At 70.2% G+C, this 52,363-nt stretch carries 53 protein-coding genes and 1 tRNA gene; 28 read left to right on the top strand and 26 right to left on the bottom strand.

The genetic code is table 11. The features are described from left to right. On the top strand, window positions 1-215 hold a 215-nt coding region (locus ABD366_RS21610; protein WP_344442270.1), incomplete at its 5' end, for a hypothetical protein. Here the strand turns inward: ABD366_RS21610 and ABD366_RS21605 are convergent. The 7 genes from ABD366_RS21605 to ssd all read right to left on the bottom strand — a co-directional run bounded on the left by ABD366_RS21605 (window position 205) and on the right by ssd (window position 5,749). After that, window positions 205-579 carry an Rv3654c family TadE-like protein gene (locus ABD366_RS21605; protein WP_425576967.1) on the bottom strand — a complete coding sequence of 125 codons (375 nt, stop codon included), beginning with the start codon at window positions 577-579 and terminating at the stop codon, window positions 205-207. The genes ABD366_RS21610 and ABD366_RS21605 overlap by 11 nt on opposite strands. A gap of 224 nt (window positions 580-803) precedes the next feature. Continuing rightward, entirely contained in the window at window positions 804-1,133 is a 330-nt protein-coding gene (locus tag ABD366_RS21600) for a TadE family type IV pilus minor pilin (protein WP_425576965.1), read from the bottom strand. Between the two features lie 31 nt (window positions 1,134-1,164). Continuing rightward, entirely contained in the window at window positions 1,165-1,398 is a 234-nt protein-coding gene (locus tag ABD366_RS21595) for a DUF4244 domain-containing protein (protein ID WP_324770488.1), read from the bottom strand. A 76-nt stretch (window positions 1,399-1,474) separates the two neighbouring features. Beyond that, the gene (locus tag ABD366_RS21590) at window positions 1,475-2,263 is read right to left on the bottom strand and encodes a type II secretion system F family protein (RefSeq protein WP_324770486.1); all 789 of its coding nucleotides are present in this window, start codon (window positions 2,261-2,263) and stop codon (window positions 1,475-1,477) included. Between the two features lie 225 nt (window positions 2,264-2,488). After that, on the bottom strand, window positions 2,489-3,337 hold the full coding sequence (locus ABD366_RS21585) for a type II secretion system F family protein (RefSeq protein WP_324770485.1): 849 nt from the start codon (window positions 3,335-3,337) through the stop codon (window positions 2,489-2,491). 11 nt (window positions 3,338-3,348) lie between these two features. Continuing rightward, complete coding sequence (locus tag ABD366_RS21580) at window positions 3,349-4,488, bottom strand: TadA family conjugal transfer-associated ATPase (protein ID WP_324770490.1); 1,140 nt, start codon at window positions 4,486-4,488, stop codon at window positions 3,349-3,351. 142 nt (window positions 4,489-4,630) lie between these two features. Further along, a complete protein-coding gene (ssd, locus tag ABD366_RS21575; RefSeq protein ID WP_344442282.1) occupies window positions 4,631-5,749 on the bottom strand; it encodes a septum site-determining protein Ssd in 1,119 nt (372 codons plus the stop codon). Between the two features lie 587 nt (window positions 5,750-6,336). Between ssd and ABD366_RS21570 the strand changes: the two genes are divergently transcribed. Next, entirely contained in the window at window positions 6,337-7,188 is an 852-nt protein-coding gene (locus ABD366_RS21570) for an HAD family hydrolase (protein WP_324771289.1), read from the top strand. Window positions 7,189-7,539: 351 nt separating this feature from the next. Here ABD366_RS21570 and ABD366_RS21565 read toward each other — a convergent pair whose 3' ends face one another. Then, the gene (locus tag ABD366_RS21565; protein WP_324771290.1) at window positions 7,540-8,364 is read right to left on the bottom strand and encodes a Fic family protein; all 825 of its coding nucleotides are present in this window, start codon (window positions 8,362-8,364) and stop codon (window positions 7,540-7,542) included. A gap of 101 nt (window positions 8,365-8,465) precedes the next feature. Between ABD366_RS21565 and ABD366_RS21560 the strand changes: the two genes are divergently transcribed. Further along, window positions 8,466-9,452 (top strand): ATP-binding protein, encoded by a 987-nt coding sequence (locus ABD366_RS21560; RefSeq protein ID WP_324771291.1) that lies wholly within the window; start codon window positions 8,466-8,468, stop codon window positions 9,450-9,452. 6 nt (window positions 9,453-9,458) lie between these two features. Here the strand turns inward: ABD366_RS21560 and ABD366_RS21555 are convergent, their stop codons facing one another. After that, the gene (locus ABD366_RS21555; RefSeq protein ID WP_324771292.1) at window positions 9,459-10,757 is read right to left on the bottom strand and encodes a polysaccharide deacetylase family protein; all 1,299 of its coding nucleotides are present in this window, start codon (window positions 10,755-10,757) and stop codon (window positions 9,459-9,461) included. 339 nt (window positions 10,758-11,096) lie between these two features. Between ABD366_RS21555 and ABD366_RS21550 the strand changes: the two genes are divergently transcribed. The 6 genes from ABD366_RS21550 (at window position 11,097) to ABD366_RS21525 (ending at window position 19,092) form a co-directional block, all read left to right on the top strand. After that, window positions 11,097-13,496, top strand: a complete 2,400-nt coding sequence (locus ABD366_RS21550; protein WP_324771293.1) for a bifunctional SulP family inorganic anion transporter/carbonic anhydrase — start codon at window positions 11,097-11,099, stop codon at window positions 13,494-13,496. Between the two features lie 130 nt (window positions 13,497-13,626). After that, window positions 13,627-15,639, top strand: a complete 2,013-nt coding sequence (gene acs, locus ABD366_RS21545; RefSeq protein WP_324771294.1) for an acetate--CoA ligase — start codon at window positions 13,627-13,629, stop codon at window positions 15,637-15,639. Window positions 15,640-15,812: 173 nt separating this feature from the next. Then, window positions 15,813-17,246 (top strand): Na+/H+ antiporter NhaA, encoded by a 1,434-nt coding sequence (gene nhaA / locus ABD366_RS21540; protein ID WP_411293774.1) that lies wholly within the window; start codon window positions 15,813-15,815, stop codon window positions 17,244-17,246. A gap of 64 nt (window positions 17,247-17,310) precedes the next feature. Next, on the top strand, window positions 17,311-17,838 hold the full coding sequence (locus tag ABD366_RS21535) for a phage holin family protein (RefSeq protein WP_324771296.1): 528 nt from the start codon (window positions 17,311-17,313) through the stop codon (window positions 17,836-17,838). Continuing rightward, entirely contained in the window at window positions 17,835-18,788 is a 954-nt protein-coding gene (locus ABD366_RS21530) for an alpha/beta fold hydrolase (RefSeq protein WP_324771297.1), read from the top strand. The genes ABD366_RS21535 and ABD366_RS21530 overlap by 4 nt, the downstream gene beginning before the upstream one ends. 118 nt (window positions 18,789-18,906) lie before the next feature. After that, entirely contained in the window at window positions 18,907-19,092 is a 186-nt protein-coding gene (locus tag ABD366_RS21525) for a hypothetical protein (protein ID WP_324771298.1), read from the top strand. 27 nt (window positions 19,093-19,119) lie between these two features. Here ABD366_RS21525 and ABD366_RS21520 read toward each other — a convergent pair whose 3' ends face one another. From ABD366_RS21520 to nth, 3 genes are all read right to left on the bottom strand, one after another. Further along, a complete protein-coding gene (locus ABD366_RS21520; protein WP_324771299.1) occupies window positions 19,120-20,319 on the bottom strand; it encodes a MarP family serine protease in 1,200 nt (399 codons plus the stop codon). 94 nt (window positions 20,320-20,413) lie between these two features. Next, window positions 20,414-21,160, bottom strand: a complete 747-nt coding sequence (locus ABD366_RS21515) for an NUDIX hydrolase (protein WP_324771346.1) — start codon at window positions 21,158-21,160, stop codon at window positions 20,414-20,416. A gap of 156 nt (window positions 21,161-21,316) precedes the next feature. After that, the gene (nth, locus tag ABD366_RS21510; RefSeq protein ID WP_324771347.1) at window positions 21,317-22,390 is read right to left on the bottom strand and encodes an endonuclease III; all 1,074 of its coding nucleotides are present in this window, start codon (window positions 22,388-22,390) and stop codon (window positions 21,317-21,319) included. A gap of 357 nt (window positions 22,391-22,747) precedes the next feature. On the opposite strand from nth, the gene ABD366_RS21505 reads away from it, so the two are divergent. Further along, complete coding sequence (locus ABD366_RS21505) at window positions 22,748-23,422, top strand: Crp/Fnr family transcriptional regulator (RefSeq protein WP_016642758.1); 675 nt, start codon at window positions 22,748-22,750, stop codon at window positions 23,420-23,422. 141 nt (window positions 23,423-23,563) lie between these two features. After that, the gene (locus tag ABD366_RS21500; protein ID WP_324771300.1) at window positions 23,564-24,535 is read left to right on the top strand and encodes a sigma-70 family RNA polymerase sigma factor; all 972 of its coding nucleotides are present in this window, start codon (window positions 23,564-23,566) and stop codon (window positions 24,533-24,535) included. 53 nt (window positions 24,536-24,588) lie between these two features. Here the strand turns inward: ABD366_RS21500 and ABD366_RS21495 are convergent, their stop codons facing one another. From ABD366_RS21495 to sp36, 4 genes are all read right to left on the bottom strand, one after another. Further along, window positions 24,589-25,428: an MBL fold metallo-hydrolase gene (locus ABD366_RS21495; RefSeq protein ID WP_324771301.1), complete on the bottom strand. Its 840-nt coding sequence runs from the start codon at window positions 25,426-25,428 to the stop codon at window positions 24,589-24,591. Further along, window positions 25,428-26,321 (bottom strand): NUDIX hydrolase, encoded by an 894-nt coding sequence (locus tag ABD366_RS21490; protein ID WP_324771302.1) that lies wholly within the window; start codon window positions 26,319-26,321, stop codon window positions 25,428-25,430. The genes ABD366_RS21495 and ABD366_RS21490 overlap by 1 nt, the downstream gene beginning before the upstream one ends. A 117-nt stretch (window positions 26,322-26,438) precedes the next feature. Then, the gene (locus tag ABD366_RS21485) at window positions 26,439-26,906 is read right to left on the bottom strand and encodes a RidA family protein (protein WP_324771303.1); all 468 of its coding nucleotides are present in this window, start codon (window positions 26,904-26,906) and stop codon (window positions 26,439-26,441) included. Continuing rightward, window positions 26,903-27,067, bottom strand: coding sequence for a Sp36 family protein (sp36, locus tag ABD366_RS21480; protein ID WP_107498797.1), 165 nt, complete (start codon window positions 27,065-27,067; stop codon window positions 26,903-26,905). The genes ABD366_RS21485 and sp36 overlap by 4 nt, the downstream gene beginning before the upstream one ends. Window positions 27,068-27,151: 84 nt before the next feature. Here sp36 and bagA point away from each other — a divergent pair, with 84 nt between their 5' ends. Both bagA and bagB read left to right on the top strand, forming a co-directional pair. Continuing rightward, entirely contained in the window at window positions 27,152-28,147 is a 996-nt protein-coding gene (bagA, locus tag ABD366_RS21475; protein ID WP_324771304.1) for an ATPase BagA, read from the top strand. Next, entirely contained in the window at window positions 28,144-29,541 is a 1,398-nt protein-coding gene (gene bagB, locus ABD366_RS21470; protein WP_324771305.1) for an ATPase BagB, read from the top strand. The genes bagA and bagB overlap by 4 nt, the downstream gene beginning before the upstream one ends. Window positions 29,542-29,721: 180 nt before the next feature. On the opposite strand, the gene ABD366_RS21465 is transcribed toward bagB, so the two are convergent. Continuing rightward, window positions 29,722-30,066 (bottom strand): WhiB family transcriptional regulator, encoded by a 345-nt coding sequence (locus ABD366_RS21465; protein WP_324771306.1) that lies wholly within the window; start codon window positions 30,064-30,066, stop codon window positions 29,722-29,724. Window positions 30,067-30,515: 449 nt separating this feature from the next. Here ABD366_RS21465 and ABD366_RS21460 point away from each other — a divergent pair, with 449 nt between their 5' ends. Then, window positions 30,516-32,795, top strand: a complete 2,280-nt coding sequence (locus ABD366_RS21460) for a transglycosylase domain-containing protein (protein WP_324771307.1) — start codon at window positions 30,516-30,518, stop codon at window positions 32,793-32,795. Between the two features lie 162 nt (window positions 32,796-32,957). On the opposite strand, the gene ABD366_RS21455 is transcribed toward ABD366_RS21460, so the two are convergent. Further along, window positions 32,958-33,422, bottom strand: coding sequence for a GatB/YqeY domain-containing protein (locus ABD366_RS21455; RefSeq protein ID WP_324771308.1), 465 nt, complete (start codon window positions 33,420-33,422; stop codon window positions 32,958-32,960). Window positions 33,423-33,637: 215 nt separating this feature from the next. Between ABD366_RS21455 and ABD366_RS21450 the strand changes: the two genes are divergently transcribed. The 6 genes from ABD366_RS21450 (at window position 33,638) to ABD366_RS21425 (ending at window position 38,159) form a co-directional block, all read left to right on the top strand. Then, the gene (locus ABD366_RS21450; RefSeq protein WP_324771348.1) at window positions 33,638-34,519 is read left to right on the top strand and encodes a metallophosphoesterase; all 882 of its coding nucleotides are present in this window, start codon (window positions 33,638-33,640) and stop codon (window positions 34,517-34,519) included. Between the two features lie 211 nt (window positions 34,520-34,730). Beyond that, complete coding sequence (locus tag ABD366_RS21445) at window positions 34,731-35,480, top strand: Pr6Pr family membrane protein (RefSeq protein WP_324771309.1); 750 nt, start codon at window positions 34,731-34,733, stop codon at window positions 35,478-35,480. A gap of 52 nt (window positions 35,481-35,532) precedes the next feature. Then, window positions 35,533-35,606: transfer RNA gene (locus tag ABD366_RS21440), tRNA-Pro, on the top strand. 113 nt (window positions 35,607-35,719) lie between these two features. After that, window positions 35,720-36,526, top strand: a complete 807-nt coding sequence (locus ABD366_RS21435; protein WP_344442260.1) for a hypothetical protein — start codon at window positions 35,720-35,722, stop codon at window positions 36,524-36,526. A 79-nt stretch (window positions 36,527-36,605) separates the two neighbouring features. Then, window positions 36,606-37,394, top strand: a complete 789-nt coding sequence (locus ABD366_RS21430) for a GntR family transcriptional regulator (protein ID WP_324771311.1) — start codon at window positions 36,606-36,608, stop codon at window positions 37,392-37,394. Between the two features lie 3 nt (window positions 37,395-37,397). Then, entirely contained in the window at window positions 37,398-38,159 is a 762-nt protein-coding gene (locus ABD366_RS21425) for a glycosyltransferase family 2 protein (RefSeq protein WP_324771312.1), read from the top strand. 56 nt (window positions 38,160-38,215) lie between these two features. Here the strand turns inward: ABD366_RS21425 and ABD366_RS21420 are convergent, their stop codons facing one another. Continuing rightward, window positions 38,216-39,136 carry an FkbM family methyltransferase gene (locus ABD366_RS21420; RefSeq protein WP_324771313.1) on the bottom strand — a complete coding sequence of 307 codons (921 nt, stop codon included), beginning with the start codon at window positions 39,134-39,136 and terminating at the stop codon, window positions 38,216-38,218. Window positions 39,137-39,202: 66 nt separating this feature from the next. Beyond that, on the bottom strand, window positions 39,203-40,420 hold the full coding sequence (locus ABD366_RS21415) for an amidohydrolase family protein (RefSeq protein ID WP_324771314.1): 1,218 nt from the start codon (window positions 40,418-40,420) through the stop codon (window positions 39,203-39,205). Window positions 40,421-40,590: 170 nt separating this feature from the next. Between ABD366_RS21415 and ABD366_RS21410 the strand changes: the two genes are divergently transcribed. The 3 genes from ABD366_RS21410 (at window position 40,591) to ABD366_RS21400 (ending at window position 46,165) form a co-directional block, all read left to right on the top strand. Next, window positions 40,591-41,040 (top strand): DoxX family protein, encoded by a 450-nt coding sequence (locus ABD366_RS21410; protein ID WP_324771315.1) that lies wholly within the window; start codon window positions 40,591-40,593, stop codon window positions 41,038-41,040. 112 nt (window positions 41,041-41,152) lie between these two features. Continuing rightward, window positions 41,153-41,701 (top strand): hypothetical protein, encoded by a 549-nt coding sequence (locus tag ABD366_RS21405; RefSeq protein ID WP_324771316.1) that lies wholly within the window; start codon window positions 41,153-41,155, stop codon window positions 41,699-41,701. A gap of 450 nt (window positions 41,702-42,151) precedes the next feature. Further along, on the top strand, window positions 42,152-46,165 hold the full coding sequence (locus tag ABD366_RS21400; protein WP_324771317.1) for an nSTAND1 domain-containing NTPase: 4,014 nt from the start codon (window positions 42,152-42,154) through the stop codon (window positions 46,163-46,165). Window positions 46,166-46,479: 314 nt separating this feature from the next. Here the strand turns inward: ABD366_RS21400 and ABD366_RS21395 are convergent, their stop codons facing one another. The 3 genes from ABD366_RS21395 to ABD366_RS21385 all read right to left on the bottom strand — a co-directional run bounded on the left by ABD366_RS21395 (window position 46,480) and on the right by ABD366_RS21385 (window position 49,002). Next, window positions 46,480-46,929: a hypothetical protein gene (locus tag ABD366_RS21395; RefSeq protein ID WP_324771318.1), complete on the bottom strand. Its 450-nt coding sequence runs from the start codon at window positions 46,927-46,929 to the stop codon at window positions 46,480-46,482. 25 nt (window positions 46,930-46,954) lie between these two features. Further along, a complete protein-coding gene (locus ABD366_RS21390) occupies window positions 46,955-48,562 on the bottom strand; it encodes a restriction endonuclease fold toxin-2 domain-containing protein (RefSeq protein WP_324771319.1) in 1,608 nt (535 codons plus the stop codon). A 128-nt stretch (window positions 48,563-48,690) separates the two neighbouring features. After that, window positions 48,691-49,002 carry a hypothetical protein gene (locus ABD366_RS21385; RefSeq protein ID WP_324771320.1) on the bottom strand — a complete coding sequence of 104 codons (312 nt, stop codon included), beginning with the start codon at window positions 49,000-49,002 and terminating at the stop codon, window positions 48,691-48,693. Window positions 49,003-49,097: 95 nt separating this feature from the next. Between ABD366_RS21385 and ABD366_RS21380 the strand changes: the two genes are divergently transcribed. The 4 genes from ABD366_RS21380 to ABD366_RS21365 all read left to right on the top strand — a co-directional run bounded on the left by ABD366_RS21380 (window position 49,098) and on the right by ABD366_RS21365 (window position 50,706). Continuing rightward, entirely contained in the window at window positions 49,098-49,268 is a 171-nt protein-coding gene (locus tag ABD366_RS21380) for a hypothetical protein (protein ID WP_324771321.1), read from the top strand. Further along, entirely contained in the window at window positions 49,265-49,657 is a 393-nt protein-coding gene (locus ABD366_RS21375) for a S1 family peptidase (protein WP_324771322.1), read from the top strand. The genes ABD366_RS21380 and ABD366_RS21375 overlap by 4 nt, the downstream gene beginning before the upstream one ends. Before the next feature lie 53 nt (window positions 49,658-49,710). Next, window positions 49,711-50,124, top strand: coding sequence for an Imm10 family immunity protein (locus ABD366_RS21370; protein ID WP_324771323.1), 414 nt, complete (start codon window positions 49,711-49,713; stop codon window positions 50,122-50,124). A gap of 108 nt (window positions 50,125-50,232) precedes the next feature. Further along, the gene (locus ABD366_RS21365) at window positions 50,233-50,706 is read left to right on the top strand and encodes a hypothetical protein (protein WP_324771324.1); all 474 of its coding nucleotides are present in this window, start codon (window positions 50,233-50,235) and stop codon (window positions 50,704-50,706) included. A gap of 63 nt (window positions 50,707-50,769) precedes the next feature. Here ABD366_RS21365 and ABD366_RS21360 read toward each other — a convergent pair whose 3' ends face one another. Genes ABD366_RS21360 through ABD366_RS21350 form a run of 3 tightly spaced genes read right to left on the bottom strand, consistent with a single transcriptional unit; the run spans window position 50,770 to window position 51,894 of the window. Continuing rightward, window positions 50,770-51,306, bottom strand: a complete 537-nt coding sequence (locus tag ABD366_RS21360) for an ATP-binding protein (protein WP_324771325.1) — start codon at window positions 51,304-51,306, stop codon at window positions 50,770-50,772. Further along, on the bottom strand, window positions 51,306-51,596 hold the full coding sequence (locus tag ABD366_RS21355; RefSeq protein WP_324771326.1) for a hypothetical protein: 291 nt from the start codon (window positions 51,594-51,596) through the stop codon (window positions 51,306-51,308). The genes ABD366_RS21360 and ABD366_RS21355 overlap by 1 nt, the downstream gene beginning before the upstream one ends. A gap of 28 nt (window positions 51,597-51,624) precedes the next feature. Then, window positions 51,625-51,894, bottom strand: a complete 270-nt coding sequence (locus tag ABD366_RS21350) for a hypothetical protein (RefSeq protein ID WP_324771327.1) — start codon at window positions 51,892-51,894, stop codon at window positions 51,625-51,627. A 145-nt stretch (window positions 51,895-52,039) separates the two neighbouring features. Here ABD366_RS21350 and ABD366_RS21345 point away from each other — a divergent pair. Then, on the top strand, window positions 52,040-52,363 hold a 324-nt coding region (locus tag ABD366_RS21345), incomplete at its 3' end, for a GntR family transcriptional regulator (RefSeq protein WP_425576964.1).

The raw sequence follows: 52,363 nt of genomic DNA, 5'->3' as shown, positions 1-52,363 counted from the left end.
GCCCCGACGCGGCGGAGGCCGCGGGAGCGGGCCCCGACGCGGCGGAGGCCGCGGGAGCGGGCCCCGACGCGGCGGAGGCCGCGGGAGCGGGCCCCGATCGGGGTGATGCGGCGGAAGCTGACCTCGACCGGGCTGATGCGGCGGAAGCTGACCCCGATCGGGTCGAGGCAGCCGAAGCGGGCCCGGATGGGGCGGGGGCGCCGGTCACCCCCTGAGGTCTCCGGAAAGCGGCGGAGACCGAGGCGGGGCCGAGACCGGGCTACTGCCGGGTACGAGCGGGCCCGCTGGACCCGCGCGGGCTCTCACCCGGGTCGCGAACGGTCCGGTTCCTGCCGACGCCGTCACGTCCGACACCTCCCCGGCCACCGAGCACCGCGCGATCGTCGCCCCCTGCGCCCGCGCCACTCTGCCCGCCAGGGCGCACGCGGCCGCCCGGCCCTCACTCCAGTGCTCGGCGGCCGCGAGCGCCGCGAGGTCGGCCGCGCCGCCTGCCCGGTGCCGGGCCTCGACCGCCCGGCCCAGGGCCAGCAGGCCGCCGAAGAGCGCCCCGACCGCGGCCAGAGCCACGACCACCCACATCGTCGAGGAACCCCGGTCCGAGCCCACCCAGCCCGGCCGCCACCTCCTGCCTCGCCTCGTATTTCCTCTCGTCCCTCCCCTCGTGCCTCGCCTCGCCCCTTCCCTCACGCCTCCCCTCGTGCCTCGCCTCGCCCCTTCCCTCACGCCTCCCCTCGTGCCTCGCCTCGCCCCTTCCCTCACGCCTCCCCTCGTGCCTCCCCTCGTGCCTCGCCTCATGCGTCCCTTCATGGGGCCCCTCCCGTCTCCTCCGCCGCCGCGACGGCCTGCGCGCTCAGGTCGAGGGCGAGGAGGCCCGGCCCGGCCGCCCGCGCCCGCACCGTCACCCGGACCAGATCGCCTTCCCGGCTCACCTCGATCCGCGCACCGGACGGGGCTGCCTGGCGCGCGGCGCTGATCGCGGCGTCCCGCGCTTCCTGCCGGGCCACCGCTCTGGCCCCCGTCCGTGCCGCATCCACACACCGGATCTGCGCCGCCGCCGCGAGGAGCGCCCAGACCAGTGCCATCGTGAACATCACCAGCACCGGCAGCACCACAGCCGCCTCGGCGGTCACCATGCCCCGGTCCCGCCGGCGCCCGCGCACCGACTCAGAACGACCCATGGAGCGCCTTCGCCACCAGCGACTGCAACGCCGACTGCACGGCGTCGCTCGTCATCACCTGGTACAGCAGCCCGGCGAAACCCACCGCCGCGACCAGGCCGACGGCGTACTCGGCACTGACCATGCCCGCATCCCGCCGCGCGGACCGCACCACCCGCACATAGTGCAGCGCTCCTGCCCGCAGCCGCCCATACGACCGTTCCCAACGCGTACCTGACATCACAACCCCAACCCCTTCGCATCTCAACGTTGTTGACCTCTCGCCCGTACGGCCGGGCCACGCCACAGGCGTCACCTCAGCGGCCGCCCAGCGCCCCGTCCGCGAGGCCGATCACCACGGGCAGCACCCCGATCACGAGGAACGCGGGCAGGAAGCACAGCCCCACCGGCGCCGTGATGATCACCGCGGCCCGACGGGCCACCGCCGTCGCCCGGCGCCCTCGCTCGGCTCTGCACTCCGCGGCGAACCGCGCTACGGGTGCCGCCGCCGGCGCCCCGGACTCGCCCGCCCGCTCCAGCAGCCGGACCAGGGCCCCGGCCCCCGGTATCGCGGTCAACTCCCGCCATGCCACGTTTGGTTCACCGCCCAGCCGTACTTGCGCCGCCCCTCGCGCCATCGCCCGACCGACCGGCCCGCCGGCCGACTCCCCTACGGCCCGCGCGGCCTCCACCGGTTCCGCACCGGCCGCGATGCACGCCGCCAACAGGTCGGCAATCAGGGGTAGTTGTCGTTCGGCCTCGGCACGTGCTCCCGCGCTCTGCGTCGGCGCCGTTCGCGCCCGCTCATCCCTGCCTCGCCGCCACCGCCATACGGCGACACCCGCGATCGCCCCGACCACCAGCCCGGCCGCACCGCCGACGAACACGTATCCGGCACACACCGCCCCGGCCGCCGGTGCCCACCGCCGGACCGCGACCGGCAGCCCCCACGAACGCCGACCCGGCCGCACCTCGGCCGCCGCCAGGACCAGCCGTACCCGTCGCCACGCCGCCCGTTCCCGTCGCCGCGCCCCGACCTCCCGCATCAGCCAGGCCATCAGCACGACAACCCACAGCACTACCCCCAGCCTGTGGAAAACCTCCATCGCCTCTCACCTCCTCGGTTCGTTCGGGTCGCGGAGTCCCACGACCCGGCCCCACGCCCTTCGGGGACGCAGGTGGGCGCCGTGCTCGACCCTGCAGCCGACGCACTCCCCGCACCCATTTGCACCCGCGCTCATGTGCAACCCGTACCGACACTCAGCGCCCCGCACCCACCGCCAGGCCCTCCCTCGCCCCTCCGCGCCCAGCACCCACCGCCGGGCCTTCCCTCACCCCTCCGCACCCCGCACGATCCGCACGGCCCACCACATCCCCGCCGCTTCCAACGCCCCGCCCACCACCAGGCACGCCACCCCTGCCCCGGTATGCAGCAGCACCCGCAACGGCTGGGCACCCAGCGCCGAACCGAGCAGCAATCCGAGCACCGGCAAGCCGGCGAGCATCACCGCCGTGGACCAGGGGCCCGCCAACTGGGCTCTCAGGTCCGCCCGTTGATCCCGCTCGGCTCTCAGGGCCCCCGCCAACCGTTCGAGCCCGGCCGCCAGCCCGGCGCCGCGGTCCACGGCCACCCGCCAGCACGCCGCAAGCCCGTGGAGCCCTTCCGCCCCCGGCTGCCGTGCCGCCTCCCGCAGCGCGCCGGACACGTCCCCGCCGAACCGCGCGGCCGCCACCACAGCCGCGCCCCTCGCGCCGACCGGCACCGCGGACTCGCGTACCGCGACAGCCAGCGCCTCTCCCGGCTGCCGCCCGGCCCGCACCTCGCCCGCCATCAGCCCGCACAACCTGATCACCGCGTCCCCGCACCGCTCCCGCTCCCGCCGGGCCTCCCGTGCCCGCCGCGCCCGCGCCGCTCCGGGTACGGCACAGAACCCGAGCACGAGCGGCAGCGGCGACGCCCCGACGAGCCCGATCACCGACCCGGCGACCACACACCCCCATTCGGGCCGCACCCGAGCCCAGCCCCACCACCGCTCGACCGCGCACCACCACCCCGACACCGCCTCCTCGCCCGGCCCGACGCCCAACACCCTCCGAGCCCGACGCACCTCGGCATCCCGCCGCCCGGCCGCCCAGAGCACAGCCACCACTCCCAGCACCCCCACCACCGCTCCCGTCACCACCCCGCTCCTCACGGCGACCCCACCCCCAACAGCTCTCCGAGCCGCGCCCACCCCTGCCCCGGCACGAACCCCCGCTCGCCCCACTCCAGCGCCGACACCGCCCGCACCCAGCCCGCCGCGTCCCGCTCCAGCACATGAACCTGCGCGACCCGACGCCGCCCGCCCCGGTCCCGTACGAGATGCAGCACCACGGACACCGCAGCCGCCAATTGACTGTGCAGCGCCGCCCGATCGAGCCCCGCCGCCGTCCCCAGGGCCTCCAGACGCACCGGGACATCACTCGCCGCGTTGGCGTGCACGGTCCCGCAGCCTCCTTGGTGCCCGGTGTTGAGCGCGGCGAGCAACGAGACGACCTCCGCGCCGCGCACCTCCCCGACCACCAACCGGTCGGGCCGCATCCGCAGCGCCTGCCGCACCAGGTCCGCCAGGTCGACGGCCCCGGCACCCTCCTGATTGGCGGGCCGGGCCTCCAGGCGCACCACGTGCGGATGCTCGGGCCGCAGCTCGGCGGAGTCCTCGGCCAGAACGATCCGCTCCCGCGGCCCGACCAGTCCAAGCAGCGCGCTCAGCAGCGTCGTCTTGCCGCTGCCCGTACCCCCGCTGATCAGGTACGACAGCCGGGCGTCGAGCAGCGCCCGCAGGACCCGGTCGCCACCCGGCGGTACGGTCCCCGCCGCCACCAGTTCCTCCAGCGTGAAGGCGCGTGGCCGGACGACCCGCAGCGACAGACAGGTGCAGCCCACCGCGATCGGCGGCAGCACCGCATGCAGCCGTGTCCCGTCGGGCAGCCTCGCGTCCACCCAGGGCCGGGCGTCGTCGAGGCGCCGCCCCACCACGGCCGCGAGCCGCTGCGCCAGCCTCCGTACGGATGCGGCGCTCTCGAAGACGACCCCGGTCAGCTCCAGGCCGCCGCCTCGGTCGACCCACACCTGATCCGGCGCCGACACCAGGACATCCGTCACCGACGCGTCCGCGAGCAGCGGCTCCAGTGGTCCGGCACCCACCAGTTCGGACCGCAACTGCCCGGCCGCTCCCAGCACTTCGGCGTCGCCCAGGATCCGCCCCTGCGCCCGTAGCGCCTCGGCCACCCGAGCGGGTGTCGCCTCCGCCCCGTTCTCCGCGAGCCACTGACGTACTCCGTCCAGCATCCGCGCCCCGACCACCGCGCTCACCAGCGATCCCCCGCATCCGCCCCGCACCACACCCACATCAGAACCACCCCGTTCATCCCGTCCAGCTCATCCAGCTCGTCCAGCTCGTTCACGACGTACTCGCCCCCGCCCCCGCCCCTCAGGGGCCTTCCTCCACCCCCACCGGCATCCGCTCCCAGAACGCCGCGCAGAACCGCCCCAGCGGCCCGCTGAGCCCAAGCCCCGACCCAAGCCCCGGCCCGTGTCCCGGCCCCGAGCCGGGTCCGGTCCCCGACGCGCCCGCCGCCGCCCGCTCGTCCACAGGCACCTCACCCGCCAGCGGCAGCGCCAGCAGCCGCGCCACCTCGTCCCCGTCGAGCACCCCCGCCCCCGGGACGGGCGCCGTCACCACGCGCAGGTCCCGCAGCACCATGCCCACCGCCCCGGCCACCCGCCGGGCCGCCGCGACGGCCCGGAGCTCCGGTGGCACCACGAGGAGGCCCAGGTCGAGCTGGGCCAGCGCCTCCACCGAGCCGGCGTCGACCCGGCGCGGCAGGTCCACCACGACCACTCCGCCCCTGCGCCGGCCCGCCGCGAGCACCGCGCGCACCGCTTCGGGCGGCACCGCGGCCAGCTCCCCGCGGTCCCAGCTGAGCAGCCGCAGATCGTGCAACCGGGGCAGCGACTCCTCCAGGGCGGTGCTGCCGACGCGCCCCCGGGACTGGGCGAACGCCGGCCAGCGCAGTCCGTCCACCGCTTCCCCGCCGAGCAGTACGTCGAGCCCGCCGCCCAGCGGATCCGCGTCGACCAGGAGCGTGCGCCGCCCCGCCCGCGCGGCCGCCACCGCCAGCGCGCACGCCAGCGTCGAGGCGCCCGCTCCCCCACGGCCGCCGATCACCCCGACGGTCAGCGCGGGCCGTCCCACGCCCTCGGCGACATCGGCGATCCGGTCCATCAGCCATTGCTCGCCGTCGGGCAGCATCAGCACATGGTCGGCGCCGATCTCCACGGCCCGCTGCCACACCCCGGGATCGTCCTGGTCACGCCCGACCAGCACGACACCACGCCGTCGGGCCACCCCGCGCAGTCGCCCCGCGGCATCGTCCCCGACCAGCACCAGGGGCGCCCCCTCCCAGCTGCCTCTGCCCGCGGGCGCCCCGTGCCCGACCTCGGGCCGCACGCCGGCCGCGGCGCACAGCCGCAGCAGGTCGTCCAGCAGCTCCACGTCCTCCGTCACGATCAACGGTGCGCGCCGCACACCCCGCGCCTCACCCGCCATGGCTTCCACCACGATCCGTCCCCCGTCTCCGAGCACACCCGAGGACGCCCGCACCCGCGGGCGATCCGATCCGCCGCGAAGCCCGGCGCCGAAGCGCCGAATACCAACCGCCCCAGCACAGCGCGGCCATAACGAACCGGCCATGAACACCGATCCGAACTTCGCGTCCGGAATCACCGTGCAGCGATCCCGTAAATCGTGTGGATCTTGGTCAATAACTGTGGACGCGAGAAGGCTTGTGAATATCCCCTTCACCCATACCAGTGACACAGTGAAGGCCGCCCGAACCCTCCGCAGAGCAGCCTCTCGGTCACAGACCGTGACGAATGCGGAGCGACGCAACTCCCGTAATCAGAGCCGGAGTCGGGGGCGTGGAGGCAAGAAAAAAGGACCCGAAAACGGGTCCGGACATGCGACGACCCCCGCCGGGGGGGAGAGCGGGGGTCGTCCCCTCGGTCTGACTCGGGGGGGGGAGGAGCCAGACCGGGGTTAGCACGGTCGCGAACGATCCGTGACTTCCATGGTGTACCCGAGAGGCTTCTCAAGCAAACCCACGCGCCACAGCTTACGCCGAATGGTGGGCGCCTATGCTCAAACTCGTGGAAATCCAGTCCTTGACCCACTCCATGCCGCGCACAGCGGCCTTCTTTGACCTGGACAAGACGGTCATCGCAAAGTCGAGCACGCTCACCTTCAGCAAGTCGTTCTACCAAGGCGGGCTGATCAACCGCAGGGCCGTGCTGCGCACCGCGTACGCGCAGTTCGTCTTCCTCGCCGGAGGCGCCGACCACGATCAGATGGAGCGGATGCGCGCGTATCTCTCGGCGCTCTGCCGCGGCTGGAACGTGGAGCAGGTGAAGGAGATCGTCGCCGAGACGCTGCACGACCTGATCGACCCGATCATCTACGACGAGGCGGCGTCCCTCATCGAGGAACACCACACCGCCGGCCGCGACGTCGTCATCGTCTCCACCTCGGGCGCCGAGGTGGTCGAGCCGATCGGCGGGCTGCTCGGCGCGGACCGCGTGGTGGCCACGCGCATGGTCGTCGGCGAGGACGGGTGCTTCACGGGCGAGGTGGAGTACTACGCCTACGGGCCGACGAAAGCGGACGCGATCAAGGAGCTCGCCGCATCCGAGGGATACGACCTCGCGCGGTGCTACGCGTACAGCGACTCGGCGACGGATCTGCCGATGCTGAGCGCCGTGGGGCACCCGCACGCGGTCAACCCGGACCGTGCGCTGCGCCGTGAGGCACTCGCGCGCGAGTGGCCGATTCTCGACTTCCACAAGCCGGTCAGGCTCAAGAAGAGGCTGCCGAACCTCTCCGCTCCGTCGCGTCCCGCTCTGGTCACAGCCGCCGCTGTGGGCGCCGCGGCGGCCACCGCGAGCCTCGTCTGGTACGTCAGCCGACGCCGGGCGCTGTCCGCTGCACAGTAGGAGCCCGAAAAGGCGCCCGTTTCGTCCCTACTTGATTGTAAAAGTAAAGAAGTGCATCCAGGGCTTCCGCTTCTCCCAGGGGAGGAGTACAAAGGAGTCAACGGCCCGCGAGACCAAGGACATCCGAGAGGATCACCTTTAACCGCAACCGAGGCCCCACGGACCGAAGCATGAACACCGGGCACCCACGCGACGTCGACCCGTCGATTACGGGCCAGCCGCACCAGGCCACGGGCAACGTCCCGACCTGATGGGCATATATCGAGGACGCTTGGTAACCCGGCGCGTCATGCCAGCGGCGGTACGAGATCTCGTACCGCCGCAACCCTTTTCCACACCCGTTTTCGCGCCCTACGCGGCGCCGCGCTGGAGCGCCTCGCACACCGCGGTGGACTCCCTGACGCCGAACTCGACGGCCTTGCCGCAGTGGGCGATCCACGCCGCCATCCCCTCCGGCGTACCGGACACATAGCCCTCGAGCGCGGCCGCGTACGCCGCCCTCCCCAGCTCCGCGTGCCCCACCTCCGCGGGACAGATCGACTTCGGGTCGAGGCCGCTGCCCACCAGGACGACGCGTTCGGCGGCGCGGGCGACGAGGCCGTTGTGCGAACCGAAGGGGCGCAGTGCCAGCAGCTCGCCGTGGACCACAGCGGCGCTCACCAGGGCGGGCGCCGAACTCCCCGCGATGATCAACTGAGAGAGCCCCTCGAGTCGGCCCGCCACCTCGTCCGCCTCCGGCAGCGGAAGCTCGATGAGAGGCTCGTCGACCGGTTCGCCCGCCGTACGCGGACGCCCGACCGCATCCCCTCGGTCGGCCGCGGCGACCAGGTGCAGCCGCGCGAGCACCCGGAGCGGCGACTGGCGCCAGATCGACAGGAGCTGTCCCGCCTCGGCGGTGAGCCGCAGGGCGGCGCCGACCGCGGGGGCCTCGGCGTCGCCGTCCCCGCCGCTGAAGTCGGTACGCCTGCGCACCTCTTCGAGCGCCCAGTCGGCACCGGACAACGCCGCGCTGCCGCGCGCGCCACGCAGCGCGGCCTCGGAGGTGACCTCGTTGCTGCGGCGCCGCATGACCCGGTGTCCGTAGACCCGGTCCACGGCCTTGCGCACGGAGTCCACGGAGTCGCTCACGCCGGGGAGCGTGCCGAGCGTGGCAAGGGGATCGGCTGTCGTACTCATGAGTACGACAGTACGGGCCGGGGGCCGCCCGTCCACGAAGGAGTGGTCTTCTTCACGCGCGTGAGGCACGCAGCGCAATCACACCGCTACCGTAGGTGAACATGAAGATCGCTTTCGTAGGGAAGGGCGGCAGCGGCAAGACCACGCTGTCCTCGCTCTTCGTCCGTCACCTCGCCGCCACGGGATCCCCGGTCGTCGCCGTCGACGCCGACATCAACCAGCACCTCGGAGCCGGGCTCGGGCTCGACGAGGACGTCGCCGCCGAGCTGCCCGCCATGGGCGCGCGGCTGCCGCTCATCAAGGACTATCTGCGCGGCTCGAACCCACGGATCGCCTCGGCCGACACGATGATCAAGACGACGCCGCCCGGGGAGGGCTCACGGCTGCTGCGCGTCCGGGAGAACAATCCGGTGTACGACGCCTGCGCACGGCCCGTGGAACTCGACGGCGGCGCCGTGCGTTTGATGGTCACCGGCCCCTTCACCGAAGCCGACCTCGGTGTCGCCTGCTACCACTCCAAGACCGGAGCGGTGGAGCTCTGCCTGAACCACCTCGTCGACGGCAGGGACGAGTACGTGGTGGTCGACATGACCGCCGGCTCCGACTCCTTCGCCTCGGGCATGTTCACCCGCTTCGACATGACCTTCCTCGTCGTCGAGCCGACGCGGAAGGGCGTCTCCGTCTACCGCCAGTACAAGGAGTACGCCCAGGACTTCGGCGTCGCCCTGAAGGTCGTGGGGAACAAGGTGCGGGGCGAGGACGACGCCGACCTGGACTTCCTGCGCTCCGAGGTCGGCGACGACCTGCTCGTCACCGTCGGGCACTCGGACTGGGTGCGCGCCATGGAGAAGGGACGCCCGCCGCGTTTCGAGCTCCTGGAGGAGGCCAACAAGGCGGCTCTGCGGACCCTTCAGGCCGCCGTGGACGCGACGTACGAGGCCCGCGACTGGGAGCGCTACACGCGCCAGATGGTGCACTTCCACCGGAAGAACGCACAGAGCTGGGGCAACGAGAGGACCGGAGCCGATCTGGCGGCGCAGATCGACCCCGGTTACGTCCTTCAGGAGAGCGTCATCGCCCCTGCCTGACGGGGTTCACGACGTGGTGGCCGGTGCGCTCGCGTCCTTCTTGGGTGCAGGGGCCGGCTTGTCGGCGAGGAAGGTGTCCCAGCCGTGTTCGGGCGCCTTCCCGACCTCGAGGCCGGTGAGCTTCTCCAGGGTCTTCGGGTCCTGCGCGTCGAGCCAGTCGGCGAGCTGCCGGAAGGAGACGCAGCGGACCTCGGGCTTGTTGCAGACCGTCTCGACCGTCTGCTCGACGGCCCGCATGTAGACGCCGCCGTTCCAGGACTCGAAGTGGTTGCCGATGATCAGCGGGGCGCGGTTGCCCTTGTAGGCGCGATCGAAGCCCGCCACCAGGCTGTCGCGCATCTGGTCGCCCCAGTACTGGCGCTTGCCGGGGTCGCCGTGCACCGTGCCCGACTGGTTGACCATGAAGTTGTAGTCCATGGTGAGCTGCTCGTAGGAGTGCCCGCGGAAGGGGACGAGCTGCATGGACAGGTCCCACAGACCGTCCTTCTTCTTGGGCCACAGCTGGTTGTTGACGCCGCTGGTGTCGTAGCGGAAGCCCAGGTCGTGGGCGGCGCGCATGAAGTTCTTCTGGCCTTCGAGGCAGGGGGTGCGGGCGCCGACGAGTTCCTTCTCGTAGTCGAAGGGCAGCGGGTCGGCCTTCTTCAGGCCGGTGTTGGTCTTCCAGGCCTTCACGAAGGACTTGGCCTGCTGGATCTCGCTCTTCCAGTCGGACACCGACCACTGGCCGACGCCGCCGCCGCTGCCGCAGAAGTGGCCGTTGAAGTGGGTACCGATCTCGTTGCCCTCGAGCCAGGCGCCGCGCAACTGCTCGACGGTGTCCCGGATTCCCTCGGCGTCGTTGAAGCCGATGTCCGAGCGGCCGGGCGAGTGCTGGGGCGGGTGGTAGAGGTCCTTCTTGGCGCCCGGGAGCAGGTACACGCCGCTGAGGAAGTACGTCATGGTCGCGTTGTTCTTCTCGGCGACCTTGCGGAAGTGCGAGAAGAGCCGCTGACTGTCCTCTCCGGCCCCGTCCCAGGAGAAGACCACGAACTGCGGGGGTTTCTGGCCGGGTCTGAGTCGCTCGGCGCGCGGCAGATGCGGCTGCCGACCGGTGTACGCGGTCGAGCCGTCGCCGATCAGCCGTACCGCGCTGCCGGGGGCGGCGGGCGCGGCCTTCTTCGGGCCTTCGGCACCGCCCTCGGTCCTACGGTCGGTCCGGGCGCCGGTGTCACTGTTCGCACAACCGGCGAGGGCCGCGGCGCACGCCGCGGCGGCGGCGACGGCCGCGGTGATCCTCAGGGTGGCGATCCTCTGGGTGGCGGCCATCTTCCGCCCACCTACTTCCTTGGAGTCGGCCTGCAAGACGGTGATTGCGAGAAACGCCCGCGGGTGCACGGGCGGCGCGGTCAACGTCGCATGAGGTTCGCGCACAATTTGTACGACAAGCCGACTTAAATTCCTATTCACTCTTCAGAGTGATTTCTTACCCCATTTGCCTCATTTATCCGGCCCCAAACTTTACTCTGCATTACGATCCATTTACCGAGCGTTGTATTTCCTCCCGCCGCTGCACGCCGTGAACTACGGCCGCGATCGACCCCACCCACCGCTCTGGGGTCCCCCCACATTCCGCGACCGCGCTGCACCCCACAGGAGACGGGATCTATGTCAGCCTGCGTACCCACCCGCGCCAGTGACCCCGACCGGGCGGACGAGCCCACAGCCACCGCCCGTAAGGCACACAGCCCCCCACCACCCCCTCGCCGCCGTTTCCGGATCGCGGGAACCGACCTGTCGGCCTCCATCGCGGTCTTCCTGATCGCCCTGCCCCTGTCCCTCGGCATCGCCCTGGCGACCGGCGCACCCCTGGAGTCGGGGCTCGTCGCCGCCGCGGTCGGCGGACTCCTCGCCGGCCTGCTGGGCGGCGCGCCGCTCCAGGTCAGCGGCCCGGCCGCGGGCCTGACCGTGGTCACCGCCGAGCTGATCCAGCGCTACGGCTGGCGGACCACCTGCGCGATCACCGTCCTCGCCGGACTCGCCCAACTCGGCCTCGGCTGCCTACGGGTGGCCCGCACGGCGCTCGCCGTCAGCCCCGCCGTCGTGCACGGCATGCTCGCCGGCATCGGCATCACCATCGCCGTCGCCCAGCTGCACATCGTCCTCGGCGGCACCCCGGAGAGCGCGGTGCTCGACAACTTGGCAGCGCTTCCCGCCCAGTTGGCGAACGCACAGCCGGCCGCCTTCGCCATGAGCGCCCTCACTCTCGCCGTCCTCTTCTCCTGGCCGCGCATCCCGGGCCGGGCCGGCCGTTTCCTGAGAAAGGTGCCCGCGGCCCTCGTCGCCGTGACCTCCGCGACCGTGGCCACCGCGCTGTTCGGCCTGACCCTGCCCGAGGTCGACCTGCCGTCCTGGAGCAGCCACGCGCTGGCCGGACTGCCGGACGGGCCCGTCCTCGGGATCGCCGCCGCGGTACTGACGACCACCCTCGTGTGCAGCGTGCAGTCGCTGCTCGGAGCCGTCGCCACCGACAAACTGGCCACCTCGCGGCCCGACCTGCCGCCCGAGATCCGCCGCTCGAACCTGAACCGGGAGCTCCTCGGCCAGGGCGCCGCGAACATCGTGTCCGGATCGCTCGGCGGGCTGCCCGTCGCCGGGGTGGCGGTGCGCTCCGCGGCCAATGTGCACGCGGGCGCCGTCAGCCGGAACTCCTCGATGCTGCACGGCGTTTGGGTAGTAGCGGCCACGCTCCTGATGGTCCCCGTCCTGGAGCTGATCCCGCTCGCCTCGCTCGCCGCCCTGGTGATGGCCGTCGGCATCCAGATGGTCTCCCTGAACCACATCCGCACGGTCACCCGCCACCGTGAGGTCCTGGTCTACATCGTGACCACCCTCGGCGTCGTCGTCCTGGGCGTGCTCGAAGGTGTGGGGCTCGGGGTCGCGGTCGCCGTCGCCGTGGCGCTGCACCGCCTCGCGCGCACCCGCATCACGCACGAGGAAGACGCGTGCGGCGCCCACCATGTGCGTGTCCGCGGGCAGTTGACGTTTCTCGCGGTGCCGCGGCTCAGCCGGGTACTGCACCAGGTGCCTCACGGGGCGGACTGTGTAGTGGAGTTGGACGGATCGTTCATGGACCATGCCGCATACGAAGCGTTGCAGGACTGGGAGAAGTCGCACACCGCGCAAGGAGGTCAGGTCGAGCTGACCGGGCGCGGCGGGCAGCGGATCGCGGAGCCCGCGAGCGCGAGTCACTCGTGCTGCCGGCCCTGGACGCCGTGGCGCAACCACCACTGCGACCGGCCCTCCGACCCGGCGCCCGAGACCGCCGCGCCGCGCGGCGGGCACCATCTGGCCAGTGGGATCAGCGCGTTCCAGCGCAATACGGCGCCGCTGGTGCGCGGCGAGCTGGCGCGGCTGGCGAAGGAGGGGCAGAAGCCGACGCAGCTGTTCCTGACCTGCGCGGACTCGCGGCTCGTCACCTCGATGATCACGTCGAGCGGGCCGGGCGACCTCTTCGTCGTGAGAAACGTGGGAAATCTCGTACCGCTGCCGGGTGCCGAGAGCGGGGACGATTCGGTCGCGGCCGCCATCGAGTACGCCGTCGACGTGCTGAAGGTGCAGTCGATCACCGTGTGCGGGCACTCCGGATGCGGGGCCATGCAGGCGCTGCTGAGCAGTCCGCCCACCGGGGCCGGCGCGCTCACCCCGCTCAAGCGGTGGCTGCGGCACGGCACGCCGAGCCTGGAGCGGCTGGCCGACAAGGGGTTGCCGTGGGCGCGGCTCGCCGGGCGGGCACCCGCCGACGCGGTCGAGCAGCTCAGTCTCACCAACGTGGTCCAGCAGTTGGAGCACCTGCGGGCGCACGAGTCGGTGGCCGCGGCCCTGGAGCAGGGGACGCTGGAGCTGCACGGCATGTACTTCCACGTCGGCGAGGCGCAGGCGTATCTGCTGGAGGAGTCCGATCCCGTCTTCGGGCAGGTCGCGGCCGAGTCCTTCGAGGAGAGTGAGGTCAGCGGCGGGGTCGGCGCGGAAGCCGGTAGCGAGGTCTCCGGCGCCACGCGCGGCTGAACCGTCGCCTCCCCTCCCTCGTGGAACAGATGAGAACGTAGCGGCTCCCGGCTGTTTCGGCCGGGAGCCGTGGCGTCGACAGGTCTAAACCAATTCGCCAACACCCCTTGTCACCAGGGGTCGGCGTCTGATGAGCTGTGGTCTGGGACACAACGGTCGCCCGGCGAAGCACCGTAAGGGAGATGTCGTGAGCAACGAAAGCCTGGCCAACCTCTTGAAGGAGGAGCGTCGCTTTGCGCCGCCTGCTGACCTGGCCGAGAACGCCAACGTCACAGCGGAGGCGTATGAGCAGGCCAAGGCTGACCGGCTCGGTTTCTGGGCCGAGCAGGCCCGCCGCCTGACCTGGGAAACCGAGCCGACCGAGACGCTGGACTGGTCGAACCCGCCGTTCGCGAAGTGGTTCAAGGACGGCAAGCTGAACGTCGCGTACAACTGCGTCGACCGGCACGTGGAGGCCGGCAACGGCGACCGGGTCGCGATCCACTTCGAGGGCGAGCCGGGCGACAGCCGGGCCATCACCTACGCCGAACTCAAGGACGAGGTCAGCCGCGCCGCCAACGCGCTGACCGAACTGGGCGTCCAGCAGGGCGACCGGGTCGCCGTCTACCTGCCGATGATCCCCGAGGCCGTCATCTCGATGCTGGCGTGCGCGCGCATCGGCGCCGCGCACTCGGTGGTCTTCGGCGGCTTCTCCGCCGACGCCATCGCCAAGCGGATCGAGGACGCCGACGCCAAGGTCGTCATCACGTCCGACGGCGGTTACCGCCGCGGCAAGCCCTCCGCCCTCAAGCCCGCCGTGGACGAGGCCCTGACCCGCGTATCGGTCGAGAAGGTCCTCGTCGTACAGCGCACGAAGCAGGACGTGGCCTGGACCGAGGGCCGCGACCTGTGGTGGCACGACGTGGTCGGACGGCAGTCGGTTGAGCACACACCGCAGGCCTTCGACGCCGAGCAGCCGCTGTTCATCCTCTACACCTCCGGGACGACGGGGAAGCCGAAGGGCATCCTGCACACCTCCGGCGGCTACCTCACCCAGGCGTCGTACACGCACCACGCGGTCTTCGACCTGAAGCCCGAGACGGACGTGTACTGGTGCACGGCCGACATCGGCTGGGTCACCGGCCACTCGTACATCACCTACGGCCCGCTCTCGAACGGGGCGACGCAGGTCATCTACGAGGGCACCCCGGACACCCCGCACCAGGGCCGGTTCTGGGAGATCGTGCAGAAGTACGGCGTCACGATCCTCTACACGGCGCCGACCGCGATCCGCACGTTCATGAAGTGGGGCGACGACATCCCCGCGAAGTTCGATCTCAGCAGCCTCCGGGTGCTGGGTTCCGTGGGCGAGCCGATCAACCCCGAGGCCTGGATCTGGTACCGCAAGAACATCGGCGGCGACACCTGCCCGATCGTGGACACCTGGTGGCAGACCGAGACCGGCGCCATCATGATCTCGCCGCTGCCCGGCGTCACCGAGACCAAGCCGGGCTCCGCCCAGCGCGCCCTGCCCGGCATCGCCGCGACCGTCGTCGACGACGAGGCCCGCGAAGTCCCCGACGGCGGGGGCGGCTACCTCGTCCTGACCGAGCCGTGGCCGTCGATGCTGCGCACCATCTGGGGCGACGACCAGCGGTTCATCGACACCTACTGGTCCCGCTTCGAGGGCAAGTACTTCGCCGGTGACGGCGCGAAGAAGGACGACGACGGCGACATCTGGCTGCTCGGCAGGGTCGACGACGTCATGCTCGTCTCCGGGCACAACATCTCCACCACCGAGGTCGAGTCCGCGCTCGTCTCGCACCCGGCCGTCGCCGAGGCCGCCGTCGTCGGCGCCGCCGACGAGACCACCGGCCAGGCCATCGTCGCCTTCGTCATCCTGCGCGGCACGGCGAATGCCGAGGACGAGTCCCTCGTCGCCGACCTGCGCAACCACGTCGGCTCCGTACTCGGCCCGATCGCCAAGCCCAAGCGGGTCCTGCCCGTCGCCGAACTGCCCAAGACCCGCTCCGGCAAGATCATGCGCCGCCTGCTGCGCGACGTCGCGGAGAACCGCGCGGTCGGCGACGTCACCACCCTCGCCGACTCCTCCGTCATGGACCTCATCCAGACCAAGCTCCCGGCAGCGCCCAGCGAGGACTGATCCGGCACGACCCGTACGGAATACGGAACGGGCATTCGGCGTACGCGCCGGGTGCCCGTTCCGTGCGTATCGAGACCATCAACGAACGTGGCCGCGTACGCCCGGTAGAGTGAAAGCGCGTCACGAACGCGACAGGTAGTCCACAGGGTGTGCCGGGAAGTCTGGTCGGCGGAATGATCAGCCGTACCCGACCGGAGGTCTCCCGCGTGAGCGCGCCCCAGAAGAGTGACCGCAAAGCACTCGGCCGTCTGTCCCTGCCCGAGCGGAACTTCGTGGCAGACGCTCTTCGGACCGAGACCGTCGGCGGGATGCTGCTGCTCGTCGCCGCGATCGCCGCGGTCGTCTGGGCGAACGTGCCGGCGCTCAGCCACAGTTACGAGACCGTCCTCGACGTCCACCTCGGGCCCGGCGCACTCGGCCTGAACCTCTCCCTCGAACACTGGGCCGCCGACGGTCTTCTCGCGATCTTCTTCTTCGTCGCCGGCATCGAACTCAAGCGCGAACTCGTCGCCGGTGATCTGCGCGACCCGAAGGCCGCCGCGCTCCCGGTCGTCGCCGCCGTCTGCGGCATGGCCGCGCCCGCCCTCGTATACACGCTGGTGAACGTGGTCGGGGACGGCTCGATGGACGGCTGGGCCGTGCCGACCGCGACCGACATCGCGTTCGCCCTTGCCGTCCTCGCCGTCATCGGTACGTCGCTGCCGGGCGCCCTGCGCGCCTTCCTGCTGACCCTCGCCGTCGTCGACGACCTCCTCGCGATCCTGATCATCGCGGTCTTCTTCACCGACGACCTGAACTTCGCCGCGCTCGGCGGCGCCGTCCTCGGCCTCGCCGTCTTCTGGCTGCTCCTGCGGAAGAACGTACGCGGCTGGTACGTCTACGTGCCGCTCGCCCTCGTCATCTGGGGCCTGATGTACAACAGCGGCATCCACGCCACCATCGCGGGCGTCGCCATGGGCCTGATGCTGCGCTGCTCCCGCCGCGACGGCGAGGAGCTGTCCCCCGGCGAGCACATCGAACATCTGGTGCGGCCACTGTCGGCAGGATTCGCGGTGCCACTGTTCGCCCTGTTCAGCGCGGGTGTGGTGGTGTCCGGCGGGGCGCTCGGCGATGTCTTCCGCCAGCCCGAGACGCTCGGCGTCCTGCTCGGCCTCGTCGTCGGCAAGGCCGTCGGCATTTTCGGCGGTACGTGGCTGACGGCCCGGTTCACCCGAGCGTCACTTTCGGACGAACTGGCCTGGCCGGACGTCTTCGCGGTCGCCTCGCTCGCCGGCATCGGCTTCACCGTCTCGCTCCTGATCGGCGAGCTCGCCTTCTCCGGCGATCCCCTCCTCACCGACGAGGTCAAGGCCGCCGTCCTCATCGGCTCACTGATCGCGGCCGTGTTCAGCGGCGTACTGCTGAAGATCCGGAACGCCAAGTACCGCGCCCTGTGGGAGGCCGAGGAACGCGACGAGGATCTCGACGGCGTACCCGACATCTACGAGGTGGGAGACCCGGCGTACCACCTGCGGATGGCCGCTATCCATGAGAGGAAGGCCGCGGAGCACCGAAGGCTTGCCGAAGTGGCGGGCGGGGAAGGCGGCGAGGGCGAGCGTCCGGCATGATCTGACATCAAGTCCGCACATCCGGAGCATCCACAAGCTTCTACAGGAAAACAGGGAGTACGCGATGAGCGCACCCGACGGCAGCACGGACAGCGCAGTCGGCACGGTCGGCGCCGAACGGAGCATCGGCCAGCTGTTCGCCTCGGCGACGACCGAGATGTCCGCACTGGTGCACGACGAGATCGCCCTCGCGAAAGTGCAACTCAAGCAGGACGTGAAGAAGGGCGCGGTGAGCGGCGGCGCCTTCACGGCGGCGCTGACCGTGGCGACCTTCTCGCTGCCGATGCTGAGCTTCGCGCTCGCGTACGGCATCAACGCCTGGACCGGCGGGCACAACGGCAACGGCGGCTGGAACCTCGCCTGGTGCTTCCTGCTCTCCTTCGCGGCGAGCCTGCTCCTCGCCGGTCTGCTCGGCCTGATCGGCATGACCTTCGCCAAGAAGGCGAAGAAGGGCAAGGGCCCGCAGAAGGTCGCCGCCTCGGTCAAGGAGACGGCGGGCGTGCTGCAGAACGCCAAGCCGCACCCCCGCCCGGTGACGGCCGGCGACCGTGTCCCCGAGGCCATCGAGGCTGTGGCACGCTCGTCTTCATGACGGACCCCGCCACTCCTTCGGCCCAGCCGCCTTCCTCTGTCGTACGTCTCGACGTCCCGGGTGGAAAAGAGGTGACCCACCGGGACGTCGCGGCCAACGGCGCGCGCTTCCACATCGCGGAGGTGGGTGACGGGCCGCTCGTGCTGCTGCTGCACGGCTTCCCGCAGTTCTGGTGGACGTGGCGGCACCAGCTCGGGGCGCTCGCCGACGCGGGGTTCCGGGCCGTGGCCATGGACCTGCGGGGCGTCGGCGGCAGCGACCGCACGCCGCGCGGGTACGACCCGGCGAACCTCGCGCTCGACATCACCGGCGTGGTGCGCTCGCTCGGCGAACCGGACGCGGCGCTCGTCGGGCACGACCTCGGCGGCTATCTCGCCTGGACCGCGGCCGTGATGCGGCCCAAGCTGGTGCGCCGGCTCGCGGTGTCGTCGATGCCGCATCCGCGGCGCTGGCGTTCGGCCATGCTGTCGGACGTCAAGCAGACCACCGCCGGTTCCTACATCTGGGGCTTCCAGCGGCCATGGCTGCCGGAGCGTCAACTCGCCGCCGACGACGCGGCGTTGGTGGGCCGCCTGGTCCGCGACTGGTCGGGTCCGCAGCAGCCCGACGACGAGACGGTCGAGACGTACCGGCGCGCGATGTCCATCCCCTCGACCCCGCACTGCTCGATCGAGCCGTACCGGTGGATGGTGCGGTCGATGGCGCGGCCCGACGGCATCCAGTTCAACCGGCGCATGAAGCGGCCGGTCCGGGTGCCCACGCTGCATCTGCACGGTTCGCTGGACCCGGTGATGCGTACGCGCAGCGCCGCGGGCTCCGGCGAGTACGTGGAAGCGCCGTATCGCTGGCGCCTCTTCGACGGCCTCGGGCACTTCCCGCACGAGGAAGACCCGGCGGCGTTCTCCAAGGAACTGGTGAGCTGGCTGCAGGATCCCGAGCCCGATCGGTGAGCGCGCGGTGTGCGGACGGGAACGCTTGTCCTACGAACAGCCAAATGCCTGCCGCATAAGCCAATTTGGGGGCCGTGGGGGTGGTTACCGACCATGGGGCCCGGGCACACGTCGGTGTATGGGCTGGACGCACGACTACAGTGACGCAGCACGCAATCGCCGCCCAGCGATGACGCTGGGCTCTCCCCAGAGGGGTGCGCCGGAGGGATACACGGTGCATGATCCCCGACTGGGTATTCCGCGCATCCTGCGGAGGCGGGCCCGGTGGGTGTCGGCCCGGCTGCGCCACAGCGGGCGCGGCTGACACCTTTTCCTTTTCAAGCCCAGGGCTCTACAGCGCGCAGGCGTCCGTGTCGACCTGCTGGACCGCTGTGCGGCCCTGGGTGATGTCGGTGCTGATCTCGTCGCCGGTCAGCGCGTAGCCCGTCTGCGCGTTGTCCAGGGACTTGGCGAAGACCACGCCGTAGACCTGGCCCTCCGGGGTCAGGAGCGGGCCGCCGGAGTTGCCCTGGCGAACCGTCGCGTACAGCGAGTAGACGTCGCGCTGGACCTTGCCGCGGTGGTAGATGTCCGGGCCGTCGGCCTCGATACGGCCGCGCACGCGCGCGGGCCGCACGTCGTACGCGCCGTTCTCCGGGAAGCCCGCGACGATCGCGCCGCCGCCGCGCTGTGCGTCCGTCGACGTGAACCGGAGCGGGGGCGCCTTCAGTTCCGGTACGTCCAGGACGGCGATGTCGCGCTTCCAGTCGTAGAGGACGACCTTGGCGTCGTACTTGATGCCCTCGCCGCCGATCTGCACGGTGGGCTCGTCGACGCCGCCCACCACGTGCGCGTTCGTCATCACGCGGCGGTCGGAGAAGACGAAGCCGGTGCCTTCGAGGACCTTGCCGCAACTGGGCGCCTGGCCCACGACCTTGACGATCGAACGCTTCGCGTTCCGTGCGGCCGCGCTCTGCGCAAGGGCCGGGTCGGGCGGCTGGACCTCGGTGATCGGCTCGTTCGCGAACGGGCTGAAGACCTGGGGGAAACCGTTCTGCGCGAGCGTGGAGGAGAAGTCGGCGAACCAGGTGTCGGCCTGGTTGGGCAGCACCCGGGCGACTCCGAGCAGCACCTTCGAGCTGCGGACCTCCGTGCCCAGCGTGGGCAGCGTCGTACCGGCGAGGGCGGAACCTATCAGCCAGGCGACGAGAAGCATCGCCGCGACGTTGACGACGGCGCCGCCTGTCGCGTCGAGCGCGCGGGCCGGGGACCAAGTGATGTATCTGCGCAGCTTGTTGCCCAAGTGCGTGGTGAAGGCCTGGCCCACCGAGGCGCAGACGATCACGACGACGACGGCGACGACCGCGGCGGTCGTGGTCACCTGGGCGTCGCTGGTGGCCGCGCCCCAGATGGCGGGCAGCGCGTAGACAGCGACGAGGCCGCCGCCCAGGAAGCCGATCACCGACAGGATGCCGACGACGAAGCCTTGGCGGTAGCCCACGATCGCAAACCAGACGGCGGCCGCGAGCAGCAGAATGTCCAGCACGTTCACCGAATTCCGGCCTCGCCTCGCATCGCGGGTGTCCACTTCCGCGCCGGAGTCCCGGGGTCGGTCCCCAGGACGGCACGGCACGGGGGCCACCCTGTCATGCGCGCCAGTCGAGTGGGACCGTCTTCGTCCGGTCCCAGGGGCGCTCCCAGCCCGCGAAGTGCAGGATCCGGTCGATCACGCCGGCCGTGAAGCCCCAGACGAGCGCGGATTCCACGAGGAACGCGGGGCCTTGGTGGCCGCTCGGGTGCACCGTCGTCGCCCGGTTCTCCGGGTCCGTGAGATCCGCCACCGGAACCGTGAAGACGCGGGCCGTCTCCGCCGGGTCGACCGCCTCGACCGGGGTCGGCACCCGCCACCAGCCGAGGACCGGTGTCACCACGAAACCGCTCACCGGGATGTAGAGCCGCGGCAGCACGCCGAAGAGCTGGACGCCTCTCGGGTCCAGGCCCGTCTCCTCCCAGGCCTCGCGCAGAGCGGCGCGCAACGGGCCCTCGGTACGCGGGTCGCCGTCCTCCGCGTCGAGGGCTCCGCCGGGGAACGAGGGCTGGCCGGCGTGGGATCTGAGCGAGCCCGCACGCTCCATCAGAAGCAGCTCGGGGCCGCGCTCGCCCTCGCCGAACAGGATCAGGACCGCGGACTGCCGCCCCGCGCCGTCCTCCGGCGGCAGGAAACGGCTGAGCTGGTCGCCGCGGAGGGTGCGGGCCGCGTCCGCGACGGGGGTGAGCCAGGCGGGCAGGCCCGCCGTGCGCGGCGTGACGTCCGGGACGGGCGGGGCGCCGCCGCCCGGGGCCGCGCCGCCGGTCCCGGCGAGGTCACCGGCCCCGCCGGCCCCGCCGCCCATCGCCTCGGTCCCGCCGACGCGCTTCATCTCGCTCACGCGCTTCATCTCGCTCACGCGCTTCATCTCGCTCACGTGCTTCATCCCGCGCCACCCCCGTACCCGTCGTGACTCGCCCAACGCCTAACCGCCCCCGTTTCGTTCCGGTCCCCCGGGATGTCACCCGGTCGTGTCACCGGGGGTGCCGCCCAGCGGCGGGGCCGGTTTGCCGCCCGCGTCCAGGTACGACTGCGGGGGCTTGAGGCGCTGGCCCGGGAAGCCGCCCTTCTCGTACTTGAGCAGCTTCTTCGCCTTCTCCGGATCCGTCTCGCCCTCTCCGTACGCCGGGCAGAGCGGGGCGATGGGGCAGGCTCCGCAGGCCGGTTTGCGGGAGTGGCAGATCCGGCGGCCGTGGAAGATCACGTGGTGGCTGAGCATGGTCCAGTCGCTCTTCGGGAACAGCTCGCCGACGGCCTTCTCGACCTTGTCGGGGTCGGTCTCCTCGGTCCACTTCCAGCGGCGGACGAGCCGGCCGAAGTGGGTGTCGACGGTGATGCCCGGTCGTCCGAACGCGTTCCCCAGCACCACGAAGGCGGTCTTGCGGCCCACGCCGGGCAGCTTGACGAGGTCTTCGACCCTGCCGGGCACCTCGCCCCCGAAGTCCTCGCTCAGCGCCTTGGCCAGGCCCATGATCGACTTCGTCTTGGCCCGGAAGAATCCGGTCGGCCGGATCAGCTCCTCGACGTCCTCGGGGTTGGCCGCGGCCAGGTCCTCGGGGGTCGGATACTTCGCGAACAGCGCCGGGGTCGTCTGATTGACCCTCAGGTCCGTCGTCTGGGCGGACATCACCGTGGCGATGACCAGCTGGAACGGGTTCTCGAAGTCCAGCTCCGGGTGCGCGTACGGGTAGATCTCCGCGAGCTCCCGATCGATCTTCCGCGCCCGCCGAACCAGGGCGGTACGCGACTCGGGCTTGGCGGCGGGGGTCGCTTTCTTGGCGGGCGCGGTCGCCTTCTCGGCGGCCGGGGACGCCTTCTTGGAGGCCGGGGACGCCTTCTTGGAGGCCGGGGACGCCTTCTTGGAGGCCGGGGTCGCCTTCTTGGAGGCGGGGGACGCCTTCTCGGCGGGCGCGGTCGCCTTCTCGGCGGCGGGGGACGCCTTCTTGGAGGCGGGGGACGCCTTCTCGGCGGGCGCGGTCGCTTTCTTGGCGGCCGGGGTCGCCTTCTCGGCGGAAACTCGCTTCTTCGGGGGCATGCGCTGGGCGGCCTTTCCCTGTACGGACACGGTTCGGGGCGGGGTCGCGCCGGTGGAACGGGCCTCACCCCTGCCCTGTTCGCCCACAGCGGAATCGCGGTGGTCCGGCACCGATCCAGCCCCCTCCGCCTGCGTGGTCACCGGCTTTTTGGACACTCGGCCAGCCTAGAGCCCGACACTGACATCCGCCCCGGAGCCATCGGATCGGCCCCCGATTGGCCCCCTCCCCGTCGGGTTGTGACGCAGGTGCGGCAGACTTGTGTCTGAGTGACTGATCACACTGTTTGGACCGTCCGGCAAAATGGGCGGCGGGAAACAACCGTCCCCCACAGTGCAGGCGACATAGGAGAGAAACTCGTGGACGACGTTCTGCGGCGCGCCCCGCTCTTCGCGGCGCTCGATGACGAGCAGGCCGCGGAGCTCCGCGCCTCCATGAGTGAGGTGACCCTCGCGCGTGGCGATGCCCTGTTTCACGAGGGCGACCCCGGTGACCGCCTCTACGTGGTCACCGAAGGCAAGGTGAAGCTCCACCGCACATCCCCCGACGGCCGCGAGAACATGCTGGCCGTGCTCGGCCCCGGCGAGCTGATCGGAGAGCTGTCGCTCTTCGACCCCGGCCCGCGGACCGCGACCGCCAGCGCGCTGACCGAGGTGAAGCTGCTCGGCCTCGGCCACGGCGACCTCCAGCCCTGGCTCAACGCGCGGCCCGAGGTGGCCGCCGCCCTGCTGCGCGCCGTCGCCCGGCGCCTGCGCAAGACCAACGACCAGATGTCCGACCTGGTCTTCTCCGACGTGCCGGGCCGTGTGGCCCGCGCGCTGCTCGACCTGTCGCGCCGCTTCGGCGTGCAGTCCGAGGAGGGCATCCACGTCGTGCACGACCTCACGCAGGAAGAGCTGGCCCAACTGGTCGGCGCCTCCCGCGAGACCGTGAACAAGGCGCTGGCCGACTTCGCGGGCCGCGGCTGGCTGCGCCTGGAGGCCCGCGCCGTGATCCTGCTGGACGTGGAGCGCCTCGCCAAGCGATCCCGCTGAGCGTTTTACGCAGCTACGTAGACGGGTCCCGCCACATGACGTGGCGGGACCCGTCTACGTAGAGGCACGACAAGCCTCCCGAGGGGAAAGCCGTATCCCGTCTACGTAGAGGCACGACAAGCCTCTCGAGGGGAAACCCGTATGACTCAGTCCCAGCCCCGGTCCGACTCCCCCGGCTCCGACTTCCCCGGGTCCGGGTCCGGGTCCGGGTCCCGGTCCGCGGCCGAGCTGGCCACCCGGTTCGAAGCGGAGCGTGGCCGGCTGCGGTCCGTGGCGTACCGCATGCTCGGTTCGCTGAGCGAGGCGGAGGACGCGGTCCAGGAGAGCTGGCTGCGGCTGCAGCGCGCCGACACGGCGGATGTGCTCAACCTGAGCGGCTGGCTGACCACCGTCGTCGGGCGGATCTGCCTGGACATGCTGCGGACGCGCGCCTCCCGCCGGGAGGACCCCCTCGACCCGGGCACGGCCGAGACCCATGTCCCCGATGTGGTGGTCCGGCCCGCAGACCCGGGCCATGAGGCCGAACTCGCGGACTCCGTCGGCCTGGCGCTGCTCGTCGTGCTCGACACGCTCGCGCCGGCCGAGCGGCTCGCGTTCGTGCTGCACGACATGTTCGCGGTGCCGTTCGAGGAGCTCGCGCCGGTCGTCGAGCGCACCCCGGCGGCGACCCGGCAGCTGGCCAGCCGCGCCCGGCGCCGGGTGCAGGGCGCCACCGTGCCGCCCGCGACCGACCTGGCCCGGCAGCGCGAGGTCGTCGACGCCTGGCTCGCCGCCACCCGCGCCGGGGACTTCGAGGCGCTGCTCTCGCTCCTCGACCCGGACGTGCTGCTGCGGGTCGACGCGGGCCCCGGTACGGCGTCGAAACTGGTGCGGGGCGCCCTGGAGGTGGCCGGGCAGGCCACGTACTTCGGGCAGATGGTGGACACGGCGGTCGCGGCGTTCGTGGGCGACGGCGTGGGCATCGTGCAGGCGCCCCGGGGCCGGGTCGTCTCGGTCCTCGTCCTCACGTTCCGGGACGGCAGGGTCAGCGGCGTCGACATCATCGCCGACCCGCCCCGGCTCGCCGCGATGGGCGTCACCTGGCCCCTGGAGGCCCAGGACGGCGGCCTCTAGGCATCTGCGTACGCCCGGGCACCTCCGGACACCGCCGGAGGCCGCCGGGCGTCCTAGACGCCCTGGATGAGGCCGTGTTCCCGCAGGTACTCGAGCTGCGCCCGTACGGACAGCTCCGCGGCCGGCCACAGGGAGCGGTCCACATCGGCGTACACGCGCGCCACGACGTCGGCCGCCGTCACGTGCCCGTTCTCGACGGCGGTCTCGACCTGGGCGAGGCGGTGGGCGCGGTGCGCGAGGTAGAACTCGACCGCCCCCTGCGCGTCGTCCAGGACGGGGCCGTGGCCGGGCAGCACCGTGTGCACCCCGTCGTCGACGGTCAGGGACCGCAGGCGGCGCAGCGAGTCGAGGTAGTCGCCGAGGCGGCCGTCGGGGTGAGCGACGACGGTGGTGCCGCGGCCGAGGATCGTGTCGCCGGTCAACACGGCCTGATCGGCGGGGAGATGGAAGCAGAGCGAGTCCGCGGTGTGCCCGGGGGTCGGCACGACGCGCAGTTCCAGGCCGCCCGTCTTCACCACGTCCCCGGCGGCGAGCCCTTCGTCGCCGAGCCGCAGCGCCGGGTCGAGCGCCCGTACCTTCGTGCCGGTCAGCTCGGCGAAGCGGCCCGCGCCCTCGGCGTGGTCGGGGTGCCCGTGCGTGAGCAGGGTGAGGGCGATCCGCCTGCCCGCCCGTTCGGCGGTGGCGATCACGTGTCGCAGGTGCGCGTCGTCCAGCGGGCCTGGGTCGATGACGACGGCGAGGTCGCTGTCGGGCTCGGCGACGATCCAGGTGTTGGTGCCGTCGAGGGTCATCGCGGACGGGTTCGGCGCCAGGACGTTGACGGCGCGGGCGGTGGCGGGGCCGGACAGCACCCCGCCGCGCGGCTGCCCGGGAAGGGCGGCGGCTTCGGTCATCAGCGGGTTCTCCCGGTCTTCTCTGCCGTCCCGGGCCCGCCGGTCGGGATGTGCTTGGTGAACTCGTCGTGCCCCGGCCAGGACAGCACCAGCTCGCCGTCCTCCAGGCGCGCCTGTGCCAGTACGGGGGTGAGGTCGCGCTCCGCCGACCCGGCCAGCGCGCCGGCCACCGAGTCGTACGCCGCCAGGGTGCGCAGCGTCGCGATCGTCGGGGGCATCATCGACAGTTCGCCCTGGTCGTACGCGGACGCGGCCCGCTCCGGGCGGATCCACACGGTGCGGTCGGCCTCGGAGGAGTCGTCGCTGGTGCGCTGGCCCTCGGGCAGCGCGGCCACGAAGAACCAGGTGTCGTAGCGGCGCGGTTCGAACTCCGGGGTGATCCAGCGCGCCCAGGCGCCCAGCAGATCGGAGCGGAGCACGAGGCCGCGGCGGCGCAGGAATTCGGCGAACGAAAGGTCCCGGCCGATCAGCGCCTGCCGGTCGGCGACCCAGTCGGCGCCCGTCGTGTCGTCGACGACGGTCTCCGGGGTGGGCCCGGCGAGCAGCACGCCCGCCTCCTCGAACGTCTCGCGCACCGCGGCGCACACGATCGCCTGGGCGGCCTGCGCGTCGGGCACGGCGAGGCGCTCGGCCCAGTCCTCGCGCGACGGCCCGGCCCAGCGGACCTGGCGGTCGTCGTCCCGGGGGTCGACGCCGCCGCCGGGATAGGCGTAGGCACCGGCGGCGAAGGCCATGGACGTGCGCCGCCGCAGCATGTGCACCTCGACGCCGCCGGCGTCTCTGAGGAGCATCACGGTCGCGGCGCGCCGGGGCGGAGCGGGCACGAGCGTGCCGGCGGCGAGGGCGCGGATGCGGTCCGGCCACTCGGGGGGATACCACTGCCCGTTTGCCATGGCCGGAGGCTATCCGGTGACGGGCAGATGTTCGAGAGCCCACAGGTCGTCGCCCGCCACCGGAAACACTGCCTTAAAAGAAGGCGCTCGCGAAAAGGGCACTTCTAAAAGAAGGCGCTACACCTCGGTGAGCTCCACCTGGACCTCGACCTCGACCGGCGCGTCCAGCGGCAGGACCGCGACGCCGACGGCGCTGCGCGCGTGCACGCCCTTCTCGCCGAGCACCTCGCCGAGCAGCTCGCTCGCGCCGTTGATGACGCCGGGCTGACCGGTGAAGTCGGTGGCGGAGGCGACGAAACCGACGACCTTCACCACGCGCGCGATGCGGTCCAGATCACCGGCGACCGATTTGACCGCGGCGAGCGCGTTCAGCGCACAGGTGCGGGCCAGCTCCTTGGCCTGGTCGGCGGTGACCTCGTCGCCGACCTTTCCGGTCAGCGGCAGCTTCCCGTCGACCATGGGCAGCTGCCCCGCCGTGTACACGTACACCCCGGACTGCACGGCCGGCTGGTAGGCCGCGACCGGCGGGACGACGGGCGGCAGGGTCAGGCCCAGCTCCGCCAGCCTGTCCTCGACGGCGCTCACGCCGCCTTCTCCCGCTTCAGGTACGCCACCAGCTGCTCGGGGTTGTTCGGCCCCGGTACGACCTGCACCAGCTCCCAGCCGTCCTCGCCCCAGGTGTCGAGGATCTGCTTCGTCGCGTGCACGAGGAGCGGCACGGTCGCGTATTCCCACTTCTTAGCCATGGGGCGACTGTATCCGTCCGTTCCTGGGACGTCGTTCCGGAGGCTCCTGCGTGATCCGGCCGCTCACTGGTTACGCTCGAATACGTGAGCAGGCTCCAGGTCGTCAGCGGCAAGGGCGGTACCGGAAAGACCACGGTCGCCGCCGCACTCGCGCTAGCCCTCGCGACCGAGGGCAAGCGCACTCTCCTTGTGGAGGTGGAGGGCAGGCAAGGCATCGCACAGCTCTTCGAGACGGAAGTGCTCCCCTACGAGGAGCGGAAGATCGCCGTCGCACCGGGCGGCGGGGAGGTGTACGCGCTCGCCATCGATCCCGAGCTGGCGCTGCTCGACTACCTCCAGATGTTCTACAAACTGGGCGGCGCGGGGCGCGCCCTGAAGAAGCTGGGCGCGATCGACTTCGCCACCACGATCGCCCCGGGCCTCAGGGACGTACTCCTGACGGGCAAGGCGTGCGAGGCGGTGCGCCGCAAGGACAAGCAGGGCGTCTACGCGTACGACCACGTCGTGATGGACGCACCGCCGACGGGCCGCATCACGCGCTTCCTCAACGTGAACGACGAGGTCGCCGGGCTCGCGAAGATCGGCCCGATACACAACCAGGCACAGGCCGTCATGCGGGTCCTCAAGTCCCGGGAGACGGCTGTGCACCTGGTGACCCTGCTGGAGGAGATGCCGGTGCAGGAGACCCTCGACGGGGTCCGCGAACTGCGCGCCGCGCAGCTGCCGGTGGGACGGATCATGGTGAACATGGTGCGGCCCGCGCTTCTCGGGGAACCCGCTCTGGCACTGAGCCGCGCCACCTCGGTCCGGCCCGCCGTCACCGAGGCACTGGCGGCGGCCGGGCTCGGCAGCGCCGACAAGCTCGTCGGGCCGCTGCTCGCGCAGGCCGGGGAGTACGCGGAGCGGTACGCCCTGGAAGGCGCCCAGCGCGAGCAGCTCGCCGAGGCCGGGCTGCCGCTGCACGAACTGCCGCTGCTCACCGAGGGGTTGGACCTGGCGGGCCTTTACACGCTCGCCGAGGAGCTGCGGCAGCAGGGCATCAGCGACGACAGCAAGGGATCTGGGGGACCGCTTCGATGACGCTCGACCCTGTAGGCACGCTCGACATCGACCCGCTGATCGACGACCCGGACACCCGCATCGTGGTGTGCTGCGGCAGTGGCGGCGTCGGCAAGACGACGACCGCCGCGGCCCTGGGGCTGCGCGCCGCCGAGCGCGGCCGCAAGGTCGTCGTGCTGACCATCGACCCGGCGCGCCGGCTCGCCCAGTCCATGGGGATCGACTCGCTGGACAACACGCCGCGCCGGGTGAAGGACATCGCCGCCACCGGGGAGGCAGCGGGCGGCGAACTGCACGCGATGATGCTCGACATGAAGCGCACCTTCGACGAGATCGTCGAGGCGCACGCGGACCGGGAGCGGGCCCAGGCGATCCTCTCCAACCCGTTCTACCAGTCGCTTTCGGCGGGCTTCGCGGGCACGCAGGAGTACATGGCGATGGAGAAGCTGGGGCAGCTCCGCTCCCGTGACGAGTGGGATCTGATCGTCGTGGACACCCCGCCGTCGCGCTCGGCGCTCGACTTCCTGGACGCGCCGAAGCGGCTCGGTTCGTTCCTCGACGGGAAGCTGATCCGGGTCCTGATGGCGCCGGCGAAGGTCGGCGGGCGCGCGGGCATGAAGTTCCTGAACGTCGGGATGTCGATGATGACCGGCGCCCTCGGCAAGCTGCTCGGCGGTCAACTCCTGCGGGACGTGCAGACGTTCGTCGCCGCGATGGACACCATGTTCGGTGGTTTCCGCACCCGCGCGGACGCCACGTACAAGCTCCTTCAGGCGCCCGGCACCGCGTTCCTCGTCGTGGCCGCGCCCGAGCGGGACGCGCTGCGCGAGGCCGCGTACTTCGTGGAACGGCTGGCCGCGGAGCGGATGCCGCTCGCCGGTCTCGTGCTGAACCGGGTGCACGGCAGCGGCGCCGACCGGCTCTCCGCCGAGCGGGCGCTGGCCGCCGCGGAAAATCTTGATGAGCGCGGCATTGTGGATCAGACGGACGGGAAGAAAGACGTTCGTACTACTACTGCGACCACTACTGCGACCACTGCTGCGACCACTGCGACAGATCCCGCTTCCGCGTCGGCCCCCGCTTCCGCGCCAGACCCCACGTCAGATTCCGCGTCAGACCCCGCGTCAGATTCCGCTTCCGCGACAGGCTCCCCCGCCGCTGCGGAGCAGCCGTCCGACCCCACCGCAGAGCAACTGACCGCGGAGCAACTGACCGCAGGGCTGTTGCGCCTGCACGCCGAGCGTATGCAGGTGGTCGCCCGTGAGCAGCGCACGCGTGATCGCTTCACCGCGCTGCATCCCGAGGTCGCCGTGACGGAGGTCGCGGCGCTGCCCGGTGACGTACACGACCTGGCAGGTCTCAGGGACATCGGAGAACGGCTCGCGGCCGGTGACACTCCGGCCGGAGCTGCGTGAGCCGTACGCACTGGCGTGAGCCGTACGCACTGCTCGGCGGACGCGGGATCGATTGACCGCGTCCGCGTGCTGCTCGGCGAACGCGAGGCCGGCTGACCGGCGTCCGCGTACTGCCGGGCGGCTACGGCGGCGTCGGACGACCGACGCCGTGCACTGCCTGACATGCGGGCGCGGGACCGGCTAACCGACCGCCGCGAACCTCTCGTACGTCTCGTCGTCCTCAAGCTCCGCGGGCAACAGGCCCGCGCCACGCTCGTACTCCGTCCGTGCCGTCTCGAGGAGCCGGCGCCATGAGGTAACGGTCGGACGCCTGCGCAACAGTGCGCGGCGCTCCCGCTCCGTCATGCCACCCCACACGCCGAACTCGACGCGATTGTCCAACGCGTCCGCCAGGCACTCGGTCCGCACGGGGCATCCCGTGCACACCGCCTTCGCCCGGTTCTGCGCTGCTCCTTGAACGAACAGTTCATCCGGATCGGTAGTGCGGCAGGCCGCCTGCGCACTCCAGTCGACTACCCAGCCCATACCGGCGCCGTCCTCTCCCGAATCGAGGCTCCCCCACGGCGGCAGCGGCATATTCACCGCCGCCAGTTGAGGACGTTACGGAAGGTGGGCACAGCGCAACACCCCCTTCGGGCCCAATCTTGAATGGCCCGAACGGACTATGCGTAAGCGGCAGATCACCCGACGGAGTGACCGGGGGACATGCGTAATAACCCCGGCAAATTCGGGCAGTTCACATGCGCCACAAGGGACGTCGGGCGACACATTCGGCGATTCCGGACACCCTGTGAGCCCTGCGCGGGGGCCGCCGGAGGGTTCGGGAATGACTACAAGAGGCACTGTAGAAATGCCGGGAACGATTCGGGTTCGCCCCACGTCTTGATACGAGACCGCACTGCTGTGACAGTTGAGTGCAGCTTAGGCCAAGGCATATACGCCTGTCCGGAGATTCAGAACGTAGGCTGCCCTGCATGGGAAAGAAGCGCTCGGCCGGTAGTGGCGGCGGTCTGTCGCCGGCCCAACAGGCCGCCAAGTTCCTCGGTGTCAGCGTGCTCGCGGGCGCCGTGCTCGCCGGAATCGCGCTGCCCGCCGCGGGTGCACTCGGCCTCGCCGCCAAGGGCAGTGTCGAGGGGTTCGACGAGATCCCCGCCAACTTGAAGACCCCGCCGCTGAGTCAGCGCACCACGATCCTGGACAGCCAGGGCGGGAAGATCGCGACGGTCTACTCCCGCGACCGCACCGTGGTCCCGCTCTCCGCGATCTCGCCGTACATGCAGAAGGCACTCGTCGCCATCGAGGACTCGCGCTTCTACGAGCACGGGGCCGTCGACGCGAAGGGCATCCTGCGCGCCATCAACGCCAACGCGCGCGACGGCGGCGTCTCGCAGGGCGCGTCCACGCTCACGCAGCAGTACGTGAAGAACGTGTTCATCGAGGAGGCGGGCGACGACCCGACCAAGGTCGCGCAGGCCACGCAGCAGACGATCGGCCGCAAGGTCCGCGAGCTCAAGTACGCGATCCAGGTCGAGGAGGAGCTGGGCAAGAAGAAGATCCTCGCCAACTACCTGAACATCACGTACTTCGGGCAGCAGGCGTACGGCGTCGAGGCGGCCGCGCAGCGGTACTTCTCCAAGCACGCCAAGGACCTGAACGTGCAGGAGTCGGCGCTGCTCGCCGGCATCGTGCAGTCGCCGAGCCGCTACGACCCCGTCAACGACGAGACCGAGGCGACGAAGCGGCGCAACACCGTGCTGACGCGCATGGCGCAGGTGCACGACATCTCGAAGGCCGAGGCCGAGGCGGCGAAGAAGACGCCGCTCGGCCTGAAGGTCAGCAAGCCGCAGAACGGATGCATCACGGCGGTCAAGGGCGCGGCCTTCTTCTGCAAGTACATCGAGCGGGTCTTCAAGAGCGACCCGGTCTTCGGCAAGACGAAGGAAGAGCGCGCGAAGGTCTGGGACCGCGGCGGTCTGACGATCAAGACGACGCTCGACCCGCAGGCGCAGGACTCGGTACAGGCCTCCATCAAGGCGAACGTCTACAAGTCGGACAAGGTCGCCACGGCGGTCTCGCTCGTCGAGCCCGGCACCGGCAAGGTCCTCGGGATGGGCCAGTCGAAGCCGTACGGCTACGGCAAGAACGAGACGGAGATCAACTACTCGGTCGACTCCAAGTACGGCGGCTCCAACTACGGCTTCCCGACGGGCTCCACGTTCAAGCCGTTCCTCGCGGCGGCGGCCCTGGAGAAGGGCAAGCCGCCGACGCAGCAGTACCCGGCGCCGTACCAGATGTCGTACCCGAGCCAGGTGCAGACGTGCAGCGGGAAGCCGTGGGTCAACGACGGCGGCTACACGGTGGAGAACGAGAACGAGTCCGAGTCCGGCCCGTATCGCCTCAGGGAGGCGATGGAGAAGTCCGTCAACACGTACTTCGTGCAGATGCTCGAGGACGTCGGCATGTGCCCGGTCGTCAAGATGACCGACAAGCTCGGCGTGGTGCAGGGCAACGGCACGAAGGTGCCCGAGGTGCCGTCGTCGATGACGCTCGGTTCGACGGGTCTGTCGCCGCTGACGATGGCCTCGGCCTACGCCGCGTTCGCCAACGAGGGCACGTACTGCACGCCGGTGGCCCTCGAGTCGATCACCGGGCCCAACGGCAAGTCGCTCGCCGTGCCGAAGACCAAGTGCTCGCGCGCCATGACGACCGCGACCGCGGACAAGATCAACACGCTGCTCAGTGGTGTGGTCGACTCCGGTACGGGTAAGGAGGCGGGTCTCGGGGACCGGGACAACGCCGGTAAGACCGGTACCACCGACGCCCGTAAGAACGCCTGGTTCGTCGGCTACACCCCGAACCTGTCGGGCGCCGTGTGGGTCGGCAGCGCGCAGCAGGACGTCGAGATGACCGACATCACCATCGGTGGCAGGTACCACGGCGAGGTCTTCGGCGCCGACACCCCGGGCCCGATCTGGCGCAGCGCCATGACCGGCGCCCTGTCCGGCAAGGACGCGCCGAAGTTCACCATGGTCGACATCCCCGACCCGGACAAGGACAAGGGCAAGGGCGGGGACGAGGGCGACAACGACGGCAAGCCCGGCGGCAACGGGGGCGGCGGTAACGGGAACGGTGGGGGTGGCGGTGGTGGCGGCGGCAACAACGACCCGCTGCCCGGCATCTCCATCCCGCCCGGCCTGATCGGCGGGAACGGGAACGGTGGGAACGGGAACGGGGGCGGCGGCTGGGGGCGTTGAGCCCTTGAGGTCCGGTCCTTGAGGTCCGGTCCCTGAGGTAGGCGAAAGGGGGCGCTCCCGTTGGGGGCGCCCCCTTTCGTCTGCGTAGGTGCAGCGGAGTGGTGCGGTGCGCAGTGGTGCAGTGCGCAGTGGTGTGGAGTGGTGCGGTGCGGTGTGGAGGGGTCAGCCCGCCAGTAGGCGCTTCACCGTCGCGGCGACCCGGCCGCCCTCGGCGCGGCCCGCGATCTTCGGGTTCGCGATCTTCATGACCTGGCCCATGGCCCGCGGCCCCTCGGCGCCCGCCGCCCTGGCCTCCTCGACGGCCCCCGCCACGATCTGCTCCAACTCCGCGTCGCTCAGCGGCTGCGGCAGGTACACGGCGAGGAGCTCGCCCTCCGCCAGCTCGCGGGCCGCGGACTCGGCGCGACCGCCCTTCTCGAAGGCGTCGGCCGCCTCACGGCGCTTCTTCGCCTCCTTGGCGATCACCTTCTGCACCTCGTCGTCGGAGAGCTCCCGCTTCTCCTTGCCCGCGACCTCCTGGTTCGTGATCGCGGAGAGGGTCAGCCGCAGCGTCGAGGAGCGCAGCTCATCGCGCTCCTTGATCGCGGCGTTGAGGTCGTCCTGCAGCTTCGACTTGAGCGTGGTCATGCCGTGATTGTCGCAGGTACGAGGGCAGCGGCGCCCGCCGATTTCGGGGGCATGGCCGGTCTGACACGATGGGCCACATGCGCGCGCGATACGAAGCTCCTCTGCAGGCGTCCGTGAAGGCCTCCCTGAACTCTTCTTTGAAGACCTCTCTGAACTCTTCTCTGAAGACCTCTCTGAAGGTGACGGCCGGCATCGCGGCGGTGGGCGCCGCCGGCGTGGCCTACGCGGCGGGTTTCGAGGCCCGCTCCTTCCGTCTGCGGCGCGTGACGGTCCCCGTCCTGCCGCCGGGCATGCGTCCGCTCCGCGTCCTCCAGGTCTCGGACATCCACATGGTCGGCGGGCAGCGCAAGAAGCAGCGCTGGCTGCAGTCGCTGGCCGGGCTGCGCCCCGACTTCGTCATCAACACGGGCGACAACCTCTCGGACCCCGAGGGCGTTCCGGAGGTCCTCGACGCGCTCGGCCCGCTGATGGAGTTCCCGGGCGCGTACGTCTTCGGCTCGAACGACTACTACGGGCCGCGGCCCAGCAACCCCGCCCGGTACCTGGTCAACAAGACCCGCGGCAAGCACGGCCTCAACGGCAACGCGCCCGCCGTCGGCGTCGTCCACAACCCGTGGGAGGGCCTGCGCGACGGCTTCGACGAGGCGGGCTGGCTGAACCTCACCAACACGCGGGGCGTGCTGAAGGTGGCCGGCGTCGAGATCGGCCTGACCGGCCTGGACGACCCGCACATCAAGCGCGACCGATACGCGGAGGTGGCCGGCGGCCCGCTGAGCGGCCCCGACTTCTCGCTCGGCGTCGTCCACGCCCCGTACCTGCGGGCGCTCGACGCCTTCACGGCCGACGGTTACCCGCTGGTCCTCGCCGGGCACACGCACGGCGGCCAGCTCTGCATCCCCTTCTACGGCGCCCTCGTCACCAACTGCGACCTGGACACCGACCGCGTGAAGGGCCTGTCGAACCACACGGCCGAGGGCAACACGTCGTACCTCCACGTCTCGGCCGGCTGCGGCACCAACCGCTACACCCCGATCCGCTTCGCCTGCCCACCGGAGGCCTCGCTCCTGACACTGACGTCGGCGCCGAAGGGGCGCTGAGGGGACGGGGGCGACGGTCGGTGCCGGAGGCCGCTGACGCGGCAAGGGTGTCGGTCGTGACACCGGCTCCGGCGCCGACGGCCCGCTGACCGGGCAGGGGCGTTGCGCGGCCGCTGACGCGGCAGGGGCGGCGCTCATGACCGACCCGGGCGCCGCGCGGTCGGCTGACGCGTCCTTCGCCCACCGCCACACCCCGTCCTACGGTGGGTGGATGATCGACCCCCGTGCCTCCAGCGCCCGCTCGGTACCGGCGGAAGCAGTGGTCCCACGACGACGCCGCCCCCTGGCCGCCGCCTTCCGTACGCTCATCGCCCTGGCGGCGGCAACCGGCATCATCATCGACCTGGCGATCAGCGACAGCGCCCTACGCGTCCTCAGCTACTTCACGATCCAGTCCAACGTCCTGCTGGCGATCGTCCTGGCCCTGTCGGCCGTCCGCGCCGTGACGGCCCGCCGTCCCCTCCCCCCGCTGATCACGGGCGGCGCACTGCTCTTCATCTGCATCACGGGCCTCGTCTACCACTTCGTCCTGGCCAACGACGCCAGCGGTTTCTCCATGACGGACGACCCCGACCACGCGGTGACCGGCGCCCGCCGGCTCTCGAACCAGCTCCTGCACACGGTCACCCCGATCGGCGCCGTCCTGGACTGGCTCCTGCTGACCCGCCCCGGCACCCTGCGCCTGCGCCACGCGGGCATCTGGCTGGCCTATCCCCTGGCCTACCTCGGCTTCGCCCTGGTCCGCGGCGCGATCATGACGCCGGGCACGCCGGCCCGCTACCCGTACCCGTTCCTGGACGTCGACGCCCACGGCTACGCGGGTGTCCTGGGCAACGCCGTGATCTTCGGCCTGGCCTTCTACGCCCTGGCCCTGCTCCTGGTCACGGCGGACCGCTTCCGCCCCCGGATCCGGGGCCCCGAAAACCGGATTTCGTCTCAGGCCACCAGTCCGCTAAAGTAATCGATGTCGCCGCGACCGGCCCAGACGGGTCCGGAAGGCGGAGCAACGACATCGGGGTGTAGCGCAGCTTGGCAGCGCGCTTCGTTCGGGACGAAGAGGTCGTGGGTTCAAATCCCGCCACCCCGACAGCCGAAACAGCAGGTGAGGGACCTACTCTTGAGAGTAGGTCCCTCACCTGTTTCTGCGTGTGTGTCCATCTGCGCGACCAGCGCTCCGGCTCCCGCTTGAGGATGCCGTCCATGACCACCGCACCGGCCTGCCGGCACCTCCTGGGTCACGGCCGTCCCGGAGTGGCCGACGAGCCGGGAGATCCCCGCCAGGGGCGCGCTGAGCGCGAACGCGATCCTCCCCACAGCCAGCGGCCAGGACGTCCGGGGCTGCGTAAGCCGGCTCGTTCTGCCCACCTGTTCACCAAGGAGTCCTCGACGATGACTTTGGCCCCCTATCGGCTCGTTTGGCTGGCCCTGTGGGTCGAAGCATCTCCCGCGGAGAACGCGGCGTTCACCGAACACTTCCGCGCGGCTCTCGCACCCCACGGCGAGGTCGTCGTGCACGCTCGGGGGCCTTTCCACCGCACCCCGGAGTTGCTGCACTTCGAGATCGACCTGACGCCTCGCGAATCCGCCTCCGCATGCCTGCAGGCACTCGGCTTCGACCGGGTCGCACACGTATGGGAACGGCCGGCCGATGGCAGGGCCTTCCTTCACCCTGCCGTGCACGGCGCCCTGGCCGGTGAAACGGAGGCGGCCACCGCTCCCCGGTTCGAGACGGGGGATGTGGTGAGGGTCCGCAACTCCTCCGACGCCCGCGAACTGGGCCTCGTTGATGCGGAGGTGATCGTCGGACTCCCTGATTACGACGCCGACACCAAGCCCCAGCAAAGAACGTGGCGCTACTCCGTACACGTCGAAGGACAGGACGAAACGGAGGACCTCGCCGAAGGCGACCTGGAGCCAACCGGCCGACACGTACAGCTGTACGGCGAACGCATCAGCATCACTCGCGACGGTGTGGTTGACGGCGCCGAGGCACTACGCGGGCTCTAGAAGCGGGCGCCACCACTCATCAAGACCTCTATAGGAGTCGTATGCTGGGCGCCGTCGGTCGGTGGGACGGTGAGGGTGGATGGGCAAGGCCTACGAGAGGATCGCCGACGAGCTACGCGGGCGGATTCGTGGGGGCCAGTACGGGCCCGGTGACAGGCTGCCCTCCGAGGCCGAGCTCGTCAGGAGCAGTGGGCGCAGTGGGCCTACCGTGCAGCAGGCCCTGCGTGTCCTTCAGTCCGAAGGGCTGATCGAGAAGCGGCATGGCGTCGGCACGTTCGTGCGCCGGCCGCGCACGCCCGTCCTCCGCGACAACAAGCGGCATCAGTGGGAGAAGAACCGCGCCCGCGCTCCCGAGGCGCAGCGGCTCGCCACGGGTGCGACCGAGCGGGACACCGGCCTGGAGGTCGACGACCTCGTCTTTCGCGCCTCGTACCGCGAGCTCGAGGCGGTCCCGGAGGTCGCGGAGGCGATGGGCGTCGCCGAGGGCACCCCGCTCGTCGAGCGGACCTACCGAACCCGGTACGGCGCCGAGCGCGCGCCCTTCGCCCTGGCGACCTCGTACCTGATCCGCAGCCTCGTCGCGTCCAACCCGGACCTTCTGGACGAGACGAAGGAGCCGTGGCCCGGCGGGACGATGAACCAGCTGCACACGGTGGGGATCGAGATCGCCCGCGTCGACGAGCGCGTCACCGCCCGGCCGCCGACGTCCGAGGAAGCCGGGGAACTCGGCCTGCCTCCCGGTACCGCGGTGCTCGTCCTGCGCAAGACGTGCTACGACACCGAGGACCGAGCCGTCGAGATGTCCGTCGTCACGCTGCCCGGGGACCGCACGGAAATGCTCTTCACGACCCACTTGGAAAGGTGGTGAGCCGTGAGCCGGCGCATCATCGTCATCACGGCGGTCCACGCACCGTCGGCGCACTTTCTGCCCGCCGCCCACCAGTCCCTCGTCGAGCAGGAGTTGCCCGAAGGCTGGGACTGGCACTGGCTGATCCAGGAGGACGGCCAGAGCGACCGGGTCGCGCCGCACGTTCCCGACGACGAGCGCGTTTCCTTCCGGCAGGGGCGCTCCGGCGGCCCCGGCGTCGCGCGCACCATGGCGCTGGCGCACGCGGACGGTGAGTACGTGAAGATCCTGGACGCGGACGACCAGCTCGCGCCCGGTGCGCTCGCCCGCGACGTGGCCGCCCTCGAAGCGGACCCGAGCATCGGCTGGACGACCTCGCGCGTGCTCGATCTGCTGCCGGACGGGACGACCGCGGGCTTCCCCGGCGACCCCGAGCCGGGCCCGATCGAGCGCCGGGCCGTGCTCGACCACTGGGCATCGCACGACTACCGCGCGCAGGTCCACCCGGCGACCCTCTGTGTCCGCCGGGAGCTGCTCCTCGCGCTCGGGGGCTGGATGGCCCTGCCGGCGTCCGAGGACACAGGTCTCCTGCTGGCCCTCAACTCCGTGGCCCGCGGCTGGTTCTCGTCCGACGTCGGGCTCCTCTACCGCAAGTGGGAGGGGCAGATGACGGGGCACGCCTCGCATGTGGACAAGGCCGAGCGTGATGCCCGTATGGCGGTCGTCGAGGCGCGGGCCCGTGCCCTGGACCAGTTCCGGTGGCGCTACCCGGTCACCTCCGGCTGAGAGCCCGTCATGACTTCGGTCGGGCGCGGGGCCCGTAAGGCCCGGCCCCCGCGAGGTCAGAGCAGGATCTCGGCGTCGGTGCGCGAGAAGATCAGCTCCGTCTCCCCGGTGATCGGCTCCCGCCAGCGGACAGGAGGGGCGGGGCGCCGGATCGCGCGCGGGTAGCCGGCCGCCGCGTAGTCGGTGGGCAGCCGGTACCGGTGGAAGCCGTGTTTGCGCATGGTCTCCAGCAGCTCGTCCGCGGAGTCGCCGAGCTGTTCCATCCGTTCCGGGGTGATCTCCACGGCGATCTCGGCATCCGGCCGGAGGTCATCGAGCAGAGGGGCGAGCCCGCGCACCACGCTGCCCTCGGCCCCCTCCACGTCGATCTTGATCACGCGGGCTCGGGCCACCTCGTCCGGCTCCAGGACCTCCGTCAGCGGAAGCGCCTCGATCTCGAACGCCGATTCCGCCGGACCGTCGTAGGGCACTATCGAGTTGGCGCCCATGTTGTTCGAGCTGGCCAGGACGAACGACAGGGTCTTCCGCTCGTCCGACACCGCGGTGTTGACCGCGCGGATGTTGTCGCAGTGGTTGAGCTCGGCGTGCTGGAGCACTCTGCGGTGGAAGGCGGGCGACGCCTCGATGGCCACGACCCGGCCGGTGCCGCCGACGAGGCGGGAGCCGAGTACGGAGAACGCGCCGATGTTCGCGCCCACGTCCACCAGCACGTCACCGGGGCGCAGGCGGCTTTCCAGCCAGCGCGTCATGTGCGGCTCCCAGACGCCGAACAGATAGAGATAGCGCTGGATCAAGTCCCGTGTGTCCAGGGCGAACCGGTCCCCGTGGCGGGACTCCGCCACCCGTTGCCTCGGCGTGTCCCGCAGCCGGGAGTTGAGGTACTGGGCAGCCAGTAGCCCCTTGCCCACATTGCCCGGCGCGTAGCGCACGTATCGCCGGCCGAGGGTGGTCATGAGGTCGGACGCGGGGGTGGTCATCTGATCGCCTTCCGTGGGGCCCCGGTCACATGTTCGCTCGGCTTGGGGCCCCGGTCACCGTAGCCGCTAGGGCCGGTCGAACGGCAGGTCCAGCATGCGGATGGCGTTCCCCCGGAGAAGCTTGTACGCCACGTCCTGCGGGAGGTGTCCGACGTGGTCGGTTGCGACCTCCTTCGTGTGCGGCCATGTCGAGTCGACGTGGGGGTAGTCGGTCTCGAAGGTCGCGTTGTCGACGCCCACCGTCTCGATCGCCTCGATGCCGTGCTTGTCGCGGAAGAAGCAGCAGAAGATCTGCCGGTAGTAGTACGTGGACGGCGGCTCGGGGATCAGGTCCTTCACCCCGCCCCAGGCCCGGTGCTCCTCCCACACGTCGTCGGCGCGCTCCAGGGCGTACGGGATCCATCCCATCTGGCCCTCGCTGTAGGCGAGTTTGAGCCACGGGAACTTCACCAGGACACCTGAGAACAGGAAGTCCATCATCGAGGCCATGGCGTTGTTGAAGCTCAGCGAGGCCTGGACCGCGGGCGGGGCGTCGGGGGAGGCGGCCGGCATCTGCGAGCTGGAGCCGATGTGCATGTTCACGACAGTGCCCGTCTCCTCGCAGGCCGCGAAGAACGGGTCCCAGTAGCCGGAGTGGATCGACGGCAGTCCGAGGTACGTCGGGATCTCGGAGAACGTGACCGCGCGCACCCCACGAGCCGCGTTCCGCCTGATCTCGGCTACGGCGAGGTCGACGTCCCACAGCGGGATCAGGCACAGCGGGATCAGCCGGCCGCCGCTGTCGCCGCACCACTCCTCGACCATCCAGTCGTTGTACGCGCGCACGCAGGCGAGCCCGACCTCCTTGTCCTTGGCCTCCGCGAAGGTCTGTCCGCAGAAGCGCGGGAAGGTCGGGAAGCAGAGGGAGGCCTCGACGTGGTTGAGATCCATGTCCTCCAGACGGGCCTTGGGGTCCCAGCAGCCGCGCCGCATCTGCTCACGCGTGATGCCGTCGAGTGTCATCTCGTCCCGGGAGAAGCCCACGGCCGCGATGATGCGCTTGTACGGGAAGATCTCTCCCTCGTACCTCCACCAGTCGGTGAGCTGCCCGTCCGGGTCGGTCGTGAACTTGTACTTGCCGCCGACGTACGCCAGTTCGCCGATGCCCGCGGTGAAGGGCTGGGGCCCCTGGTCGCGGTACTTCTCCGGGAGCCATGTGTCGAAGAGGTGGGCGGGCTCGATCACGTGGTCATCCACGCTGATGACCCGGGGGATCTCCTTGCTGCCGTTCTCGCTGCTGCTCACGCCTTACCCCCTGCTGCCTGCCGGTTTCCCGGCCAGAATCTGACGACCCATCAGATCGAGCGTATGGCCCAGGCCCATCGACGACAAGGCCCCGCTCGCGCCGCGCCCCTTGCGGGTTGTTCTGTGTTCCGGTGAACTGACACCCCGTCAGGGTTGCCTGGGAGGCGCGGATGCAGACGATGTGGCTCAGCGGTGCCGAGTGGTTCGCCGTGCTCCGGATCGGCCTCGGACTGTGGTGGCTGGAGAGCTGGCGCCACAAGGACAAGAAGACCTGGTTCCACGGCGGCGGCATCGAGTGGGCCGCGGGTATCGCCGACCGACACCGCTGGGCGTTCGTGCAGTCGGGGTTCGCCGTGGTGGTCAAGCCCCGGCCGCGCCTCATGGCCTACGTCGTCGCGTATGCGGAGCTGGCGCTCGGCCTCGGCCTCATCGCCGGCTTCCTGACGCCCGTCGCGCTGGTCTGCGGGCTGGCCCTGAGCCTGATCTATCTGGTGCTGATGATCCACGACGTCAGCGAGCAGGGGCAGAACCTGATGATGAGCCTGATCGCGCTCGTCGCGTTGCTCGGAATGGGGTGGCAGGCCTGGTCGCTGGACGCGGCGCTGGGGCTTTTCCGGTAGCGACGGCGGCTCAGGGTGTCTCCGCCGAGCCGAAGCGTGCCTCTGGCCTGTTGCGGGGTGAGGTGTCACCCTGCCCGGCACATCTGTCGCTCGGGCGGACAAGGAGATGCCGGTGAAGCAGGACAACCACGAGGATGAGGGACCGATGACGAAGGCGGCTCTGCGTGCGGGTCATGCGGCCCGGGCAGAGAGTGCCGCGGCCCGTGCGGCCGCCCTCAGCCGCTATGTCGAGGAACAGGGCGCCGACGCCGATGCCCATGCCGACGCCGTCTGGAAGGCGGCTCACGCCGCTCGGGTGGCAGCTCAGGCACTCGCCATGCTGGGAGAGAGTGCCGCGGATCCCGCCGCGGATTCACGCTGTGCCCGGAACGCGGCGGCCTCCGCAGCGCAGGCCGCGCAGATGGGACAGCGCGTCGATGCCGGCGCCGAAGCCTCCGCCCAGGCCGCGCAAGCCGCTCTCAAGGCGTCACAGGCCGCCGCGGCCGCGGCAGGAGCGGAGTACATGGGCCACGACGAGGAGCTCAACGAGCGGGCCGACGCGGCGGAGAAAGCTGCGGTGAAAGCAGCCGAGAACGCGGGGTGGATCGTCCCGGGCGAGAAGATACCCGGCGTGGCGGCCGGCGTAGGCAGTGCCGAAGTGATGTGGATGATGCACCTATGACGAGGTAGGACCATCGTCGCGTCGCGGCCACGGAACAATCCGCATCCAGAGCCGCATCCAGAGCCGCATCCAGATCTGCATCGTTCCAGTGCCGGTCCCTCCCCTCGTGCGGACCGGCACCGAACGACGCGGACTGCCCCGCCTCGCGCTGCGTCGGCGTAGCGGCGCGGGGCAAGCGATCTCCGGAGCCACTTGCGAAGCGCAGTGGCCCGGACAAGAACGACTGCACGAGGTTCTTCGACAAAAGGCGCGGGCGCCGTGAATGGCCTCTCCGAGCGCTGGGAAGATGACTGCTCGGACACAGCGTGTTCGGTTCGCTACTGCGGCGTGATACTGCCATTCGTGTAGCCGACGGAGGAGGTCGGCTCATCAACCGGATGCCATAAGCGCAGGTCAGACCTATAAGGTGAGTTTTCCGGTCCGGATGCACAGGTGTCACAGCAGTAGGGGGTGGAGGCCTTGAGTCCCGACTCGGGGGCACGGACGGCCTTCGCGGAACGCCTCGCGCTGCTGTACAGGGAAGCCGGCAACCCTCCCCTCAAGCGCGTGTCCGAAGCGGTCGCCCGCCTTCAGCGGGTCGATGAGCGGGGTCGCCCCATCCGAGTGTCCGCGCAGCGGATCAGCGACTGGCGCCGGGCCAGGAACGTGCCTGCCCAGTTCACTGCCCTGGGTGCGGTGCTGCACGTCCTGATTCCCGAAGCCCGGCGCAACCGGCCGGCACCGGTCTCCACCGGCCTCTACGACATGGCGCACTGGCTCCTCCTGTGGGAAAGCGCCGTGGCCGATCCGGTGGGCGACCGCGAGGCGGCGACCGTCGAAGACACGGAGCAGCTCCCGGCCGAAGCGCCGACCGCCGCGAGCGTGTGTCCGTATCGGGGGCTGGCCTCGTATCGCCAGCAGGATGCTCAGTGGTTCTTCGGTCGCGAGCACAGTACAGAGACCCTCATCGGCCTGCTCCGCGCGGCAGACGTGACGGGCGGCCTGGTCATGCTCGTGGGCGCGTCGGGGGCGGGAAAGTCGTCCCTGCTGAACGCGGGCCTGGTGCCGGCGCTGCAGAGCGGCGAACTCGGCGGTGAGGACGGTCGTGCCGGGCCGGTGGTGCAGCTCGTCCCCGGCAGCGATCCTCTCGCCGAGCTGACCAGGCAGATCCCCGAGCTCGCCCCCGTCTCCTCGGCCGTACGGGATCCCACCTCACGCTCATCCGGTACGCGACAGTTTGCGCAGGATGTGCGACAGGCCGTCGCCTCGTGGGCTCAGCGCTCGGCACCCTCCGCTGCCCGCCCCGTCATCATCGTGGATCAGTTCGAGGAGATGTTCACCCTCTGCTCGGACGAGACGGACAGGCACGCCTTCATCCGGCTTCTCCACACCGCAGGCTCGCCCGCGGACAGCGGTGAGGAGGCGTCCGCGCTCGTAGTCCTGGGCATACGTGCTGATTTCTACGAGGAGTGCCTCGGGTATCCCGAACTGGCCCACGCGCTGCAACACCGGCACACGGTGCTGGGTCCGCTGACCACCGCAGATCTGCGCAAGGCGGTGACAGGACCCGCCAGGGCCGTGGGCCTGGAACTCGAACCCGGGCTGGCGGAATTGATCGTCCGCGAAGTGAGCTCCGACGGGCCGCGCGGTGCCCACGACGCCGGAGTGCTCCCGCTCCTCTCCCATGCCATGCTCGCCACCTGGCAGCGGCGCAAGTCGGGCAGGCTGACCCTGGCCGGCTACCGCGCGGCGGGCGGAATGCAGGGAGCGGTGGCGGCTACCGCCGAGCGCGCTTGGTCCGACCTCGACCCGGCGGCACGGACCGCCGCCAGGCAGCTTCTCCTCAGACTGGTGCGCCTTGGCGAGGACACCCATGCCACACGGAGACGCGGGACACGGCGCCAGTTGGCGCAGGAGTCGACCGACCCCGCGAAAACGGAGCAGTCGCTCGAGGCTCTGGTGCGCGCTCGATTGGTGACTCTGGACGCGGAGACCGTCGAGATCACGCATGAGGCCCTGCTCCATGCCTGGCCGCGGCTGCGCGGCTGGATCGACGAGGGCAAGAGCGACCATCTGCTGCGTCAGCGGCTGGAAGAAGACGGCAGGGCCTGGCAGGAGTCCGACCGCGATTCCGCGCTGCTCTATCGGGGATCCCGGCTGGACCACGCCCGCGCCTGGATGAGGTCTGCCGGTGACACGTACCTGACCCGGGTCGCGTCCGACTTCCTGGCGGCTTCGGGCAAGCTGCGTAAGCGCACGGTTCTGCTCAGGCGTGGTGCGGTGTCGGCGTTGGCCGTCCTGGCCATGCTCGCTGTCACCGCGGCAGCGATCGCATGGGAGCAGCGGAACGACGCCGTGTTTCAGCAGGTGATAGCGGAAGCCGACCGGGCCCAGGACTCCGACCCGTCTCTGTCCGCTCAACTCGACCTGGTGGCGCACCGCCTGCGGCCGGACGACGAAGACACGAAGAATCGGCTGCTCTCCATCGTGAACGCGCCGTTGGCCTCACCGCTTTCCGGCCACACCGGCGCCGTCTACCTCACCTCGTTCAGCCCGAACGGAAAGCTCCTGGCCACCGCCAGCTACGACCGTACCGTCCGTCTGTGGGACGTGTCGGACCCGAACGAGCCCGAGCTCCTGGGCAAACCGCTCACCGGCCACACGAGTTGGGTGAGCACTGCGGTCTTCAGCCCGGATGGCACCACCCTCGCCAGCGCTTCGGAGGACGGCACGATCCGGCTGTGGGACGTGCGGGACCCCGGGCATCCACGACCATTGGGCGCACCCGTGACGGGGAACGGCGGCGCCATCTATCTGCTTGCCTTCAGCCCGGACGGGCACACGCTCGCCTCTGCCAATAACGACCACACCGTACGTCTGTGGAAGGTGGATGAACCGCGGCGTCCGAAGGCGCTGTCCACGCTGACCGGCCACACCGCGGCCGTACGATCCGTGGCATTCAGCCCGGACGGACGGACTTTGGCAGCCGGGGGTGACGAGGGCGCGATCAGGTTGTGGGACATGGCCGATCCACGTCACCCGAAGTCGCTCGGCCCGGTACTGACCGGCCACACCGGCACGGTGCACTCGGTTGCCTTCAATCCCGACGGCCGCACCCTCGCCAGCGGCGGCGCGGACCGTACCGTCCGCCTCTGGAACGTCGCCGATCCGCGCCATGCGAAGTCGCTCGGCGCGCCCCTCACCGGACACACCGGCCCCATATGGTCCGTGGCTTTCAACTCCGCCGGGACGATGCTCGCCGACGGCAGCGCCGACAGTAAGGCCAGACTGTGGAACGTCAGTGATCCGTCCCGCCCCTCGCAGGTCGGCGAACCCCTCGCAGGCGGCAGCGGAGAGATGTACGCCATCGGTTTCAGCCCCGACGGGAGAACCCTCGCCACGGGCAGCGGTGACAACAAAGTCCGCCTGTGGTCGGTACCGACGTCGGACGTGATCGGCCGCATCGGAGCCTTCCGTCCCGACGCGAAGGTGCTCGCCACGGCTGCCGGCGACAACAAGGTGCGGCTGTGGAATGTGGCGCGCCCCAACCGGCCCGTGGCGATGGGTGAGCCGTTCAACCCCGGTAATGGGGACCCGCGTTCGCTCGCCTTCTCTCCTGACGGCCACACATTGGCGGTGCTGACAGGAACCCACGCGGTACAACTGTGGAACGTCACGGACCCGGCCCGGGCGGTCCCCTACGGGCCACCGATGGCCCTGCAGACCCGGTTCGCAGGTCCTCGGGCGCTCGCGTTCAGCCCGGACGGACGGACACTGGCCACGGCCCGGACCGACCGCACCGTACAGCTGTGGAACGTCAGCGATCCGTCCCGGCCTCGGTCTGTCGGCCCCTCGCTCACCGGCCACAAGGGCTACGTCAATGCCCTCGCCTTCGGCCCCGACGGACGGACTCTGGCGAGCGGCAGCGCGGACGGGACGGTCCGGCTCTGGGACGTGTCGGATCCGCGTCACGCTTCGCGGCTCGGCGCACCGCTCGCAGGACACCTGGGAGCCATCAACACCGTTGCCTACAGCCCGGACGGGCACACGCTGGCCAGCGGCAGCGACGACGGCTCCGTCCGGCTCTGGGACGTGACCAGACCTCGGAGGACGGCCCGCCTCGGCTCTCCCCTGACCGGCCACACCGATGCGGTGGTGTCCCTGACGTTCAGCCCGGACGGCCGCAGCCTGGCGAGCGGCGGCAATGACAACTCGGTTCGGCTCTGGGATGTCTCGCGCCCCTCCGAGGCATCGCCCATCGGCCAATCGATGAGCCCCAACGCCAAGACGGGCAGCTTCTTGTCGTTCCGCCCCCACAGCAACATGCTCGGAGTGTCGAGCGGCGCCGATACCGTCCGCCTCTGGAACTTGGACACCGACGCGGCGATCCACCACATCTGCACCACCACCCGGGGTGTCCTGACACGGGAGAAGTGGGACGAGTACTTGCCTCGTCTCTCGTTCGAACCGCCCTGCGGTGACTGACGATTCACGCCTTCTGCCCCGCTTCTCACGGTGCGTGATAACGATCACATCGAGCCATACTGGCTGGTCGGCCCTGCCGCAACACCCAGCTGCGCTTGTACCGTTGGCCACAGCCCGATCGCTGATGCATCCCCCGTCGTCAGCGGTCGGGCCTTCGCGTGAAGTCGCGGTCCCGTGGACGCCGCCCCACACGCTGGATCATCAGTGCGCCCAGAAGCGCGTCCGGGTCCGCGCACCGGTCCTGCCTCGGTACCTACGAAGATCAGGCCGTTCCGGGGCTGGGATGCCCCCGACCTCGACGCGACTCGTTCCGGTCACATGCCTGCTACGACACGGATGTGCTGCTTCAGCTCGTCGATGATGGCCTCGCGGTGACCGACAGCGGGTACACGCCAGTCCGTCTCGATCCCCGATTCGACGGCGAGCTCCGAACTGAAGCGGATCAGATCGGGGTCGGGGAGCACCGAGTCACGCAGCCACTCGATGAACACGGCCGCCTCGGCCGCGGTGTTGTCGATGAGCAGGACGTTGTCGCGTCCGTCGGTGTTGGCTAGGCCGTCGAACTCCTCGCCCTCGTCAGTCACGGTGTAGAACTGCAGGCGGACGGTGCCTGGGGAGACGTCGCTCTGCTGTACAGCACAGCGAGCCTCCGGAAAGGCGGCCTGGAGCGCTTCCGCGAAGGATTTAAGGTCGAGGTTCCAGCCGTGCGGGTTCTTGGCGGGCGCGTAGAGGAGGAACGACGTCTGGTAGTCGTCGAGATCCATGAGGTGTCAGCTCCTTCGGTGCGGGCTACGGAACGTACCGACTTGTTCCGTAAACCCCTTTGTTTGCCATGAGGGTCTGCCAATAAGCCACGGAGTCCTGGTCATTGGTGACGATCTCCAGCCCGCGAATCTGCTGGTGCGAGTCCATGGCCAGCTTGTACTCGCCCAGTTCCTTCTCATCCTTGCCCACGAGAACGTCCTTGGGACTCCACGCCTTGTCACCGTTGGCCTTGTACTTGTCCGCAAGATCGAAGGTGCTCGGCTTACGGAAGCAGCCCTGCTGGTTTTTCACGTACTTGGCATCGACCATGTAGCCATCGGCAGGGCGCATACCGTCCGCGGCGATGGCCCCCTTGGGAGAGCCGGCCGGAAGCGGGATCTTCCGCTCCGGGTAACCGGCCGTGCGGAGCTGGTACGCGTTCTCCGGGGTGGTGGGGTCCTTGCTGCCGCCGCCGAAGGTATGCGGGCTGAGGCTGTTCACGAAGGTGTTGAAGTCCTGACGTTCGCCTGCGCTCAGGAGCCTGGTGGTGCCCGGAACGGGCGCCAGAGGAGCGGCCCACGGGATGTTCGGATCCACAGGCCGGTACGCGGCAGGCATGATGCCGGGCATTGCGCCGTCGTAGGAGGCGAGAACGAAGGGCGCGGGTGCGGGGATCGGAATGGGCACGAGAGGAAGCCCGGGCAGGCCGGGCCGGTCATCCGATCCCGGCGGGAGCTTCACGCGCGCCTCGGAGCTGTCCAGTGCGTGCGCGACGCTGCCCAGTCGGCGGATCCACGGATCGTCGAGGACGGCGTCCTTGAGGCCGCCGTCGTATCCGTTGCCGCCGAACATGGGCGACTTGAAGGGGTTGTCCAAATGCGGTCCCGTCTGGTGCTGACGGATCTTCTCCTTCGCGGCGTCCACATGATCCGCGTACTGGTCACATGCCTTCGCCAGCTGGTTGCACGCGGCCACGAGGTTCGCCACGAGCGTCTCGTCCTGCTGGGCGTTGTCCGGCGGCGCGGCGAAACCCACGAACCCCGCGAAGTACTTGTGGAACGCGTTCGCGGCCTCACCGGAGTGAGCCTTGTCCGCAGTGTGCGCGCATGCCTGGGCATCCTCCAGGAACCGCACCATCAGCTTGCCGCCACGGCGCCAGCAGTCAGCCACATCACGGAGCTTCTCCGGCGACCCCCGGAATCGGTCGCTCTGCCCGCCCGGCGCGAACTGATCCCACCCCGAGGTCTCACCGATGATCTCTTCCAGTTCCTGTCCGAGGTCGGTGAACCTCTCGTCGCAGTCCTCGTCCGGGTTACCCATGGCGTACGTCATGTCGACCTGCTGCCCGAGGATCTTTGAGGCGACATCGCTCTCCCGGGCCATGAACTCACGCACGTTGCGCATAAGCCCACGGCCGGTCCCTCCCATGACGTAGGCACTGAAGCCGATCTTGTCGAGGGCGGTGGCCGCCGCCGGCTTGTACACCTTTGCGAACTCGTGGCCCGCGTCGTCGTCGCCTGCCATGCCCTTCTGACGGGCAAGCTCGTGCGAGAGGGCGACAGCCGTATCGCGCGCTCCCGGCATGACGCTGTCGACCATCGTCATGGCGGCCTTGACCATGTTGTCGGCTATGACTTTGAGGTCGGGCGGCATTCCCATTCATATCCCCCACGAACGACAGTGCGATGTCCACCTTTTCTATCGCACACGTCGAGACATCCATCAGCTGCTCGATCGCTGCCGTGATCTCGGCTACGGCGCCGGGGCCGGGCCGGGATGGGTCACGGGCCTTGCGGCGCCGGTTCCGCGGGCAGGTCCTCGTTGTCCTCCGGTGTGCGCACGTCCGCGACGATGTCGCCCGAGTGCGCGTCCAGGAGCAGGTGCCAGACGATGCCGTCGGCGTCCTCGACGTCGGTCGAGAAGAGGTAGCGGTCAGGGGCTTCCTCGTCCCGGCCGTACTCGAGCCCCAGCCCGCCTCTGCCTCCCTCGTGACGGGCTTCGGCGATCCGGAGGAGCTCTCCAGGCGGACGGACCGCGTCCGAATCCACGATCCTGCGGGCTTCGTCGCTCTCGATCTGCCTCATACCGATCATGTACCCACGCTACGACCCGACCGGACGCTACGACCCGACCCGACCCGAACCGATCGGGATGGAGAGGACCCGGGGGCTCCTCCTATCCTCGCCGGGTGAGTACCACCAGTCGCACCCACCGCCTCATGAACACGCTGCGCAACGGGGCCCTCCTGCCCTCCCGGGACGGAGGCACGGCGCAGAGCCTCGCTGCGCGGCCCGTGCCGCGATCGCCCGTCCTGCCCGCACGGGCCGCGGACCTGGGGCTGACGGCTGCCACCCCGTGAACGCGAAGCCGATCAAGGTGGCCGCCGCGTCCGGGCCCGTGGGGACCAAGACCCGAATCCTCGGCTGGGGCATGACCTGCGAGGACGGCAGCGAGTGCCCTCACCCGCCGGTCACGTTGCAGGAGTTGGACACCGAGCTCGTCGCCGACGAACGGTGCGGCGAGAACTACAACGCGCGCAACGAGCTGTGCACCGACAGCCCCACCGAGAACGCGCAGGCGTGCATCCTCGACTCCGGCGGCCCGCAGATCAAGGGCCGTCCCGGGCGGTGGGAACTGATCGGGGCGACCAGCCGCGACGGCGACGCCGACCCGAAGTGCGCCACCGGCCCCGGCATCTACACCGACCTGACCGCCCACCGCGCATGGATCGAGCGGGCCACCGCGTAGCCGTCCTACCGGCCGCCCCATCGACCGTCAGACCTCAGTGCTAGAACACCCGCATGACATACAGGTTCACGGCGCTGATTGCGTGCGGGTTCGATGATCCAGAGATGGACGACTGCCTGATGGCAGGTGTGGCGGAGTCGGACGACGAGGACGGATTTTCGCTGTTGTTCATGTGCGACTTCGACCAGCCCGACGCACAGGAAGTGTCCCTGGGCATGGACACGCACTGCCTCGTCACACCTGACCAGGGCACTGCCTACGGCTGCGTACGCGAAGTACAGCTGGACAACGACGTGCTGCGGGTGACGTTGGATCCTGAGTCGCTGGACGACCTCGGCCTGACCGACCCTGTCGTCGAGGCGCTGCTTCGAGCCCCAGCTGAGGACTTGGCACGCATGCGTGAAGTCCTCCCGCGCATCCTTCAATACGGCCGTCCAGAGGCCCGTCCCAGACTGATCAGGGCGTAACGAGAACTTCGTGTCCCATCCGTGCCCGATAGACCGGCAACTCACGGGGAACCACGGTCACGGGCGGGCAGCGCGCAGGGCGAGAGCCACTGGCTCTACGATCCCGCGATGAGCTACGACATCTACTTTCTGACCCGGGACGAGGGGCAGTCCTGGGACGACGTCCTGGAAGCCGCCGAGGCCGCGGCCGCGACCGAAGACAGCGGGCGGATACCCGCCGAGCTCCTCGAAGCGTGGCAGCGAATAGTGCCGCAGGCCCGCGCACTGCTCGGCGATGTGGACATCACGGAGTACGAGCAGGAGTCACGCGACCTCAGCCACTCCGACACCGGTATCGACCTGTCCGTATTCGGTGACGAGGTGAGCATCACGGTGCCCTACTGGCACGCCGGTGACAGTGCTGCGACAACGCTCGGCAAGCTCTTCGCCCTCTCCGCGCTCGTGGAGAAGGAGACCGGCCTGACGGCCTATGACCCGCAGGTTGAGATGCCGTTGGCAGAGAGCTCTCCACAGCAGGCAACGAGCATCATGTCGGACGTCACGACTGACCTACGGAACCGCTACGGAGGTGGAGGGCTGTGAGTGTCCAACTGCGTGACAACCAGATGGGCCTCAGCTGCACTTTTGGCTGCGGGGCTCGCGCGGTCACTGAGATGCCGGCAACTCAGCCCACACCATCAGCCCCGTTGCAGTCCTTCTGCTCCCCCAGCGCGTTGTGAGGGCCTCCACGATCAGTAGGCCGCGGCCGCGCTCCACGTCCGGGGGCGGTGGGCCTGGCGGGAGTGGTGGCAGGGGGCGGTCCTCGGGGCTTCCTTCGTCCGTGACGGTGAGCGTGAGCGCGTTCGCGGTCAGTGCGCTGGAAAGTGTGACGGTGCCGCCGCGGCCGTGCTCAAGCGCGTTCGCCATCAGTTCCCCCGCCACGGTCACCAGGTCATCGATCGTCTGTGGGCTCAGCCTCCATGCCTCGGCCGCGTCGCGTAGGTGATGGCGGGCAAGGCGGGCAGCCGAGTAGTCGTCGCCGCGGAGACGGAGCATGGTGCAGGAGCGCAGCTCCGTTGATTTGTAGGGGCACATTGCCAATAGGCAGGACGTCGCCGTGCCGCGTGCTCGCGCGATGCGCAAGGTGTCCCTGAGGGCGTTCGGCAAGTCGACTGCCAGTGACGTCAGTACTTCGCGGTTCATCAGGCCGCCCTCAGTGCGTCGTGGATGTTCCGGTCGTCGAGATCGATGCCGTACGTGGCGCACCAGAGCGTGTCCCGGCGTAGGCGTTGCAGACGGGCCGTCTCCTCGTGTTCGTGAGCCACGAGGTACGGGCGCACGAGAGGAGTGGTCGCTCCGTCGATGAGGGTGTGCCACGGGCGGACCGTGGCGGCCAGATGCGGCATCAGCGGCGGGATCACCGGAGGCGGGGGAAGTGACGCGCCGAGTCTGTGCCGGCCGGTCGGGTGCAGGAAGTTTCTCGCTCGGTGCATCAGTCGTGAGAGTCGAGCACGCATAGCTTCAACTTCCTCTCGAAGGTGTGGCATCAGGTTCCGGCCACTCGTCCTCGGCCGCGATCACGGCCCAGATCTGTGCTCCCTCTGCCGTTACGTCATGGCCGTACCGGTCCGCGTCGGCCAGGGCGATCAGCAGTAGCCGACGGCCACGTTCCTCGAGTTGCGGAGACAGCGCGCAGGTGAGGCGGATACGGCCGCAGGCCTCCTCGAAGCGGACCTCGTGTCCCGTCAGCGCGGTGAGCTGCGCGGCCAGCGATACCGCTCTGGATCTCATCAGGCACACAAGTAGGCCCCGTAGTCACTTGAACGCGGAGAGTATTTCTACTTCAGTAGCTTCTACCTGATGCAGTAGCTTGTCAATGTCGTTGGGATTGTTCGCAGTTGTCGTTCTTGCACTGCCCCACCACCGGAGAGCCGCCATGCCCCGTGAGGCGCCGTATCTCGAAATCGCCGAGTCGCTGCGCGCCCGCATCCTCGCGGGTGAGTGGGACGTCGGTACGCGACTGCCGTCGCGGGCGCGATTGGCCGATGAGTACGGGGTCGGGCGCAACGTCACGCAGCGGGCCATGGATCGGCTGATCACCGAGGGACTGCTGGAGGGGCGCGCCGGATCGGGGACGTACGTGCGCAGGCCGCGCGAACGTATGCGCATGGTCCGCTCACGGCACCGGGAAGACCGTGGCGGCTCACCGTTCCGCGCCGACCTGCGCGAACGTGGTGTCACCGGTACCTGGGAATCGCAC

The sequence above is a fragment of the Streptomyces kunmingensis genome (assembly GCF_039533535.1).
GTDB lineage: Bacteria > Actinomycetota > Actinomycetes > Streptomycetales > Streptomycetaceae > Streptomyces > Streptomyces kunmingensis.
This window is presented reverse-complemented; position numbering and strand designations above follow the sequence as displayed.

Excerpts from the sequence above, each read along its gene's own strand:
- ABD366_RS21560 (WP_324771291.1), top strand. The coding sequence starts at position 8,466 with ATGAAGATCGCTTTCGTAGGGAAGGGCGGCAGCGGCAAGACCACGCTG.
- ABD366_RS21385 (WP_324771320.1), bottom strand. The coding sequence starts at position 49,002 with ATGATCGGTATGAGGCAGATCGAGAGCGACGAAGCCCGCAGGATCGTG.
- nhaA (WP_411293774.1), top strand. The coding sequence starts at position 15,813 with ATGATCAGCCGTACCCGACCGGAGGTCTCCCGCGTGAGCGCGCCCCAG.
- ABD366_RS21350 (WP_324771327.1), bottom strand. The coding sequence starts at position 51,894 with ATGAGATCCAGAGCGGTATCGCTGGCCGCGCAGCTCACCGCGCTGACG.
- ABD366_RS21490 (WP_324771302.1), bottom strand. The coding sequence starts at position 26,321 with ATGGCAAACGGGCAGTGGTATCCCCCCGAGTGGCCGGACCGCATCCGC.
- ABD366_RS21445 (WP_324771309.1), top strand. The coding sequence starts at position 34,731 with ATGATCGACCCCCGTGCCTCCAGCGCCCGCTCGGTACCGGCGGAAGCA.
- ABD366_RS21455 (WP_324771308.1), bottom strand. The coding sequence starts at position 33,422 with ATGACCACGCTCAAGTCGAAGCTGCAGGACGACCTCAACGCCGCGATC.
- ABD366_RS21500 (WP_324771300.1), top strand. The coding sequence starts at position 23,564 with ATGACTCAGTCCCAGCCCCGGTCCGACTCCCCCGGCTCCGACTTCCCC.
- acs (WP_324771294.1), top strand. The coding sequence starts at position 13,627 with ATGAGCTGTGGTCTGGGACACAACGGTCGCCCGGCGAAGCACCGTAAG.
- ABD366_RS21410 (WP_324771315.1), top strand. The coding sequence starts at position 40,591 with ATGCAGACGATGTGGCTCAGCGGTGCCGAGTGGTTCGCCGTGCTCCGG.
- bagB (WP_324771305.1), top strand. The coding sequence starts at position 28,144 with ATGACGCTCGACCCTGTAGGCACGCTCGACATCGACCCGCTGATCGAC.
- ABD366_RS21430 (WP_324771311.1), top strand. The coding sequence starts at position 36,606 with ATGGGCAAGGCCTACGAGAGGATCGCCGACGAGCTACGCGGGCGGATT.
- ABD366_RS21525 (WP_324771298.1), top strand. The coding sequence starts at position 18,907 with ATGGGCTGGACGCACGACTACAGTGACGCAGCACGCAATCGCCGCCCA.
- ABD366_RS21565 (WP_324771290.1), bottom strand. The coding sequence starts at position 8,364 with ATGAGTACGACAGCCGATCCCCTTGCCACGCTCGGCACGCTCCCCGGC.
- ABD366_RS21495 (WP_324771301.1), bottom strand. The coding sequence starts at position 25,428 with ATGACCGAAGCCGCCGCCCTTCCCGGGCAGCCGCGCGGCGGGGTGCTG.
- ABD366_RS21590 (WP_324770486.1), bottom strand. The coding sequence starts at position 2,263 with ATGGAGGTTTTCCACAGGCTGGGGGTAGTGCTGTGGGTTGTCGTGCTG.
- ABD366_RS21390 (WP_324771319.1), bottom strand. The coding sequence starts at position 48,562 with ATGCCGCCCGACCTCAAAGTCATAGCCGACAACATGGTCAAGGCCGCC.
- ABD366_RS21600 (WP_425576965.1), bottom strand. The coding sequence starts at position 1,133 with ATGGTGACCGCCGAGGCGGCTGTGGTGCTGCCGGTGCTGGTGATGTTC.
- ABD366_RS21420 (WP_324771313.1), bottom strand. The coding sequence starts at position 39,136 with ATGACCACCCCCGCGTCCGACCTCATGACCACCCTCGGCCGGCGATAC.
- ssd (WP_344442282.1), bottom strand. The coding sequence starts at position 5,749 with ATGGCGGGTGAGGCGCGGGGTGTGCGGCGCGCACCGTTGATCGTGACG.
- ABD366_RS21595 (WP_324770488.1), bottom strand. The coding sequence starts at position 1,398 with ATGTCAGGTACGCGTTGGGAACGGTCGTATGGGCGGCTGCGGGCAGGA.
- ABD366_RS21515 (WP_324771346.1), bottom strand. The coding sequence starts at position 21,160 with ATGGGCGGCGGGGCCGGCGGGGCCGGTGACCTCGCCGGGACCGGCGGC.
- ABD366_RS21365 (WP_324771324.1), top strand. The coding sequence starts at position 50,233 with ATGAGCTACGACATCTACTTTCTGACCCGGGACGAGGGGCAGTCCTGG.
- ABD366_RS21580 (WP_324770490.1), bottom strand. The coding sequence starts at position 4,488 with ATGCTGGACGGAGTACGTCAGTGGCTCGCGGAGAACGGGGCGGAGGCG.
- ABD366_RS21570 (WP_324771289.1), top strand. The coding sequence starts at position 6,337 with ATGCTCAAACTCGTGGAAATCCAGTCCTTGACCCACTCCATGCCGCGC.
- ABD366_RS21395 (WP_324771318.1), bottom strand. The coding sequence starts at position 46,929 with ATGGATCTCGACGACTACCAGACGTCGTTCCTCCTCTACGCGCCCGCC.
- sp36 (WP_107498797.1), bottom strand. The coding sequence starts at position 27,067 with ATGGCTAAGAAGTGGGAATACGCGACCGTGCCGCTCCTCGTGCACGCG.
- nth (WP_324771347.1), bottom strand. The coding sequence starts at position 22,390 with ATGCCCCCGAAGAAGCGAGTTTCCGCCGAGAAGGCGACCCCGGCCGCC.
- ABD366_RS21460 (WP_324771307.1), top strand. The coding sequence starts at position 30,516 with ATGGGAAAGAAGCGCTCGGCCGGTAGTGGCGGCGGTCTGTCGCCGGCC.
- ABD366_RS21535 (WP_324771296.1), top strand. The coding sequence starts at position 17,311 with ATGAGCGCACCCGACGGCAGCACGGACAGCGCAGTCGGCACGGTCGGC.
- ABD366_RS21370 (WP_324771323.1), top strand. The coding sequence starts at position 49,711 with ATGACATACAGGTTCACGGCGCTGATTGCGTGCGGGTTCGATGATCCA.
- ABD366_RS21530 (WP_324771297.1), top strand. The coding sequence starts at position 17,835 with ATGACGGACCCCGCCACTCCTTCGGCCCAGCCGCCTTCCTCTGTCGTA.
- ABD366_RS21605 (WP_425576967.1), bottom strand. The coding sequence starts at position 579 with ATGTGGGTGGTCGTGGCTCTGGCCGCGGTCGGGGCGCTCTTCGGCGGC.
- ABD366_RS21435 (WP_344442260.1), top strand. The coding sequence starts at position 35,720 with ATGACCACCGCACCGGCCTGCCGGCACCTCCTGGGTCACGGCCGTCCC.
- ABD366_RS21465 (WP_324771306.1), bottom strand. The coding sequence starts at position 30,066 with ATGGGCTGGGTAGTCGACTGGAGTGCGCAGGCGGCCTGCCGCACTACC.
- ABD366_RS21555 (WP_324771292.1), bottom strand. The coding sequence starts at position 10,757 with ATGGCCGCCACCCAGAGGATCGCCACCCTGAGGATCACCGCGGCCGTC.
- ABD366_RS21550 (WP_324771293.1), top strand. The coding sequence starts at position 11,097 with ATGTCAGCCTGCGTACCCACCCGCGCCAGTGACCCCGACCGGGCGGAC.
- ABD366_RS21360 (WP_324771325.1), bottom strand. The coding sequence starts at position 51,306 with ATGAACCGCGAAGTACTGACGTCACTGGCAGTCGACTTGCCGAACGCC.
- ABD366_RS21355 (WP_324771326.1), bottom strand. The coding sequence starts at position 51,596 with ATGCACCGAGCGAGAAACTTCCTGCACCCGACCGGCCGGCACAGACTC.